This is a genomic window from Burkholderiales bacterium, from assembly GCA_035518095.1.
Classification (GTDB): domain Bacteria; phylum Pseudomonadota; class Gammaproteobacteria; order Burkholderiales; family JAHFRG01; genus JAHFRG01.
The window spans coordinates 1-57,603 of record DATIXX010000009.1; the positions used below are offsets into that span (position 1 = coordinate 1).

At 56.5% G+C, this 57,603-nt stretch carries 53 protein-coding genes; 20 read left to right on the forward strand and 33 right to left on the reverse strand.

The window, feature by feature from the left end:
* A partial coding sequence (locus VLV32_01830) for an MFS transporter (GenBank protein HUL40635.1) occupies window positions 1–202 on the reverse strand: 202 nt, incomplete at its 3' end.
* A gap of 879 nt (window positions 203–1,081) precedes the next feature.
* Between VLV32_01830 and soxC the strand changes: the two genes are divergently transcribed.
* The 5 genes from soxC (at window position 1,082) to VLV32_01855 (ending at window position 6,647) form a co-directional block, all read left to right on the forward strand.
* A complete protein-coding gene (gene soxC, locus VLV32_01835) occupies window positions 1,082–2,365 on the forward strand; it encodes a sulfite dehydrogenase (protein HUL40636.1) in 1,284 nt (427 codons plus the stop codon).
* Window positions 2,349–2,903 (forward strand): cytochrome c, encoded by a 555-nt coding sequence (locus tag VLV32_01840; GenBank protein HUL40637.1) that lies wholly within the window; start codon window positions 2,349–2,351, stop codon window positions 2,901–2,903. Before soxC ends, VLV32_01840 begins: the two co-directional genes overlap by 17 nt.
* Before the next feature lie 684 nt (window positions 2,904–3,587).
* Entirely contained in the window at window positions 3,588–4,463 is an 876-nt protein-coding gene (gene panB / locus VLV32_01845) for a 3-methyl-2-oxobutanoate hydroxymethyltransferase (GenBank protein HUL40638.1), read from the forward strand.
* Window positions 4,464–4,825: 362 nt separating this feature from the next.
* Complete coding sequence (locus VLV32_01850; protein ID HUL40639.1) at window positions 4,826–5,572, forward strand: sulfite exporter TauE/SafE family protein; 747 nt, start codon at window positions 4,826–4,828, stop codon at window positions 5,570–5,572.
* A 7-nt stretch (window positions 5,573–5,579) separates the two neighbouring features.
* Window positions 5,580–6,647 (forward strand): aminomethyltransferase family protein, encoded by a 1,068-nt coding sequence (locus VLV32_01855; protein HUL40640.1) that lies wholly within the window; start codon window positions 5,580–5,582, stop codon window positions 6,645–6,647.
* A gap of 555 nt (window positions 6,648–7,202) precedes the next feature.
* On the opposite strand, the gene VLV32_01860 is transcribed toward VLV32_01855, so the two are convergent.
* The 13 genes from VLV32_01860 to VLV32_01920 all read right to left on the reverse strand — a co-directional run bounded on the left by VLV32_01860 (window position 7,203) and on the right by VLV32_01920 (window position 19,555).
* On the reverse strand, window positions 7,203–8,396 hold the full coding sequence (locus VLV32_01860) for an MFS transporter (protein ID HUL40641.1): 1,194 nt from the start codon (window positions 8,394–8,396) through the stop codon (window positions 7,203–7,205).
* A gap of 58 nt (window positions 8,397–8,454) precedes the next feature.
* Entirely contained in the window at window positions 8,455–9,294 is an 840-nt protein-coding gene (locus tag VLV32_01865) for a universal stress protein (GenBank protein ID HUL40642.1), read from the reverse strand.
* A 19-nt stretch (window positions 9,295–9,313) separates the two neighbouring features.
* Window positions 9,314–9,733 carry a hypothetical protein gene (locus VLV32_01870; protein HUL40643.1) on the reverse strand — a complete coding sequence of 140 codons (420 nt, stop codon included), beginning with the start codon at window positions 9,731–9,733 and terminating at the stop codon, window positions 9,314–9,316.
* 8 nt (window positions 9,734–9,741) lie between these two features.
* Complete coding sequence (locus VLV32_01875; protein HUL40644.1) at window positions 9,742–10,689, reverse strand: sulfite exporter TauE/SafE family protein; 948 nt, start codon at window positions 10,687–10,689, stop codon at window positions 9,742–9,744.
* 63 nt (window positions 10,690–10,752) lie between these two features.
* Window positions 10,753–11,634: an ABC transporter ATP-binding protein gene (locus VLV32_01880; protein HUL40645.1), complete on the reverse strand. Its 882-nt coding sequence runs from the start codon at window positions 11,632–11,634 to the stop codon at window positions 10,753–10,755.
* 16 nt (window positions 11,635–11,650) lie between these two features.
* Window positions 11,651–12,526: an ABC transporter permease gene (locus VLV32_01885; GenBank protein HUL40646.1), complete on the reverse strand. Its 876-nt coding sequence runs from the start codon at window positions 12,524–12,526 to the stop codon at window positions 11,651–11,653.
* Window positions 12,527–12,529: 3 nt separating this feature from the next.
* Window positions 12,530–13,378 carry an ABC transporter ATP-binding protein gene (locus VLV32_01890; GenBank protein ID HUL40647.1) on the reverse strand — a complete coding sequence of 283 codons (849 nt, stop codon included), beginning with the start codon at window positions 13,376–13,378 and terminating at the stop codon, window positions 12,530–12,532.
* Window positions 13,379–13,389: 11 nt separating this feature from the next.
* Window positions 13,390–14,733 (reverse strand): ABC transporter permease subunit, encoded by a 1,344-nt coding sequence (locus tag VLV32_01895; protein ID HUL40648.1) that lies wholly within the window; start codon window positions 14,731–14,733, stop codon window positions 13,390–13,392.
* A 94-nt stretch (window positions 14,734–14,827) separates the two neighbouring features.
* Window positions 14,828–15,958, reverse strand: a complete 1,131-nt coding sequence (locus VLV32_01900; GenBank protein HUL40649.1) for an ABC transporter substrate-binding protein — start codon at window positions 15,956–15,958, stop codon at window positions 14,828–14,830.
* A 106-nt stretch (window positions 15,959–16,064) separates the two neighbouring features.
* Entirely contained in the window at window positions 16,065–16,793 is a 729-nt protein-coding gene (locus tag VLV32_01905) for a cyclic nucleotide-binding domain-containing protein (protein HUL40650.1), read from the reverse strand.
* Between the two features lie 8 nt (window positions 16,794–16,801).
* Window positions 16,802–17,845, reverse strand: coding sequence for a 2Fe-2S iron-sulfur cluster-binding protein (locus VLV32_01910; GenBank protein HUL40651.1), 1,044 nt, complete (start codon window positions 17,843–17,845; stop codon window positions 16,802–16,804).
* Window positions 17,846–17,865: 20 nt separating this feature from the next.
* A complete protein-coding gene (locus VLV32_01915) occupies window positions 17,866–18,321 on the reverse strand; it encodes a nuclear transport factor 2 family protein (GenBank protein HUL40652.1) in 456 nt (151 codons plus the stop codon).
* A 16-nt stretch (window positions 18,322–18,337) separates the two neighbouring features.
* On the reverse strand, window positions 18,338–19,555 hold the full coding sequence (locus VLV32_01920; protein ID HUL40653.1) for a Rieske 2Fe-2S domain-containing protein: 1,218 nt from the start codon (window positions 19,553–19,555) through the stop codon (window positions 18,338–18,340).
* Between the two features lie 349 nt (window positions 19,556–19,904).
* Here VLV32_01920 and sat point away from each other — a divergent pair, with 349 nt between their 5' ends.
* Window positions 19,905–21,122, forward strand: a complete 1,218-nt coding sequence (sat, locus tag VLV32_01925) for a sulfate adenylyltransferase (protein HUL40654.1) — start codon at window positions 19,905–19,907, stop codon at window positions 21,120–21,122.
* A gap of 135 nt (window positions 21,123–21,257) precedes the next feature.
* On the opposite strand, the gene VLV32_01930 is transcribed toward sat, so the two are convergent.
* From VLV32_01930 to VLV32_01955, 6 genes are all read right to left on the reverse strand, one after another.
* Entirely contained in the window at window positions 21,258–21,830 is a 573-nt protein-coding gene (locus VLV32_01930) for a metallophosphoesterase family protein (protein ID HUL40655.1), read from the reverse strand.
* A 280-nt stretch (window positions 21,831–22,110) separates the two neighbouring features.
* On the reverse strand, window positions 22,111–23,955 hold the full coding sequence (gene aprA, locus VLV32_01935; GenBank protein HUL40656.1) for an adenylyl-sulfate reductase subunit alpha: 1,845 nt from the start codon (window positions 23,953–23,955) through the stop codon (window positions 22,111–22,113).
* Complete coding sequence (gene aprB / locus VLV32_01940) at window positions 23,955–24,419, reverse strand: adenylyl-sulfate reductase subunit beta (protein ID HUL40657.1); 465 nt, start codon at window positions 24,417–24,419, stop codon at window positions 23,955–23,957. Before aprB ends, aprA begins: the two co-directional genes overlap by 1 nt.
* An 11-nt stretch (window positions 24,420–24,430) precedes the next feature.
* Complete coding sequence (locus VLV32_01945; GenBank protein ID HUL40658.1) at window positions 24,431–25,219, reverse strand: hypothetical protein; 789 nt, start codon at window positions 25,217–25,219, stop codon at window positions 24,431–24,433.
* A gap of 826 nt (window positions 25,220–26,045) precedes the next feature.
* Complete coding sequence (locus tag VLV32_01950) at window positions 26,046–27,452, reverse strand: putative sulfate exporter family transporter (protein HUL40659.1); 1,407 nt, start codon at window positions 27,450–27,452, stop codon at window positions 26,046–26,048.
* A gap of 107 nt (window positions 27,453–27,559) precedes the next feature.
* Complete coding sequence (locus VLV32_01955) at window positions 27,560–27,853, reverse strand: hypothetical protein (GenBank protein HUL40660.1); 294 nt, start codon at window positions 27,851–27,853, stop codon at window positions 27,560–27,562.
* Window positions 27,854–28,040: 187 nt separating this feature from the next.
* Here VLV32_01955 and VLV32_01960 point away from each other — a divergent pair, with 187 nt between their 5' ends.
* Window positions 28,041–28,421: a tautomerase family protein gene (locus VLV32_01960; protein HUL40661.1), complete on the forward strand. Its 381-nt coding sequence runs from the start codon at window positions 28,041–28,043 to the stop codon at window positions 28,419–28,421.
* A 143-nt stretch (window positions 28,422–28,564) separates the two neighbouring features.
* Here VLV32_01960 and VLV32_01965 read toward each other — a convergent pair whose 3' ends face one another.
* The 6 genes from VLV32_01965 to VLV32_01990 form a co-directional block, all read right to left on the reverse strand.
* Window positions 28,565–29,410, reverse strand: coding sequence for an alpha/beta hydrolase (locus tag VLV32_01965; protein ID HUL40662.1), 846 nt, complete (start codon window positions 29,408–29,410; stop codon window positions 28,565–28,567).
* A gap of 2 nt (window positions 29,411–29,412) precedes the next feature.
* Complete coding sequence (locus VLV32_01970) at window positions 29,413–31,170, reverse strand: DUF4105 domain-containing protein (protein HUL40663.1); 1,758 nt, start codon at window positions 31,168–31,170, stop codon at window positions 29,413–29,415.
* 251 nt (window positions 31,171–31,421) lie between these two features.
* On the reverse strand, window positions 31,422–31,910 hold the full coding sequence (locus VLV32_01975; GenBank protein HUL40664.1) for a DUF3015 domain-containing protein: 489 nt from the start codon (window positions 31,908–31,910) through the stop codon (window positions 31,422–31,424).
* 393 nt (window positions 31,911–32,303) lie between these two features.
* On the reverse strand, window positions 32,304–32,555 hold the full coding sequence (locus tag VLV32_01980) for a hypothetical protein (protein ID HUL40665.1): 252 nt from the start codon (window positions 32,553–32,555) through the stop codon (window positions 32,304–32,306).
* Between the two features lie 4 nt (window positions 32,556–32,559).
* Window positions 32,560–33,345, reverse strand: coding sequence for a hypothetical protein (locus tag VLV32_01985; protein HUL40666.1), 786 nt, complete (start codon window positions 33,343–33,345; stop codon window positions 32,560–32,562).
* A gap of 161 nt (window positions 33,346–33,506) precedes the next feature.
* Window positions 33,507–34,886: an aminotransferase class III-fold pyridoxal phosphate-dependent enzyme gene (locus VLV32_01990; protein HUL40667.1), complete on the reverse strand. Its 1,380-nt coding sequence runs from the start codon at window positions 34,884–34,886 to the stop codon at window positions 33,507–33,509.
* Between the two features lie 151 nt (window positions 34,887–35,037).
* On the opposite strand from VLV32_01990, the gene VLV32_01995 reads away from it, so the two are divergent.
* A complete protein-coding gene (locus VLV32_01995; protein HUL40668.1) occupies window positions 35,038–35,916 on the forward strand; it encodes an alpha/beta fold hydrolase in 879 nt (292 codons plus the stop codon).
* A 48-nt stretch (window positions 35,917–35,964) separates the two neighbouring features.
* Window positions 35,965–36,606, forward strand: a complete 642-nt coding sequence (locus VLV32_02000; protein ID HUL40669.1) for an MtnX-like HAD-IB family phosphatase — start codon at window positions 35,965–35,967, stop codon at window positions 36,604–36,606.
* Between the two features lie 58 nt (window positions 36,607–36,664).
* Here the strand turns inward: VLV32_02000 and VLV32_02005 are convergent, their stop codons facing one another.
* The 5 genes from VLV32_02005 to VLV32_02025 form a co-directional block, all read right to left on the reverse strand.
* Window positions 36,665–37,942, reverse strand: a complete 1,278-nt coding sequence (locus tag VLV32_02005) for a beta-ketoacyl-[acyl-carrier-protein] synthase family protein (protein HUL40670.1) — start codon at window positions 37,940–37,942, stop codon at window positions 36,665–36,667.
* Entirely contained in the window at window positions 37,939–38,241 is a 303-nt protein-coding gene (locus VLV32_02010; protein ID HUL40671.1) for an acyl carrier protein, read from the reverse strand. The genes VLV32_02005 and VLV32_02010 overlap by 4 nt, the downstream gene beginning before the upstream one ends.
* Window positions 38,242–39,515: 1,274 nt before the next feature.
* The gene (locus VLV32_02015) at window positions 39,516–40,619 is read right to left on the reverse strand and encodes a lipocalin-like domain-containing protein (protein HUL40672.1); all 1,104 of its coding nucleotides are present in this window, start codon (window positions 40,617–40,619) and stop codon (window positions 39,516–39,518) included.
* A gap of 39 nt (window positions 40,620–40,658) precedes the next feature.
* Entirely contained in the window at window positions 40,659–43,199 is a 2,541-nt protein-coding gene (locus tag VLV32_02020; GenBank protein HUL40673.1) for an FtsX-like permease family protein, read from the reverse strand.
* Window positions 43,196–43,867: an ABC transporter ATP-binding protein gene (locus tag VLV32_02025; protein HUL40674.1), complete on the reverse strand. Its 672-nt coding sequence runs from the start codon at window positions 43,865–43,867 to the stop codon at window positions 43,196–43,198. The genes VLV32_02020 and VLV32_02025 overlap by 4 nt, the downstream gene beginning before the upstream one ends.
* Before the next feature lie 350 nt (window positions 43,868–44,217).
* Here VLV32_02025 and VLV32_02030 point away from each other — a divergent pair, with 350 nt between their 5' ends.
* The 5 genes from VLV32_02030 to VLV32_02050 all read left to right on the forward strand — a co-directional run bounded on the left by VLV32_02030 (window position 44,218) and on the right by VLV32_02050 (window position 48,352).
* Window positions 44,218–44,640 carry an archease gene (locus VLV32_02030; GenBank protein ID HUL40675.1) on the forward strand — a complete coding sequence of 141 codons (423 nt, stop codon included), beginning with the start codon at window positions 44,218–44,220 and terminating at the stop codon, window positions 44,638–44,640.
* 3 nt (window positions 44,641–44,643) lie between these two features.
* Window positions 44,644–46,077, forward strand: coding sequence for an RtcB family protein (locus VLV32_02035; protein HUL40676.1), 1,434 nt, complete (start codon window positions 44,644–44,646; stop codon window positions 46,075–46,077).
* 157 nt (window positions 46,078–46,234) lie between these two features.
* The gene (locus VLV32_02040; GenBank protein HUL40677.1) at window positions 46,235–47,578 is read left to right on the forward strand and encodes an adenylate/guanylate cyclase domain-containing protein; all 1,344 of its coding nucleotides are present in this window, start codon (window positions 46,235–46,237) and stop codon (window positions 47,576–47,578) included.
* A 144-nt stretch (window positions 47,579–47,722) separates the two neighbouring features.
* Window positions 47,723–47,992 carry a hypothetical protein gene (locus tag VLV32_02045; protein HUL40678.1) on the forward strand — a complete coding sequence of 90 codons (270 nt, stop codon included), beginning with the start codon at window positions 47,723–47,725 and terminating at the stop codon, window positions 47,990–47,992.
* Window positions 47,993–48,070: 78 nt separating this feature from the next.
* Window positions 48,071–48,352, forward strand: coding sequence for a hypothetical protein (locus tag VLV32_02050; protein HUL40679.1), 282 nt, complete (start codon window positions 48,071–48,073; stop codon window positions 48,350–48,352).
* A 123-nt stretch (window positions 48,353–48,475) separates the two neighbouring features.
* Here the strand turns inward: VLV32_02050 and VLV32_02055 are convergent, their stop codons facing one another.
* Window positions 48,476–49,243, reverse strand: coding sequence for an endonuclease/exonuclease/phosphatase family protein (locus VLV32_02055; GenBank protein ID HUL40680.1), 768 nt, complete (start codon window positions 49,241–49,243; stop codon window positions 48,476–48,478).
* Between the two features lie 767 nt (window positions 49,244–50,010).
* On the opposite strand from VLV32_02055, the gene VLV32_02060 reads away from it, so the two are divergent.
* Together VLV32_02060 and ada are read left to right on the forward strand one after the other, a co-directional pair.
* Window positions 50,011–50,448: a pilin gene (locus tag VLV32_02060; protein ID HUL40681.1), complete on the forward strand. Its 438-nt coding sequence runs from the start codon at window positions 50,011–50,013 to the stop codon at window positions 50,446–50,448.
* Between the two features lie 527 nt (window positions 50,449–50,975).
* A complete protein-coding gene (gene ada / locus VLV32_02065; protein HUL40682.1) occupies window positions 50,976–52,046 on the forward strand; it encodes a bifunctional DNA-binding transcriptional regulator/O6-methylguanine-DNA methyltransferase Ada in 1,071 nt (356 codons plus the stop codon).
* A gap of 486 nt (window positions 52,047–52,532) precedes the next feature.
* On the opposite strand, the gene VLV32_02070 is transcribed toward ada, so the two are convergent.
* Window positions 52,533–53,069, reverse strand: a complete 537-nt coding sequence (locus VLV32_02070) for an alpha/beta hydrolase (GenBank protein HUL40683.1) — start codon at window positions 53,067–53,069, stop codon at window positions 52,533–52,535.
* Between the two features lie 368 nt (window positions 53,070–53,437).
* Between VLV32_02070 and VLV32_02075 the strand changes: the two genes are divergently transcribed.
* The 4 genes from VLV32_02075 to VLV32_02090 all read left to right on the forward strand — a co-directional run.
* Entirely contained in the window at window positions 53,438–53,959 is a 522-nt protein-coding gene (locus VLV32_02075) for a hypothetical protein (protein HUL40684.1), read from the forward strand.
* Window positions 53,960–53,967: 8 nt separating this feature from the next.
* Window positions 53,968–55,008, forward strand: coding sequence for a phosphatidylserine decarboxylase (locus tag VLV32_02080; GenBank protein ID HUL40685.1), 1,041 nt, complete (start codon window positions 53,968–53,970; stop codon window positions 55,006–55,008).
* 11 nt (window positions 55,009–55,019) lie between these two features.
* Window positions 55,020–56,081, forward strand: coding sequence for a prolipoprotein diacylglyceryl transferase family protein (locus VLV32_02085; GenBank protein ID HUL40686.1), 1,062 nt, complete (start codon window positions 55,020–55,022; stop codon window positions 56,079–56,081).
* 254 nt (window positions 56,082–56,335) lie between these two features.
* Window positions 56,336–57,603, forward strand: a 1,268-nt coding sequence (locus VLV32_02090; GenBank protein HUL40687.1) for a carbon starvation CstA family protein, incomplete at its 3' end; no start/stop codon positions are given.

Genomic DNA, 57,603 nt, shown 5'->3' on the forward strand with positions numbered 1-57,603 from the left:
TCAAACGCGCCACCGGGTCCTCGGTTACCGGCCAACACAACACCGCGACAAGGATGCTCCGGCCGATATGGATTAGCCGGACTGTATAGTATGAACCGGAAAGCTCGAACACGTAACTGCCCAGCCGCGCGCCCGCGAAACTGCCAATCGGGTGAACCGAGAAACACGAGGCCGAACAAAGTGTAGAGATATTTGACGCCAAAAATCTGAGCCGCCAGCGGCACCCTACCAAGCCACTATGCACCTATTTATGCTGCGAATAGATACGTACTCGGAGGGCGGCTTGGTACCTTGCACTGGAGTGATGTCCTCCGTGTAGACCGAACGCAGAACCGATTCGCGCGTCGCGTCCGAGAAATTGCGGCACCGGAGCCATCTGCATACGGTTTCCCATTTGTCGCGAATCAGCAATTCGGGTGCGGGTGACATCCGTACTGCCTCCTCAGCGAAGCTAACGAGGAGTAGCCGACTGAGGTCGTGCCGCACGCTTGAACCTTATGGATGCGCTGCGCGCGGCCTAATGGCGGGTACCACGCTTAGCCTTGACGCGAACGCTTCTTGTAGACAGGGGCAGGCGATCTCGTTTTTTCTTTTCAAGATCTAATAACCGAGTCGTTGGCCAAAGTAGAGGATATTCCCCAACTTCACCCCACCGTCGCAAGTTTCGAAAAGCAAAACAGTCGCTGCTTTAATCCAGCGCTGCTGCGAAGCACAATATTTCGATACACCTCGAATTGCGGCATGCGTCGATGGAGGTAAGGAGTTGAACCCGCCAGGATATGCCTTGAGACCTCCGATTTCACAATTGAATTATCAAGCACGTCGGGTTGAAACCACTGTTGATATACTATTTAAGATGGACTAGACTTTTGAGTTCACGTCATTACAATTTAGCGCGGTTTTACACTAGTAGCTGTTCACCGAGTGTCCTATGCCACTGGGGAGAAAATAAATGGCGCTGCTCGATAATTCGATTTACAACCAGGAATCCCAAAAATATATTGAGACCACGATTGAGGCCGAGCGACGCTACCTCGCCGCGCGAAAAGCCGAATTGGAAAACGGCGAGTCCAAGGAAGGCATGTTTCCCAATCCCGGTAAGGCGGACAGCCGCCGCAAGTTCTTGATTAAGTCCGCGGCATTGGCGGGGGCTAGCGCGGCCGCAATAATCCCAAGAATGACGTCCGCCGCACCTCCTGGCGCCATGGAATTTCCAGTGCCGCAAGATCCAACTAAGGTGCAAGGTCGTGCCATCGGAGATGACGGCGGTTACGGCACGCGCTCGCAGTTCGAAACGGAGGTCCGATGGCGTTTTCCGACGCCCACGAAACAATCGTCGTGGTCCATGACCCCGCTGGAAAAAAGCGTAGGGGTTGTGACGCCTTCGGGCTTACATTTCGAGCGGCATCACGCAGGCATCCCCGTCATTGATCCGAACAGGCACCTCCTGTTTGTCCACGGCATGGTTAATAAGACAAAAAAATATACCATGGCTGATTTGCGGCGGTTTCCTTCGGTTTCCCGCATGCACTTCATTGAATGTTCAGGAAATGGCCTGACCGAGTGGGCGGTACCAAAGCTCAAGACCGTACAAGGTACACACGGCCTGCTCAGCACTTCCGAGTGGACCGGCGTCCCGTTGTCTACGATACTCAAAGAGGTTGAGGTCAAGGATGGAGCCAAGTGGATATTAGCGGAGGGTTCCGACGCGGCGGTCATGACACGCAGCATCCCGCTCGAAAAGTGTTGGGACGATGCCTTATTAGCCTACGGGCAGAACGGAGAGGCGATCCGTCCCGAGCAAGGCTATCCCCTGCGCTTAATTCTTCCCGGCTGGGAGGGGAATACCAATATCAAGTGGTTACGTCGCCTCGAAGTGAGTGATGTTCCCTATATGACTCGGGAAGAGACCTCAAAATACACGGATTTGCTAGAAAACGGCAAGGCGCGCCAGTTTACGTTTGTGATGGAAGCGAAGTCGGTTATCACGTTCCCGTCCGGGGAAATGAAGCTTCCAGCCCGCGGGTTCTATGAGATCACGGGTCTGGCGTGGAGCGGACGCGGGGTGGTTAAGCGGGTGGATGTATCCACCGACGGCGGTAAAACATGGCAGTTGGCTGCGCTGCAGGAACCCGTTCGTCCGATCTGCACTACACGGTTTCGGTTCCCATGGTGGTGGGATGGTACACCCGCAATTTTGCAGAGCCGTTGCGTTGATGAGACGGGGTACGTGCAACCGACCATTAAACAGCTCGTCGACGTCCGCGGCCTAAACGGTCCGTTTGGGTCGATTTATCATCTAAACGGGATACAAAGCTGGGCGATTGCGAGCGACGGGAGCGTTACAAATGTCCACCACTACTAAAGAACTAGTTTTTGCTTTCCTTGTTCTTGCCTTGACTGCCGGGCACGCTTCAGGTCAGGGTTACCGGGGTCCCTATGGCTTCGGCTCAACGCCAACGCGCGAGGAGCTTGCCGCGTTTTATTCAATACCCGCGAATGGAACGGGATTGCCTCCAGGCAAAGGCAACTACGTCCAAGGTCAAGAAGTCTACACGGGCAAATGCGTAGCCTGCCACGGCGACAAAATGCAAGGTGTTGCGGGGGCCGGCGAGGCGCTAATTGGCGGACGGGGTACCCTCACCAGCGGGAAACCGTTGAAGACCGTTGAAAGTTATTGGCCCTATGCGACCACGGTGTTTGATTACGTGAAGCGAGCGATGCCTTTCAACAGCCCGGGTTCCCTCACCGACGACGAAGTATATGCGGTGACCGCCTACATTCTGGTAGAAGCCAAGATAATTAACAAAGACGCAATAATCAATGCAAAGACGTTACCCAAAGTGGAGATGCCTAACAGAGACGGTTTCGTACCGGATCCGCGGCCTGATGTCCATGATTAGGTGACGCGCAACACGATTCAATCTGAGTAGATGGAATCAAGCCGTTCGAAATTCACAACCGGCGCATGCGGCTATGCAATTCTCGTGGCCCGTAAACCCGCGTTGAAGCGATAGACGGTGCTGCTTGACGATGTGTTCCTGAATTCTTGGCTAACGCAAAAGCAACGAACCGGATCCACCACGCCTAAATAGAGCTGATTCATGAGATGTGCAGCCTGTCGGGGTGCGACATTGCGCAATTCCGAATTTGCGCGAGTATCGATGAGCATGTTTGTGGTCAACGACACCCAAAATGTCGGTACGGGATGCAATCTTATGCTCGAGCTTTTGAATTTTAGCTGAAGCCGACGATGCTGATTGATTTTGCGAACAGCATTGACTGGCAGACTGAATGTTAACGAGACCGGTGAACCAGTAGGAGCCCCCAGGAGATGAAAGCCATTGAGGAGTTAATCTCGATATGCGAACCGGCGTTTGTAGGCGTCCTCGCGCTCCGGACTGCTTGCATTGGAATACGCTGAGTGTTTCACATGACAATCTCACTCGCAATGACCGGGTCACCTCAAGGAATATCGCGATGACCGGTCCGTTTGTGTGGGCTCGGCCATTCAACATGAGACTTGCTCCGCATATTCGGCTTTCGCAGAGAGCAACAACTTTGTTCATTCACTAATGGGGACCGGCATGACCGAACAAGCAGCCGTAAAACGTAACAAGGTAACCATCCCAGATTTGTTCGAGAAGAAGAAGCGTAGCGAACCGATAGTGCAGCTTGCCGTGTACGACTATGAGACCGCGATTATCGCGGACCGCGTCGGCATCGATATCTTGTGCGTGTCCGATACCGGCGGCATGGTATTGTTCGGGCACGAAACCACCACGTCGGTTTCGTTCGAGGAAGTCATGTACATGGCTCAGGCCGTCAAGCGCGGCTCGCAGTACGGCTTGCGCATGGTCGACATGCCTTACATGAGTTTTCATCTGTCCGCGCAGCAGGCCGTTGAAAACGCCGCCAAGTACGTCTCGCAAGGTGGTGCAGAAGTTATGAAGTGCGAAGGCAATCAGCACCATGCCAAGTGTATTGAGGCGATCGTCAAGGCCGGCATTCCGGTGCAGGGCCACATCGGCATCACCCCAATGCGTATTCCGCAGCTCGGTGGTTTTGTCGCCCAAGGCAAGACCGCGGACCGCGCCAAAGAGCTCGTCGACGACGCGTGGGCAATGGTTGATGCCGGTTGTTTCTCGATCCTGACCGAAGTCGTGACTTCGGAGGTTTCGCAATATCTTGCAGAAACACTGCCGGTGCCGGTAATAAGCCTAGGATCCGGCAATTCCTCCGATGGCGTGCACATCATCGGATCCGATTTGTTCCACCTGTACGAAAAACACGTGCCGCGCCATTCCAAGATTTACTGCGACTTGGTGCCGATCATTGAAAAAGGCCTGACCGACTATCGTGACGAGGTACGAAAGCGAATCTACCCGGGCAAGGAGCATACCGTGTACATGAAGGATAACGAGCTCAAGAAATTCAAGGACACGATCGGCTGGAAAAAATGAACTGGCCCCGCGGCGGCGAAGTATGCGGCTTGGTGGCGCTGGCCGAGGGTGCGCAAACCTGTATTGCCGATGCGTCCCGTCTAATGGCCTGTGAAGTCATCGCATAGCGCCAACGTGGGGGCGCTAACGGTGAGTGGCTGCAGCCTGGGTTAGGTCATCATGAAGCAGCCCTCGGTGTTGCTCACTAGCGTTGCCATAGGTTGAAATCGCAAAATTGCGGGCCGGGTGGCGCGCTAATCCATTTTTACACCCCGGGGACGTTTTCCCGACGCGTTCTCGGCAAAGGATTGCCGAAGTGCGAGGACAAGGCTTGAGAAAGTTCGGTGACAGTCCATGATTAGCCGTTTTTCCAAAATTATATCTTGACGAGCTTACTTCTCGCGGCGGTCGCGATCGTAGTGGGGTTTTTCATCGGTGCCGTCGGCGTGGGGGGCGTCCTGCTCATTCCACCGCTCATCTGGCTGGGCGGGCTCAGTATCCACGAGGCTGCAGCCACCGCACTGTTCTCGTTTGTCGTCACGGGGATGCTCGGCACCTGGCTGTTTCAGAAGCGCGGTTCCATTAACTGGGGAATGACCTTACCGGTATGCTCCGGCGCTGTCGTGTTTAGCTACCTCGGTGCGATGGTCAATTCGATGGTCGAGGCCCGTCCGCTTGCGCTAATCATCGCCGTCATCATCATTTTTACCGGTGCCTACATCCTGCGCCCGTCGCGGCGGAAAGACGAGAATCTCCGCGATGGCCGTGGTGCAGCACAGCGGACTTTGCTATTTGGCGTGGGCGCGGTTGCTGGTTTCGGCGCCGGTTTCTCCGGGGCTGGCGGACCGCTTTTCTCAGTCCCTATTATGCTGCTGCTCGGTTTTGTCCCACTGACCACCATCGGCACCAGCCAAGTCCTGCAGATCATCGTCAGCATCTTCGGCACCGTCGGGAACCTGCGGTACGGCTCGGTCGATTTCATGACCGCCGGGTGGATTATACTTTTCGAGCTCGTTGGCGTAGTGATGGGCACGCGTGCGGCGCACGCGGTCAGCGCCGGGGTACTGCGGCGCATGGCAGGTGGCCTGTGCGTTGCATTGGGACTGCTCATGCTGATCCGCTCGCTATAATCGGCTCATGTCGCTTGAACGCTACTTTTCCGAGCGAGGCCTGAAGCTGCTGCGGTTCGCCCCGGGCGCCACAGTGCCGATGCGCTTCGCCGACGCGTGCGCAGAGCATTGCGCCACTCGTTCGGCGGCAGGCCTGTACGATTTTTCCTTCATGGGGTTGTACGAGGTTGTCGGCCCGGACGCGCGGCAATACCTCGAGCGCGTGCAAACGCGCAACTTAGCACGGCTCGCGCAAGGCAAGCTGCAATATACGCTTTTGCTGCGCGAGGACGGCAGCACATTTAACGACGCCACCATCTGGTGTCACGCGCCGGAGCACTACTGGCTGTTCACCGGCCGGCGCAGCGATTACGCCTGGCTTCTGCAGCACCGACACGATGACGCGGCGCAACTTAAGGACCGCTCGGGCGAATACGCGGTGCTAGCTGTGCAGGGACCGCGCAGTGCGGAAATTCTTCAACACGAACTGACTGTACCGTTGCGCGAGCTGCCTTATTTCTCCTTCATGCGGGAGGATGTTGCCGGAGTTCCCGCTTGGGTTGGGCGCCTGGGCTACAGCGGCGAGTTGGGATATGAAATTATCGTGCCGGCGGAGGCCGGCGTCCCCGTCTGGCAGAAGCTGCTAACGACGGGCACCGGAGCAGCGCTGTGCGAGTGCGGTTTCGAGGCGGCCAACAGCCTGCGCGTCGAATCCGGCTATATTTTGTTTAGCGCTGAGCTTACTGTCGCGCCTGACCCTTTCGAGCTCGGACTTTCCCGGTTGGTGAATGGGGGTAATTTTATCGGCGCTGCGGCGCTGCGGCGCAGGCGCCGCCTGGCGCCGCAACGCCGACTTGGGGGCATAATCCCATTGGACGGCTTGCGCGGCGGACGAGTCGGGCTTCCTTCGGCGCAAGTCACAAGCGAAGCCTACGCGCCGACGCTCGCACGCACGCTTGCCTTGGGTGTTATTGAAGTTGACGGCGCAGCACCGGGCAGCCTGATCCGATTGACGGACGGGCGGCTTGCACATAGCGCCCGGCTGCCGTTCTACGATCCCGGGCGGGTACTGCCGCGGCAGCCGCCTGCGGTCTGACCTAGGGCGGAATGCCGGAGAAGGCGGTGCATGGCGGTTCTGCCGGCAAATGGCACATTTAGTTTAACGTGTGGGCGGAAAGTGTTCGAATTTCCAGGCCACGGCGGAAACAGCAATCCCGACTAATAAATATTCGATGCACACTGCGCCGATCAAGCGTATACGCGTCTTTGGGCGACTCGACTACGATTTCCGCCGGAAGACGACCGATCTACTTTGCTCGGGAAAACGACGACGCGCCGTCCATAAGACTTCGTCGTTATTCGGTGCGGTCACAGGATATTTCCGGGCGCGAAGGTTAAACAAAAGATAGGACTCGTCGGACCCACTCTGGAGGGCCCCTTTTACCATCGCACTCTTTATCGTCAGCGGGGCGCCCACACCGTTGCAGAAGTCCTGTGGCCTCAGACTGCCTGAAAACAAAATTCGCCGCAGAGAATTAAGCTTGCAAAATCCATTAGCGTCGAAACCGAGTGTCAGCCGCTAAGTGCGAGCAACGCCGCAGCATAGACAGGCGCCAAACTTAATCCTATTGCATCTAAAGTTGCTGCGGTATCACGCCGCAACCCGCTGCAGGCTGCGGTCGTCTATCGGCATGTTGAGCAATGCGGCCAGCACGCTCAAGCCAATGGTAAGAAACCAGATAATCCGGTATGAGCCTGAAGCATCAAAAATATAGCCCCCAAGCCACACACCAAGGAAGCTACCCAATTGGTGACTCAGGAATACGATGCTGAACAAGGTGGAAAGATATCTCACGCCAAAAATCTGGGCGACCAGCCCGTTGGTGAGGGGCACGGTTCCAAGCCAGGTCAAGCCAATGGTCATTGCAAAAACAGCTACCGACACCGTGGTAACCGGCAACAAAATAAATATTCCGATGCACAGCGCGCGCACCGCATAAATGGCGCAGAGCAGGTACTTTTTTGAAAACCGTCCACCCAAATAACCCGCCGAAAAAGAACCAATGATATTAAACAACCCGATCAACGCCAAAGCGATCACACCGGTCTTCGGCGTCATGCCGACATCAAGCAGGTAAGAGGGTAAATGCACCATAATGAACGCAGTTTGAAATCCACAAACGAAAAATCCAGCATTGAGATAGAGGAAACCGCGGTGGCCCCCGGCCTCGCGTATCGCCTGTGCAAGGGACTGCTCGGATCCGCGCGCGCTTTTCTTTTTCGAGCCGACCATAGCGGCAGAAAGCGGCACCACGATTAACGCGGTAAGAACCAGTAGCAGTAACCCGGTCTGCCAGCCAAAGGAACTGATTAGTAGCTGGCCATACGGGATCATGGCGAACTGCCCGAACGATCCTCCGGCTGAAACGATACCAATTGCCACACTTCGTTTTTCCGGTGGCGCCATTTTGCCGACTACGCCCAATATCACTCCAAACCCGGTTCCAGAAAGACCGAGTCCGATCAGCAGGCCCGCAGAAACGTCAAGCGAGAGGCCTGAAGTCGACAATGCCATCAGCGCGAGACCCGCAACATAAAGCAGGCCCGAAATTAAAACCACACGCCCCGCGCCGAACTTATCGGCGACTGCGCCAAATCCCGGCTGACCCACGCCCCAAATAAGATTTTGCAATGCAATCGCGAACGCAAACGTGGAACGTCCCCATCCCATATCAGCGCTCATCGGCTGCAGAAATAATCCGAAGCTCTGGCGAATTCCCAGCGAGATCGCTAGGATCAATGCCCCGCAAACTACAACGGTGACCAAAGTGCGTGAGCTTGTCATGGATTGATGCATAATATCATTTGCACTCGGGAATTCGCGCGAATTCGGAAGCGCCGCACTATAAGCGCACAACCAGAACCGGGCATTTAGCGAGCCCTACCAAACGCTCAGTCGTGCTTCCCATAAGAGGCTTTTCTAAGCCGGTCCGTCCGTGACTGCCAGCCACGATCAAATCTGCGCCCAATGCCTCGGCAGCGATAATTAATGCCTCGTGTGGCCGACCATCGACCACCGTCCCATCCACCGTCACCCCCTCGCGCCTCAGCATGTCCAATGCCTTTTCGACAGCGTCGCTAGCTTCGGCTCTTTGTTCTTTGCTATTGCTCTCGGCTACTGCGGAAATAACCGTGATTGGTAACCGGTACCACTTCGCGACAGCGCCAGCCACAACGGCCGCGGCCTCGCTAAAACGGGAACCATCGCTCGCGAGAAGCACTCGCTTCTTCCACATTTGCGCGTTACTCGGCACAGCCAGCACAGTGCACCGTGCATGCCCTATTACCTTCGCGGCATTTTCACCGACGAGTAGCCGCGCCATTAAACCGCGCTTGCCACGTGTACGCATGACGATGAGATCGATTTTCTGTTTCCCCGCCGCGTCGACTACCTCTATATAAGGTTCTTCGCCGAGGTGTACGCGAGTTTCGATTTCCAGGCTCTGCTGCGACGCTTGCCTGCGTAATCCGGTTAGGATACGTGCGGCATGAACCTCAGCCTTTTGCTCAAGTACTGGTGCAAGGGCCACGTATTCCGGATTCGATACCACCGGGAAAACCACAAAAAGTCGAACCCCGCCCCGACTCGCCATTGCAAGCGCAATCTGCTCCGCCCCGGCATCAAAGGTTGTGCCTTGCGTTATAAGCAAAATTCGAGAAAAGGGTGGAGTCGGATTCGCCATGGAGGAACCTTGTGCTCGCTCAGCCTCCACTACCAAACACGCCCCAGGCCGCAACTAGTAGCACGCCAAGATTTAGTAGAGTAATCAACAAATAAGTGATGTCGCGCCGAAGGGCATAAAAGGGAATTAGCACTAGAAAGCATAGCCCTGATATTCCACTTAGCACGGTAACACCAAAAAAATTGAGAATGTCGCTGTTCCCCATCAACGAGAGCCACCCCCAGCCGTGAGGCGTGCCCGTTTGGGCAAGGTAATCCTTCACCGGCAGTCCCCAGTATTTCTGCAGTTGGTCGACCGGAATATGCGCCGGAATCAGACCCAGGACATAAACTAAAAACGAAACACTAAGGATCGCCAAGCCTACCTTTACGGCAGCGTCAAGCACCCGCGCGTACCAAACGTGCTCGGGAGGAGTGATCTTTTCAGGGACAGCTTTCATTTGGCGTACTAATTCCAAATACCCAAGCCCTTCATCAAGGCACGGATTCCGGCGAACAATAAAATCGCGATTACCAACTTACGAATGGTGGCTGCATTGATTACCGTGAGGAGGCGCGTACCAATGAAGGCGCCGAGCATCATGCCAATTATCGACGGCGCGGCAATTATCGGCAGTACCGCGCCTTGGTTGATATAGACCCACGCCGCAGACGATGTCATCGATAGAACCAAGCTGCTGGTGCCGGCCGCTATTTTGAGCGGAATACCCATCACTAAATTTAAGGCGGGCACATTGGCCCAGCCCGCGCCTAGCCCAAACATCCCCGCGAGCAGCCCAATACCTAGGAACGCAACGAAGCCCTGTGGCGTCCGGTGACTTGTCCACGCAATTTCTTTTCCACTCGCTGCATCGTGAAGTATTCCGCCGATCTTCAATGCCCCAGCCAATGCATCCATGTGTCTGACCTCAGGAAACTCGGACTTTTTGGCTCTCCACATCAAAACAACTATGCCAAGCACCGTCAGGCCGAGCGCCGTGTGAGCAATCGGTCCCGGCAACATGAGACCCAGATGGGCACCAACGATGGAACTTGCCGAGACGAGTAACGCAAGTGGCAGGGCCAGACGCAAATTCGCTAAGCCAATCCGCAGCAACGCAGGGCTCGAAGCTAACGCGCTGGCCAAAGCTACCAGCAACCCCGTCCCGCGGACGAAATCCAGGTGGAATGGGAAAAACCCGCCAACAATGGGAACAAACAACACGCCGCCGCCGACCCCGGCGGGCACGGCAATAATGCCAAGAATGAAACATACCAAAAAAAGCAGTATGGGCCAGACCCACCAAGGCCATGACAAACCGGTACTACCCTGAGCTGCCGCAAAAACCGTCCCGGGCAGCAAAACAAACAGCACTATGACCACCATTCTGCAGACGATTAGCTGCTTTGGAAGCATTTTTCTCTGTGCTCTCGTGACAATCGTCCGCACCGTATGCGGTCTGGATTTCTGTCTACTTTTCTACCGGGTCGTTGCTCTATTGATGCGTTTTGAGTACGCCTCAACAAAATCCGTCGCCGCTTTGCTGCCGCGCGAGAAGGATTTCATCGCCTCTTCATGCAGAATCGACAGCGCCTGCATCTTGATTTCGTTCGATTTGTCGTTTTCAACCAGATCGAGGAATTTGCGGGGGCGCGGCAGGTCGACTTCAAGCACCGCTCGCACCTGGGTCGGAATGTTGGTCATGATCAACATGCGGTCGGCAAGGAAGATTGCCTCGTCGATGTCTGTGGTGACGAAGAAGTTGGTGCGCCGGTTCTCTTCGTAGAGCGCCGAGTAATATTCCCACATCAGCTCCTTGGTCATTGCGTCAAGGCCGCGGAACGGCTCGTCCAGGATCATCACTTCGGGGTTGTTTATCATGGCCCGCGCCAGCTCGGCACGCCGCTGCATGCCGCCCGATAGTTGCGTCGGATACTTCTTGCGGAAGTCCTGCAAGCCGATTTTGTTCAGCAGAAACTCGGCGAAATCGAGTGTTTCCTGAGTAACCTCGCCCCGCGCACGGGGGCCATACAGAATGTTGTCGTAGGTGGTCATCCAGGGGAACAGCGCGCTTTCCTGGAACAGCACCAAGCGGTCAGGTCCCGGCTCGCCAATCGGCTCACCATTGAGGGTGATGGTACCGCGCGTCGGTCTTTCGAACCCCGCCAGCAAGCGGATCAGCGTACTTTTACCGCAGCCTGACGGGCCGATCATCACGGTGAGCTTACCGCGCTCAATAGTAAACGAGCAGTCCTTTACCACTTCCCTGCTGAATTGTGTGGCGCCATAGCTCTTGCTGACGTGGCTCGCAATGATCTCCCCGACCTTGATCGCAGGACGGCTGAATTGGTCGCTGCTCATGGCTGGAGTGCTCGAGTCATCTTAAGCTCAACCACGGCGTCACGCGCTTGCCCAGCGCGCGTAGCGCCGCGCTGGAAATGAAACCGGCAATGCCGATCGAGATCATACCGACGACGATCTGCTCGTATGAACCCCCGACGTAGGAGTTCCAGATGAAGAACCCGAGTCCGCCACCACTGGTGCCGCCAATCTGGCTGCCGCCACCCGAGATCATTTCCGCTGCAACCACGACTTCCCAGGTGATGCCCATGCCGACCGCCGAGCCGACCATGATCGACGGCAAAGTGCCGGGCAGGATAAGGCGCCAGAAAATGTCCCGCCGGCTCGATCCCATCGAGCGCGCGGCCTGAAAGTAGCGCACGTCGATCGAGCGAGCGCCGCCGACGACATTGATGACGATGGAGTAGAACGCGCCAAGGAAAGTCACGAATGCGATCGATAATTCCTGCGTCGGCCAGAAGATAATCGACGCCGGCACCCACGCGAGCGGCGGGATCGGGCGCAGCACCTCGAATACCGGGAAGCACACGCCAAATGCGGTGCGGTTCACCGCCAGCAGCAAGCCAAACGGAATGCCGATGATCATCGCCGCCAGGAACCCTAACATGACGCGGAAAAAGCTCATGTACCAGCTCTGCCAATAACCGGGGTCGGGCAGCACCGCGAGCCAGGCATGCAGCACCTCCGTCGGCGCTGGCACCGCGCCAATCCATGGCAGATATGCCGATTTGAGGCCGAGAACGCTCAGCGCATGGCGCAGCCACTCAAAGGCGTCCCCTTTGATCCAGATCTTGGACAGCGAGCCGATCTCCCACAGCACGAGAAAAACGACGATCGACACGGCGCCGCGCCACAGCGACGAGCCGAACAATACTTTCGTCCGGGCCGTCATCGTCTAGCCTTCCTTTTCGCCGGCGGCGAATGCCTTCAATGCTTCTTCATGCACCGCCTCAGTGGTTTCCTCCATCAGCTCGCGAAAGCGCCGCGAGGTGAGCACGCTGTAGTCGCGCGGATGTGGTATGTCGACCGCGAGGATTTTTTTCGGCTTGCACGGGCGCGTGGTCATGATTGCCACCCTGTGACCCAGAAAAATCGCTTCCTCGAGATCGTGCGTGATGAAAAATATCGTCACCCGGTTCTTGTAATAGATCTCGAGCAGCGCTTCGTGCATTACCGACTTGGTCAGGGAGTCGAGCGCGCGGTACGGTTCGTCCAGCAGCAGCACCTTGGGATTGTTCATCAATGCGCGCACGATTTCCACGCGCCGTCGTACGCCAGAAGATACTTCGCCCGGATAGTTGTGTTCGACGCCCGCGAGACCCGCATCGGCCATCATTCCCAGCGCCTTTTCGGTCGCCTCAGCCTTGGTCAGCTTGCCCTGCATGATCGGGCCGAACGCCACGTTCTCTAAGTTAGTTTTCCAGGGAAAGAGCGCGCCGTTTTGGAACACTACGATGCGATCCGATCCCGGCTCGGCTTTGGGCTTTTCGTCGCCGCACAGCACTTCCCCGTCAAGCAGAATGCGCCCGGAAGTGATTTCGTGAAATCCCGCGATCGCATTGAGCAAAGTGGTCTTCCCGCACCCGGACGGCCCGACAATCATGCAGATTTCGCCAGCCTTGATGTCCAGCGAGCAATGGTCAACCGCCATAACCGCCGCACCGTCAGGATCGTAGATTTTGACCACGTTGTCGATGGTAATTGCGCCACGTATTGCCGATGGTTGCGTTGCTTCCGCTCGCATGACTGCCGCCATCATTGGCCTCCAAGCGCAAGCTCGCGCGTGCGCCACTGCATGAGGTAGTCCCCAATCACGCGCACTAGCGCGCTCGTCGTATAACCAACAATGCCGAGTGTGATCATGCCGATGAAAATGGTCGGATAGCGCACCGTGGTGTAGGAGGTGTTGATCACGTAGCCGAGGCCGTACTGGCCGGATACCATTTCGGCGGCGACGAGTGAAAACCACGATACACCCATCGAAATTTGTAGGCCGGTGAAAATGAACGGAAGCGCGCCCGGTACGATCACGTGCCGGAACACCTGCCAGCGGCCGGCGCCAAGACAATACGCAGCGCGCACGTAGGATTCTTCGATCGATTGCACGCCCAGCATGGTGTTCAGCGCCGTGGCGAAAAATGCGGCGAGAAAGGTCAGATAGATCACTGCCGATTCGGTGGCGATGAACATCACGATGGCAAGCGGTACCCAGGCGAGCACCGGGATCGGGCGCAGCAGCTCGAACACGGGAAACACGTACTCCTTGAACTTTTTCGACCAGCCGAGGAACAGCCCGAACGGCACGCCGAGCAGTGTTGCCAGAGCGAACGCCTCCGCTACGCGCCGGATACTCACCCAGATGTGCTTGTAGTATTCCGGCGTATAAATCGACAGACCGTAGACCGGGTTCGGATTGGCCCATTCCTTGATGACCGTCGTAAGCCCCGGCATCTCGCGAAACCGCGGCAGCTTCCAGACCTCGACCGACAAATACCAGACGCTGAGAAAAAGCGCGAACCCCGTCAGCATGAGGTAAGGACGCGGGCTGCGGATCCATTGCCTGAAGCGGTAAAGAGTGAGGTCCATGCCTTGGATGTCGCCGGCATGCATGCGGCGGTGGATTCGACGCAGTTGCGCTATCAAATCGGGCACGGTGTAATCGCGCGTTATCATGGTCGCGAAGCGACTCATAATTACGTCCCCGGCATCGGGATCCGATTCGAGTACGCGCAGCAAATCTTCGCCATTGATGCGGAGAATGTCCGTCGTTTCCTGAGATACCGCCTTGGCAAGGCGATGCGGATACTTCTCGAGAAGTGCGGCCCAGCCAAATACATCTCCTTGGCGGAGCAGCTTGACCGGCCGGCGTGCCTGCGCGCCGGGCTCGAGAGCGTGTTCAACTTGGCCTGAAACGATGATGTAGATGTCGTCGGCCTTGTTACCGGCTTCGTAAATCACAGCGCGGGCATCATAGGACGTGCGCCTGCCGAGGGCCGCAATTTTTCGCAGCAGCCCATCCGCGGCGACCTGGAATGGCATCGTCTGCTTAAGAATGGTGATCGCTTGTTCAGCCAAGACTTGACCGGCTACCGGCTCCATGGACGCGGCGACCTACATAATTCAAAGAATGCATTATCCGCCGGCGCGGCGCCGGCGACGAAGGAGCGGCGGCGCGACCGGCCCCCTGGTCTTTTCAATTAACTGGCTTGAAAGCGGAATCCGGTAGCGCCTTCACCTCTCCAATCGGCGCTTTCAACCTGCGTTCCGCGAGTACCTCCTCGGCAAATTGCGGCATGACCGCCTCGGGACGGAGCTTCGGCGTATTGATGCTCTTGACCGAATACAGGAATTCGGTCGCCTTGCTTAGCAGTTCCCGAGCCGACGGCGTGAACTCGTATTCCAGCGTGACGCGGGTCGGAGTACCACCCTCGTTCGCCGGATATTGGCCGTAGAGCGAAGCCCATAACGCTTTGTCGGTAAATCCGGTGGTCTGTTCTTTCGCCATCTTGGTGATCTCTTCCGAGTTCTTTTTGTCGGCAAGGTAGAGTTGGGCATCCAATTCGGCATTGAGCCAGGCCTTGACAACATCCGGACGTTGTTTGATCAGCTCGGCACGCATGGCGAGGAACCCGCCGTCGTTTTCATTGACGTTCACCCCCGATGCAATGCGCTTGGCGAGCCCCTCTTGTACAATACGTGAAGCTGTTGGCTCCCAAATCACCGCCGCATCGATCTTGCCGGCGCGAAAATTGCTGGTAATAACCTCTATATTCTGGTTTAAGTATGCTGCGGGAGTAACTTTTTCCTTTTGGAACACGGCTTGCGCGAAGCGGTCGGTGCAACTACCCTTGGGCACCGCCACAGTTTTGCCATTGAGCCACTTGATCGCCTGGATAGGGTTGGCGAACTTCGGCGCATCCACGCGTGCGAGGAAAATATTGCACTGATCGAACCCGAGTCCTAGGACCGCAACCAGTCGGACATCGGCGACATCCTGTTTGGTGGTGGAGACGATCGCCGGCATGTCGCCCATGTAGCCGATATATTGTTTGCCCGCCAACATGTTGTTGACGATAATCGCGCCCTGCAAGCCAACCTGGAATTCGACTGTTGATCCCTTGGGAAGGTATTTCTCGTAAAATTTTTTGTTGCGCATGATCACGCCCGACCACGACTCGGTATAGTAAGGTTGATAACCAACGACCAGATTTACCGGGTCACCGGGCTTGCCGAAATTCAGCTCGGCTGCCATCGCTGGCGCGGCGAAAACGGTGCCTGCGGTAATGAGCGCCGCCGCGAAATGCAACGGATGTTTAATCTTCATGTCGTCCTCCTTGTGGTTGATGTGCGAAATGAGTCAAATTACATGATCGGTTATTATTTGGCGAGCATCAACAAACTACAATCGCATCAAAAAACCGTTTCCTAGTTTATTTAGCTCCCGGAGCAGCTAGGAATCGCGCGATCAGCGCCGATAGCCGGCGCATGACAATATAACCCGACGCCGGATCCGACTCCAGCAGCCGTAGCGCCTGACCACCATTGATCCGCAACAGCACTGATTTCTCCAGCACGCGGGCACTGGCTATGCGCTGTGGCTGGTTCTCCAGCAGCGCGGCCCAGCCAAACACCTCGCCTTTCTTGAGCATGAAGCCTGCCGGACTGGTACGCTCGTCGCGCCCGATCTGGAACTCAACGCGCCCGGAGTCAAGCACGAAGAAATCCTCCGCCGGGTCGCCGGGCTTATACAGCATGCTGCCTTCGGCATATTCCTCGCGCTTCGCCATTGCGGTCAGCGCAGCCAGCGTGGTCTCGGCAATGCCGATGAAAAGCTCGCCCACGTTGAGCGCGCCCTGCGAATCGACATAAATCGCATCGCCCTCGACGAGCACATTGTAGACCTCGAGTGGCGCCTCGGCCAGTCCCATGGGCGTGCCGCTGCGGATGTCCCATTGCCACAGGTGCTGGTGGCAGGTGAGCACCGAGCCGTCGAATAGGCCTTCGCACAAGGGCACGTCCTGGTGCGGACAGGTGGCCTGCACTGCGAAATATTCTGTTCCACGATTGGCTACCAGCAGCTTTAGCCCGCCGTCGGTATTGCATTCCTTTATGCCGTTCGCCGGTATTTCTATTTTCCGGCAGATCATTTGTTTTGTCATCGCGGGCGTTAGCTGAACTTGTCGTAGCGTATGTTATCGGCGGTCAGCTTGGCTTCCAACAGAAGCATACGTATTGCAGCATCAACTGCCGGGGGCGGCCCGGCAAGGTAGGCGCGCAGGTTCTGGTACTTGCCGGCCATCTCACGCCTGGCTACCTCGTGCACCATACCGCGCTCGAATCGCAGCAGAGGATATTTCTCTGAGGCTGCGGGAGGCACACCCTCGTCGGAGAGGGCCACGACGATGCTCAGCTTTTGCGGGAATTCCCGGCGGAAAGCGCTAAGCTCGTCCAAGTAGAAAGCATCCTTCATCAAGCGCACGCCGAAATAGATGTAGCCTTGGTATTGTTCGAAATAGCGCTCCTGAAACGCGCGCGACAGAATCGACATCATGCCGGCGATGCCGCTGCCGCCAGCAATGCACAAGACGTTCTTGGCGAGGCTCGGGTAGAAAGTGGCCTTGCCGAGCGGACCGATCAGGCCGAGTCGCGCTCCTATCGCTTTGCCTGAAAACAGCCAGTCGGAAAAACCCCCGCCGGGTTTTTTTTTGATTACAAATTCGAGGCGCCGCGTCTGGCGATTGAAATTCGCCATGGAGTAGCCGCGCATGCCCGGCACACCGGGCGCAGCCACCACCATGAATTGCCCGGCGTCGAAACTGCACGACGCATCCAAGGCCACTTGGATTGCCGCCACGTCGTGGGTTAGGGCGCGTATAGCGTCGACTGTGCCGGTCATGGGTTTAACAGGACATAAACCCGGGTCGGTGGCGTAGACGAATTGGGGCACTTCGACGGTGACGTCGCCTCGCGCCGAGCATTGGCACATCAGAAATTCGCCCAGTTTCGGCTTGACGTATTTCTTGCCCGGTGCTTCGTGCCAGCCGTCCTCGATCTTTCCGTCGATCAGCTTGGCCTTACAGGTGCCGCAGGTGCCTGTGCCACATTCGTAAGGCAGCTCAATCTCGGCCCGCAGCCCGGCGTAGAGGATTTTCTCCCCTTCAGCTGCCTCATACTGATAGGTGCGGTTTCTGGCATTGACCTGGACACGCACGCTGGCAAAGACCCGGATCCCTAGAACGGGATGTGGTAACCGGCGCCCAGCTCGCGTGTGACCAACCTGACTACGCGTTTGAGCAGTTTGGGCGCGCTGCCGCCAAGTTTGACCGTATCATAATAGCGTCCGACGGCGAACAGCGCCGTGCTGCCGCCGTCGAGCGCGGTGCGGAACACCTGTAGCGCCGACACTACGTCGGCGCGCTCGCCCTCACAGCTGACCCTGTAGACCGTCGCATGGCGCGTCAGTGGCGAATGGTCGCTGTTATGCCGCGGAAGGTTGGTCAACAGCGTGTCCATGCCGGCCTTGTCGTGATCGAGCCAGGTCATGTCCTTGCGGATTTCCGGACTGAAAGCGGCGATGCTATAGCGGAAACTCTCGTCGCACAGCTCCAGGAACCCCTTGAAATCCTGCTCGTCAAGCGCCAAGCACGTCCGGTAGACCAGCTCTTCGATTTGCTGCCGTTGGTCCATGGTTTTGGTTTTCTTTTCAGGCGACGGCGCGAGCCGGTTCCGGGCGGCCTTCCCGGAATGGGTCGTATGCAGGGCGTCCCATGCGTCTGCTCCATTCGGCGTAGAAATGCCGCATGCCAATCTCGTCATGAATGGTACTGTTCTCCTCGCGCCCGTGGATTACCCATCGGCTGTCGGTGCCTTCGTGCATGGCGCGTCCCTGGCCGTATACCGCGAGGAGATCCTCATGCAGGTTGCGGCCAAACGGGCTCCAGATGGTATTGTGGTCGAATATTCGTTCGGCGCGTTCCTCCGGCGTGTCGCGCTTTAGACCAAGGCCGCGGAATTCAATCATCACCTTGTTGGGGCCGAGCGGCACCGAAGTATCGATGCGCAGAACCGAAGTTCGCAAGTTGTAGGTCATGCCTGGAAACAGGTCGATCAGGATCCAGCCACCAGGGGCCAAGCCGGGCCAGCCGATCTTTCTTACTTTGCTCCCCGCATAGGCGTCGTACTTGATTTCCATTGAGCCAACTGACGCATGGCCATTTGTATAACCAACGTATTTGCGGTCGAAATAGCCGGGCTGCATCATGCCGGTAATACGGTTGAAGTAGTGCAAGAAGTCGTGATAGAACTCGCTATTTGTGTCGTGCCACAGCTTATAGTTAGTGTTGATCACCGCCTTGTGGAAATGGAACACCTCCATCGGCTCTCGCATGTGCGGCTCGAGCAGGTCCAGTGCCGGGCCGATGTAATCCTTCAGAGTGCAGCTCGCATCGTCAAGGTTGACCCAGACAAAACCGCCGAAGCCGACCTCGGTCTTGACCGCGCGCAATCCGGTGTCTTCTTTGCGATAACGGTTCTGGTAGCCCTGCTCGGCGCGCGAGATGTCGATGCAGTTGCCGCACGTATCGAATGACCAAGCGTGGAAGATGCAGGTCATGCGTTTGGCATTGCCTGCCGGATCGTAGAGGATGGTGTTGCCGCGGTGCGGGCAGATATTGTAGAAGCCGCGTACCTTCGTGTCTTCACCGCGCACGATGATCAGCGGCACGCCGGTCGGATGCGTGAACAGACGGTAGTCATAGGCGCCGGGAATCTCGGATTCATGACAGGCAATGATCCAGGAACTCTTGAATAGTTTTTCTTTTTCTTCCTCGAAAATCGTCGGGTCGGTGTAAATGCGCGAATCGACGTAGTGGGAATTCGGGAACTTCGGCTTGGCAGCCCATTCCGCGGCGTTTTTGAACATGATAATCTCCTTCGTGGTAAGCAGACTTCAGACACACGACCGAATAGGTTTTACACCACGCCACGCCAGTGTGTCAACAAAACCGGCTCTCCGCCTTCAGGAATTGATTACGATCCGCGGTTTCCGATTGACCCAACCCGCGAAGTTCACCAGCAAAGACGCGAGTGTGATCCGCGCGTAGGGCCACGCTGTGACGGAATTTGAATAATCGCCCGTGAAGCGTAAAATGTCGCGGAAGTTAGTGGGCCGTTGCGATTGCTGGACGGTGGCAAATTCCCGTCGCGTATCCTTTTTGTCATCCGCGCCGCTTGCGCCCCAAAGTCCTATTAAAAGAACCTGACACGACCGAATGCAACAACTCGTAAATCCTCACGGAGGAGGATCGCTCAAGCCACTCGCGCTGCAAGGCGCAGAACTCCACGCGGAGCGCGCGCGCGCCAGGACACTTCCGCAGGTGCGCATCAGTTCGCGCGAGAAAGGCGACCTCATCATGCTCGGCATCGGCGGCTTCACCCCGCTCGAGGGGTTCATGACGCATGCCGACTGGAAGAGCGTGTGCAGTGATTATTCTCTGGCGAACGGCGTATTCTGGCCGATTCCTATCACACTCTCGGCGGAAAAAGCGAGCGCAAATGCGATTCCCATCGGCGCCGAGATCGCGCTCGCGGATCCAGAGGATGGCGCGACGCTCGCAACCATGAAGGTATTGGAGAAGTATGCAATCGACAAGGCACACGAGTGTAAGTCGGTGTTCCGGACAGTGGACGTGGCGCATCCGGGCGTGATGATGGTCATGGAGCAATCGGAGGTGAACCTTGCCGGTCCGGTGAAAGTGGTTTCCGACGGTGGCTTCAAGGCAAAGTATGGTTCCCTGTTCATGACCCCGGCAGAGACGCGCGCCGAGTTCGAAAGGCTCGGCTGGTCGCGCGTCGCCGCGTTCCAGACGCGCAATCCGATGCACCGCTCGCACGAATACCTAACGAAGATAGCGATCGAAGTCTGTGACGGGGTGCTGGTGCACTCGCTGCTCGGCAATCTGAAGCCCGGCGATATTCCCGCGGAGGTGCGCACGCGCGCGATCGCTGTGCTGATCGAGCGCTATTTCGTGAAGAACACCGTGGTGCAGGCGGGCTATCCGCTCGACATGCGCTACGCGGGGCCCCGCGAGGCGTTGCTGCACGCGCTGTTCCGTCAGAACTACGGCTGCTCGCACTTGCTTGTGGGTCGCGACCACGCGGGCGTAGGCAGCTACTACGGGCCGTTCGACGCTCACAGGATTTTTGACGAAGTTCCGAAGGGCGCGCTCGAAATCGAGCCGCTCAAGATCGACTGGACTTTCTGGTGCTACCAGTGTGGCGGCATGGCCTCGGGGCGCACCTGCCCGCACGAGGACAAGGACCGCCTGCTGGTCTCGGGCACGAAACTCAGGAAGTGGCTCTCAGAAGGCAGCGCCGTGCCGGCGGAGTTCAGCCGGCCTGAGGTGCTGGATATTCTGCGCGAGTACTATGCCTCACTCGAAGCGTGCGAGAAGGTCGAAATAAAGCTGGCGGGCCACTCGGCCCGTTGAAAAAAATGCTTCACCACGAGGAAATATGAAAGAGCACCGACAGAACCGTCGTGCGATCGATTTTGTGCATGCTCTTTGGCTCAGGCGCGTGATCAAGGATCGGTAGCGAAAGCCATTTGCCCAACCGGGTTTCCTTCACATACCGGGCTGCGCCTTTTTGCGTTTGCTGGTCGCAATGACCACTGAAGTAATCGTTGGCCGGGGAACGGGCCGGATCTTGAATTCCATCGCCTTCAAATCGCCGAATACATAAGTCGCCGGCGCACCCACGCCGGCGACCGTGCCGGGGTCGATACGCAGCGTTTCTTTCCCTTTTATGTTCCGAATGCGTTCAATGGCGGCGTGGTGTTCATGGCCGTTGCACACGAGATCGTAATCACCCGTAAGCGCCATGGCCTTCGCGTAATGCGGGTAATGCACCATGAATATCCGCTTTTGCGCCAGCGTGAAGGATCCGTCCTGACCGTAATAATGCACGCGATTTTCCGGCTTGTGCGCGAACTTGGATAAATTAAACAGGTCACCCGTGTTGTTGCCATGAACCAAGTGGATCGGCAGTCCCAGCGCCGTGATCACGTACAGCGTGTAGGGCGCCACCAGATCGCCGCAATGCAATACTGCTTGCGCACCAAGCGATTTCGCTTCAGTAACGGCCGCAGCCAGATGGTCGCGATGGTCGTGGCTGTCGGAAACGATGCAGATTTTCATTGATGGCTGTTTTCCTAAAACGAACTGCGCCCATCCGAGAACCCGTTACTGCATCGAGCAGAGCCAAGCGTCGCTCGAGACTGAGCACGAGCGGTTTGCCCCCGTCCACCGGTTTGCTCTCGTGAAATACCCGGGTTAATCACGTGCGCAATAACTCGAAGCCCTCGATGATGCGGTGGACGGGAAGTTTCGACATCGTCCACTCACGTGTCTTTGGATCATATCCCGTTCGGGTCATACTTCGAGCCCGTGATCTTGGGGGGCTCAAAGTTCAGCCCCGTCAGTCGACGATGTGGTAGACCGGCGCCTTCTCCAAGGCCCACTTGCCGCTATTCCGGTCGTAGCGAGACAGGGTGAAGCAATGCCAGTTCTCGTCATCCAGCTTTATATGATCGCCCCGATAGTAGTACCCGGGCCACCGCGTTTCTTCGCGGAACAGCGTGTGATGGGTCACGGACTCCGACGCCAGAAGCCGATGGTGCAGCTCCCACGCACGCTGTAGCTGGTGCAGGTCTTCGGCGCCCATGCGGCTCATGTCCTCCTTCAGCATGCCGAGCAGCTCGAGCCCGCGGTTGAGCAGCGCGCTGTTGGTCATGTAGTTGGTGCTGATGCCGCCGACGTATTCGTCCATGATCTTCTCGAGGCGCTGGAGACCCTGCATCGGCAGAAGATAACTCGGCGATACGGTTCCGGCGACAATCTCGTTGCGGCCGACCCGGTAGTTCTCCAGCGGCTGGTAGATCAGCTTCTCGAGGTCGCGATATTCCTGCTCGCTGACCTGCGGCTGCGCCTTGCCCATGTCCATCACGTACTTGACCGCCGCCTTGGCGGCGATGCGGCCTTCCGTGAAGGACCCCGAGGAGAACTTGTGGGCGCTGCCGCCGATGGCGTCGCCTGCGCCGAAGAGCCCGTCGACGGTCATCATGCGGTTGTATCCCCACTGGTATTCGCTGGGGGCATAGTCTTCCGGTCCGCTCGCCCACGCACCGGAGCAAGTGGCGTGCGAGCCCATCACATAGGGCTCGGAGGTAGTGAGCTCGGGGTTGGTGTGCTTGGGATCGATATTCTGCGACGCCCACACGACCGCCTGCCCGATCGTCATGCCGAGGAAATTCTCCCAACCTACGGTCTCCTTGTGCGGGTCCTGGAAGGCCTCCTTGGTCACCATGCGAATCGGGCCGCGGCCGGCCGCGAGCTCCTTGAGCAGGGCGTGGTTACGCAGGCAGGTCGGCACCGGGTGATGGTCGATATAGTCCCCCACCAGAGCCTTCGTGTCCTCGTACCATCGCTTTTCGTACTCCTCGCCGTAGCCGTTCTCCGTGTACGTCTTCAGATGCAGGAAGTAGGCGCCGACGGGGCCGTAGCCGTCCTTAAAACGGGTCAGGACGATGCGGTTTTCCATCTGCGTCATCTTGGCGCCGACCTGGATCGGCAGTGCGTAGGCCGACGCGCTGCTCCAGGGCGCATACCAGGTCCGCCCCATCCCCTCGCCCACGGCGCGCGGCTTAAAGATGTGCGACGCGCCGCCCGCGGCGATGATCACCGCCTTCGCACGGAACACGTAATAATCCCCAGTGCGCACGTTGAAACCGACGGCGCCGGCGACGCGGTTGGCCTTGCCGCTGTCCATCAGCAGGTGGGTCACCATGATCCGGTTGTAGACCTCGGACGCGGCCTTGCGCGCCGCTTCGGCGACGATCGGCTTGTAGCTCTCGCCATGGATCATGATCTGCCACTTGCCTTCACGCTGGTACCGTCCGGTCTTGGGGTCGCGCATCATCGGCAGGCCCCATTCCTCGAACTTGTGCACCGTAGCATCCACGTGCCGGGCGATGTCGTAGCCCAGGTCCTCGCGCACCAGGCCCATGAGGTCGTTGCGGGCGTAGCGGACGTGGTCCTCGGGCTGGTTCTCGCCCCATTGCATGCCCATGTAGCAGTTGATCGCGTACAGGCCCTGCGCGACCGCGCCGCTGCGCTCGATGTTCGCCTTCTCGACGCACACGATCTTCAGATCGCGCCCCCAGTAGCGCGACTCGTAGGTGGCCCCGCAGCCGGCCATGCCGCCGCCGACGACGAGAATGTCCGCCTCGACAAAAACCGTCTTTCTGCCTCGAAACAGTCCCATCACACCAGTCCCCGCTTGAGTTGATCCGGGCGTAGCGTGGGCAATCCCCCCTTGATATTGAGCGCTTCCGGCTCGTGCGCGAGCTCCTGCCTGGTGAAGTCCTCGGGCCGCGGCGCATCGTACTCGGCTGGCCCCTTGATCGATCCCCAAGGCGTCGTGCGGATCGGCGACACAAAATTCTTCTCACGCCCGTCCCGGAACTTGAGCCGCCACGATATCGTCCCTTTGGCCTCTTCGCGCAGCGCGCGGACGCTGTGGCCCAAGGGAGCGAAGTCGGCATAACCGCGGCAATCGATGGCGTGTTGCGGGCAGGCCTTCACGCAGCAGTAACACTCCCAGCACATGTTCGGCTCGATGTTGAGTGCGCGCCGGTAGGTTTTGTCGATGTGCATGATGTCCGACGGGCAGATGTCGACGCAGTGCCCGCAGCCGTCGCATCGGGTCATGTAGACGAAGGTCGGCATGTCGTTGCCTCTCAGTAGTGCCGTGGCTGTTCGCGCGCGCTGCCGAATCGCTCAGGCGCGTCGGCGGGCGCGGGCAGGTTGCTGCGGGTCTCGTTCGCGTAGGAAACCCTTTTCTCGAAGGCCGCCGCGGGTTTGAAGAACATGTGGGCGAACTTGGACCACGGCACCGATCCGAACAACACCGTCATTGCGATCACGTACAAGGCGAGCAGCATGTCGGCCCCCGCGCTGCCGATCGCTTGCAGGAAGGCCCAGATCAAGCCCAGCGTCGCGCTGCCCAGAAGCGACAGGATGAACAGGTCCGCGCGCATGATGCGGAACGGCGATTGGCCCTCGGCGGCGACATCGGCCCGGATGAAGAACCAGAACCAGTATCCGCCGACGCAGATCATCAGGCCGCCGATCCACCACAGCAGCGGCACAATGCCGGGCGTCGGAGTCTCCGCGGTCGGGTAGCCGAACACCATGATGGCGGTGGTGAAGAAGTAAATCAGGAAGCCGTACATGGTCAGCAGATGGGCGACCCGGCGACGCAGGTTGCAGAATTCCCCCGATGTGAGGAAGTCGACCACGCCGGTCTGGATGGCGATCACCACCAGTTCGCCGCGGCCGACCTGCTTCGCCCCTTTGCTTTTCGATTTCCGCCAGTTATCGAAAAAATACTTTGCGCTTCCCTTGTGCACGATGTCGGCCAGCGTCCCTGTCGCAACCAGCACGATCATGACGACGACATAGGCCTGCATGACGGCGGGCGGTATGGACGCCGAAAGCGCGGCAAATGGATTGCTGGTGAGCATCATTGGTCTCCTCGCCGTCCCCCGGGGTTCTAAGCGTCGCGCGCCGAGCCCCGGCCTTTTATCTTCTTCAAATAAATATACTCTACATTTTTCCGCGAGCAAAATTTCAACGTCCCGGACGACTTCTTATGCTCCGAAAAAACTTTTATTTGCTTCCCCAGCTTTTCAAGCAAGACAAACATCTGGCCCGGTGGGTATTGCAAATTTGCCGCACTCGCGATGCCGTCGCGGCAGGTATTTATTTGCGGCAAAGTAAAGTATCAAGATCTGGTGATTCGCCGCTTCAAGCAGCAGATGCAAACGGGGCGTCAGGTCTTGCAATCAAAAAATCCATACCGGGGGTCAGGCCTAGCGTTAACGTACTGATTTCTCATGGTTGCGTACGGCACGACTCACGCTACTGTAATGTACCCCAAAATGACGAGCGATCTGAGGTAAGCGTGTAATGGCCCGTTTGAAACACCTGCGCTTACATCGCGGACCGCACCGACCACCAAAGCTGATTGGACGTCTATTGACTTACATTACGAGGACGATGGAGGAACGTCCGTCCAGCGCTCGAATGCGTCGCAGCAAGCGTCGGCGGAAAGGTAGAGATCCCTTAGGAGACAGATGCCGTCGTTGCTGCGCACCGAGCCGTACGCGGAGCTGAGGATGTTCATGCCCTTGAAGACCGACTCCAGATACCGCGGATCGTTACGGAAGTGGCGGCAGGTCAGGCATTTTTTCCGATTGTCAGGCATGGCCTGGGAATCTCGCTCCTGATAAGGGGACGGCGCCCCCGTGAAAAGGGGGGCGCCGTGTCATATCCCAATAAGTACCCTGCGGCTTAGTGGCCGCCGAGTTTGGACCAGAACTCGTAGAAGACCATGGTCGACAGGATGAAGCCCAGGATCACGTTGACCACGGCACCCGAACTGAAAGCCCAGAAGTTCTTGCCGCCGGCGGCCGCCAGCTCGCGGAAGCGGGTGGTGAGGCCGATCGAGAAGAAGCAGAACACGAAGGCCCAGGTCCTGAGGTCGAGGATCGGAACGGTCAGGACTGGCTTCACCAGCTTGTTGTACTCAGCCGCCCCGTAGTAGCTGGCGATGGCGGTTATCAGAATCGAGGCGATGGCGAAGCCGATGACGAACTTCGGGAACCGCCACCAGATCTCGCCGAGCTGCGGCTTCTGCCCCGTCTTGACCTCCCAGCGCGTCGTGGCGATGAACGCCATGACGAACGCCCAGATGCCGATCCAGATGTCGCGGCCGACCACCTTCATCAGGGTGAAGGCCTGGACCGCCTGCTCGGGCGTGCCGGCGATGCCTTGGACATGGCCGGCGAGACTGCCGTAGGACGAGGCGGCGGCAAAGCCGGCGGCATCGGCGAACTCGGAGGTGCCGATCCACGCCCCGGCGACGCCGGTCGGCAGGCCCAATGCCCGCGACACCAGCGGCAGGAAGAAGACCATCGCGATGGCCCAAATGACCACCAGGGTGATGGCGATGGGCGCATGCTCTTTCTTGGCTCCCACGGCACCGCTGATAGCGATGGCGGCCGAGATGCCGCACACCGCGCCACCGGCGCCCATGGTGGCGCAGAGCTGCCGGTCAACGCCCAGCTTGCGGCCGACGAAGTAAATGACCAAGAACGTGACGATGGAGATCAACGACGCCTGGAAGATGGCGATCGGGCCGGCCCAGACGATCAGAGTGAAGGGCAGGGTGGCGCCGAGCAGCACGATCCCCGTCTTGATGTAGTACTCCACCCGGAACCCGGCATCCATCCAGCGCGGCAGGCCGATGACATTGGAGATGATGAGGCCCAGCACCAAGGCCACCAGGGGCGGTTCCAGGTTGTAGGTGTGGGAGTATTTCCACCCCCAGAGAATCATGATCCCTATCGAAAAGACGTAGATGAAGATGAACGACGGGATGAACTCGTTCAGCTTGTAGCCCATCGCCTTCACGCTGATGCAGAAGATGATTAGCCACATGATGAACTGGGCGATGTATTGAGGGATTTTCGCAACGAAATCCGCCCACAGTTGCCCGAACGACGTCCAACCGCCTGGCGTGACGGCGATCCACTTGATGCTCGAGCCGCTGTAGAAGAAGAGGGTCGCGACGACAATGATCCCGAGACCAAGCCAGATCGCCCACCAGTCCTCCTTCAGGTAGAGCTCGTTCCAGCCCTTCGCCTGCGCGGCGCGCGGCTCCTCTCCGGCTTCGTCCCACGCTTCTTTTATTGCCATTTTGGTGTCCTCCTTACTTAGCTTTGTATTTGAAATACAGCCTTTAGGGATTCTTGTTTTGTGTGCCTAGCTCATCTATTCCGATGCAATGGTCCCATGAAGGCTGGTTATTTATCTAAGACTGCCAGCTCTGCCCATACCGCAAAAGATCCGGCATCTGGCACCCAACGACGCAAGCTATCACGAAGTTTGTAATCATGATAACCGAAAATTTTTCCTGCAATGCAGCAAAACCGAGGGCTTACAGAACGGTCTTTAATCCGGCAATTCTGCACATGGCGCACGCGGCTGTAGGCGCTAAGACGGGTGAAGTCGCCCCCCTCAAGCCTATCGGAAATCAGCGCCATAGCACCCGCGCAAAATAAGGCGTCAGGTCGCGCGTTAGCGTACTGATTTCTCATGGTTGCGTAAGGCGCGACTCACGGCACTGTAATGTACCCCAAAATGAAGAGCGATCTGGGCAAGCGTGTAATATCGTGGATGCGCTTAGAGCGGCGTAGAATCAAACAGAAATTCGGTCCCACTTTTGACCCGCTAGTTGCAGAACAATCGGAAAAGTAAATGACAGCCTAACGAGGAGGAAAACATATGCCCTTGGTGACGTTAACCGTTAGAGAACCAAAATCGGGCGCCTTTAAATCGGGCGTTCTAGATGCAGTGCATGCGTCGCTGATTTCCGCCGGGGTGCCGGCCACTGATAAATTCCAGCGCGTAATCGAGTTGGATTGCGACGACTTTCGTTTTGATCCCCAGTATCCTGATCTGAAATCCAGGCGAAACGACGACTTCGTGCTGATAGAAATACTCTGGTCTGTCGGGCGAAGCGTCAAGGTAAAGAAAAAGCTGCTTGAAGAGCTTACGAGCTCGCTGTCAAAGCAGGGCCTTGACCCGGATAACATAATGGTGGTTTTTAAGGAAACGACTTGGGAAAACTGGTCGTTTGCCGGCGGGCGCCTTATTCACACTTGAGCCGCTGCGCTGCGAATGCCCGCATACCAGGGTCGCTCTTTTGGGATACTTTTTATTGGCGCGGCAAGAAAAAATAGCCGGCCGCCGGTCTGGCATCGGCAAATCATTCTTATCCGCTGATGTAACCCAACGCCATCCCGTGGCTAGTGCGCCTTCGGACCGGCGGCGAGGACCTTGCGCAAGTAAGCGACCAACCGGTCACGCTCGGTCTCTTGGCGCATCGCCTGAATGTGTCCGGCGCCGGGCACGATCCACAATTGCTTCGGTTCCAGCGCCGCGTCATATAACTGCACAGCGTCAGAAACCGGAACGATTGCGTCGTCGTCACCTTGAATGATGAGTAGAGGGATCGGACTAATCATCCTCACGGCAAGCAGTGGACTATATCGGTCGTCCACCGTAAGCGACGGCACCCATTGTAACGGCCAGGTGATCCAGTGATCGGCGAGTTCTTCCCGGGCGATCGCAACGTAGTCGGCGAATGTACTCTCGATCAGGAGCGCGCGAATGTGATCACGGTACGGCGAGTGCGCAACATTGTACACGGCAAGCGCGCCGCCCAGGCTCTGGCCGTAAAACACGATCCGATCTTTTTCGACGTCGGTGCGCTCGAGCAGCGTCTTCATTGCGGCGTTGATGTCTAACTGCGCGCCGTCCAGGGTGGGTTGGCCTTGGGACGCGCCGTAGCCGCGATAGTCGAAAACAAAAACATTGAAACCCCGCGCGGGAAGCCACGCGACGTTGGCGACGTGGGTGCTTATGTTCTCCGCATTGCCGTGCAGGTGGAGAACAGTGCCCACCGCGCGGCCTTTCGCCGGCAGGAACCAGCCGTAAAGCTCGAGCCCGTCGGCCGTTTTAAAACGCACCACTTGGTAGGCGAGCCCGAGCCGGTCGGGTGTGAGCACCTGAATTCGGTTCGGTTGAAAGAAAAGCTGTGTGCATGCGGCCAGCAACGGCATTGCAATAGCCAGCGCAAAGGAATTTCTCATGTTCAAAAATAATGGTCCAGTGAGAGCAGCACGGTGTTCCACGACTGTTTTTCCTGGTAATCGTGCGACAAATCGAGTTTTAGTGCCCAGTTTGTCGAGAGCGTGTAACGCTGCCGCAGTCCGGCGCTCCAGGCGGTATCGGTGTCCCCGGTGAAGAAGCGCTGACTACTTATATAGAGATTGGCTCGCCAGCGCGACGTAAAATCGGTCAGCACTCCAACGTTAGGGCCGATGCCCAGCGCATATCCATCCTCGAGGTTGCCGTTAATCTGAGCGGTCGAGTCCAGGAAAGCGTAGACGGTGGTATTTCCCCGGAGGGAATCCGGCACGGTCCAGGCGAGACCCGGACCGCCATGTACCCCGAATACCAGCGGCTCGCTGCCGCCTTTGATGCGCCGGCGCGCCCAGCCGACATCGATATTCCAGGAAAGCGGCCGAAAAAACTCGTTTCTAGGCGTAATCGATAATATGTCCACAATTGTCAGGTTCTCAAGCCTCGTCCCAATTCCGTTTCCATAATCGCGCACCGCAAAATCGAGGAAGTCGATTTGCGCACCGCGAACATAGCCGCCTTCCGGATCCATCAAGTCGTGATAAGCGACGCGACCACTGAGCTCGACGAAGTCCGCGCCAGCGTGGCTGCCGGCGCCGAGCGCGACGCGTGACGTTCCGTGGCCTTGGTCGGGGCGCACTTCGGGCACGGGAACGGCTGGTTCGTTGGTCTCTACCCCGAGTCGGCTGCGTTCCAAAAGCAATGTGTTCGCCAATTCTCCCGGTTTCTGCACCGGGCTGTGGCCGGTTATGCGCAGATAATCCAGGTAATCGTAGCTTACCTCCAGAATGCCGGCCTGGTCGGCTCCAGGCAAGGCAACGAATCCGGGATCTATCGTCGAGATGAGTCCACCGCTCATTTCCTTGACCAGCGTTCGTTGGTCTGGATTCATAAGCCCTAGCCGGTAGCTGATTATCGTCGCGTTCGATGGCCGGAATACCGCGCTTTTCAGCAATCCTTTCTGCTTGACCACAGCACGTACCGTGTCGGAGGGAATCGCCCACCAGCGGAACCCGCGGGTCAGGTCGAGATCGGGTCGCGCAACTTCCAGCAACTCGAGCAGATAATACGAGCAGTTTTCGTTAAAAAAGTAGTAATTGAAATTAATAGGCCCAAGCTCCCACGCGTGCATCAGCAGCATGTTGATTTGTTCCGGCGTCAGATTGAGTTGGTACTCCCAAATATCGCGGTTCTCAAGATCGTTGTATTCCCGCACTTTGAGATAATACGGACTGATCGAGAACCTTCCTGGGTAGACCCCGGTAAGTCCTTTGATTGCGAACACAACGCCGCTGGTCTCGTTGGTATTGGCCGCGAAATTGATTGTGTAGGCAAGCAGCCGCGTTTTCTCGTCCTGATCCTTGGCATCGATGCGCAGCAGCGTGTGGCCGAACATCGAAGACGGATTGTTGAGATAAGCTGCCGGAAAAATCAGTGTGACGCCCTGCGGATTCAGCGCGTCGCGCCACGCGTCGAAGCGCTTGCACGTCTGCTTGCGCATGCGCCGGGAATCGAAGCCCAGTTGCCGGTCAAGCCAGGTATAGCGGGCAATGAAAGCGCACTGGGGGTTTTGTACATCTTGCGTTTCCTCGACGTCGGAAAAAAAGCTAGCGAGCGTCGCTTCAAGCTCGCTTTGGGGATTGGTTTTTCCGTCGGCCGCGAGAAAAAAACGCGGCGAGTCCGCCAGGCTGTGTACCCCAGGGCCCACTAGATTGCTCCTGTAGTGCAACAGGCGATGCCATTCCGGGCGCTCGTAAAGCCGCAAGTCCCTTGACCGTGCAATCAACTCATCCAGATACTCTCCCGCCGCCGCGCCGGTTCGCGCAAGTAAGCAAAGGAGCAGACAAAGACTCCACCAACGCCGTGGTGGGACGCACATCGGGCTGTCAGAAGACAAAAAAACACCCCGTGGTCTTCCACAGGGTGTCTCTCTGTAAAAAAATTCCAGCTATAAAAACTTCAGACCGACGCAGCGTATTGGGCGAGTTGTTGATCCGAAGCAAGGACGTTCTTGAGTTCTACCACGATCTGCTCGGTCGAAACATTCTCGGATGGAAAGATGCGAGAAAAGTTTTCCTGGAGAACTTGATTAAACTTCGCGCGATCCGCGTCCCGGACCCCGATCAGGTGGGCAAGCGAGTCCAGCGACTCCCCGTTGCCGGTCGACATATCGCGGGCCAGGCGCTCCTTGTTGCCGTCGATAAACATGGCGGTCTTCCAGGTTGAGGTCACCGCGCCATCTTGGGTACAGCCGGAAGTGCCGGAGGAAATGCCGAACGTCTGGTTGCCGGTCGAGCCGTTGGTAGTCGCGGCAAAGATCTGTGGCGGTACTCCGTGCTGGCCTTCAAACAATTTTGAGCCCCAGCCGCAGCTACCTACGTTGTTTTGCGTGTCGGCAAATGCAATTGCGGGAACCATAAATAGAACAGCAATGATGATTTTTTTCACGATAATTCTCCCAAATAATTGAGGCAGGAACCTAACCTCGCGTTGCTCCTCTTAAAACCAGTGCTACTTATACGAGTGTCATGCGGCACTGTCAACTGCCGCTGGCGCCCTAATCGTTATCATTAAATCGACTCCAACCTGTTGTTTCTCATAAGATTGAAGACGTGAGTCCCGAATTGTAGGCCTTTACACCGCGGGGACTTGTGAAGCAATTATACAAGCTTTTAATTCGCCATCAGCGACACACCGCATATCTTATTTGCACAAGCTATTCGGCAGGGGAATTCCGGTACCGGCCAAAAAACCTGGTCGTTTGCTGGCGAGCGTCTGATTCACACGCGAGGTCCTCTGACCCTCGGTTGGAGCGCCGGCGCTGAACAACAATGCAAGTTTTCAACGCAACTTTAATGCCGGCGCGCCGCCAAAGAGCGCAAGAATGCCCCACACCGTTAGTGCCATGCCGCTGCAAAAATAAAGCACGAGAAAAAAGTAAAATGCCAACGGGTTGTCCGTGCGGTTAGGCCGGTAAGGACGAAAGTAAGCAACGCCTGCGGGCAGCTCGCCCGAAAGATGGCCCCGCCACGCGACCACGAGCAAAAGAGCGCCCATGCCTATAAGAAATAACGAACCAAGCACGCGGTCCATCGCCTTACTCCTCACCCGTGCCGATGAAGCGGCGGGCGATCACCAGTCCTCCGATGATGACCAGGCTGACCACACCGTAGATCAAAATTTCGAACGGCCACAAGTTGTGCGAGGTCGGGTCGCGCGAAACGCCGAAAATGATTCTCAGCACGACAAACGCCATGAGCACCGCAGGAACCGCCGCAGCGACACGCCAGCCGCCGTGCCATTTCCACAATGCCCACGCCGGAACGGCAAATCCGGAAATCAGCAAGCCTAGCGCCAGCAGCATGAATCCCACATAAAAAATTTGACTTCCGAATGATATCGGCTCATTCATGCGTTTTTCATAAGCCTGCTGCTGCGAAATTTGCTCTTCATGCCGCATCTCATCCACCCAAGGTTCCCGTGTCCTGGGTTCCGGAACCGCATCGGTACCGATGATTTTCACCGGATAACTTGCGGCTACATACTCGCCCCGTGACCTGCTGCCTATACGGATGCGGACTTCATCCACTTGCAATGGCCCGTTGAGTTCGAACCAGCCCAACGCATAGCCTGAGCCCGAGTGCGGGAATGAAGCGTTGGACTTCGCGCTAACCTCCTTTCCCTTGAAAAAGGGTCGCGCCCAAATACTGATGGGCTCGTCACTGGTGAATTGGATGCGAACGTAAAAGGATTCGTTACGGCCTAGCGTAGCCTCCGCAGGCGGATCGGTCGCGACGACTTTCACAAGCACTTCCGCCTGCGCTCCATCCATAGCCGCAAAACAGGAACCAACCAACGCCAGAAAAAATAAATAACGGTGCATGTTGCCCCCTAGAAGTAACAAGACGGACTAAATCCCGTCCTTAAAAACTTCAGCTCTGATTTTTTCTTATGACCACTTTCTTGCTGCATGCGTCACATCCGCGGAATTGTTGGACGAGAACTTGATTGTTGGGTCGGGTACATTACGAATGACCTTACGGCCTAAGACTTTGTCGATTTGGCTTGTGTAATGACTGAATCCAACGCGAGGATCCCCTCGTTGATTTCCGATAGGGAAATTTCCAAAGATGGCGCCAAAGTAATGACGTTTTTGTAATAACCGCCTATATCGAGAATAAGTCCCTTGGTCGCGCTACCGAGTTGTAACTCTCCACTCAAACCCAGTTGAAACATTTGATCTGCTAATCGACGATTTGGCGTGAATCCATCGGCCTCGCAAATCTCCATGCGTAATGCGAGACCCAAACCGTCGACATCTCCCAATTCAGGATGCTTCCGTTGCATCTCCTTCAGGCGGCCCAGGAAATATCGACCTTTCTCTGGGACCGAGGTACCGTAATCGCCTTCCTCGAATATCCGCATTACCGCCAGTCCTGCGGCGGTTCCTAATGTGTTAGACGAGAACGTCGAGTGGGTTGAACCCGGGCCAAAGACGGACGGGCTGATAAGTTCCTCGCGCGCCCAAATTCCAGACAGAGGATTCAGACCATTTGTAAGTGCCTTTCCGAAAACGATGATGTCGGGTTGCATGTCGAAGTGTTCCATTGCCCACATCTTCCCGGTACGATAGAAGCCCATTTGAATCTCGTCATCAACAATCAGGATGCCCTTTTCCCGGCAAACCCTTTCCAGGCGTTTGAAATAGCCTTGAGGAGGAATAATGTATCCACCAGTACCCTGCACCGGTTCCACAAAAAACGCTCCGAACTCGGAACGGCCCGTCTTTGGATTCCATGCGCCGGTATACTCATGCTCAAATAACCGTTCAACTTCCCAAATGAAATAATCCTCGGCATCGCGGATGTCATGGCGATACTTTGACCGGAACACATACGGAAACGGTACAAACTCTGCGCGGTCGGCAAACTCCCCAAATGCCTCCCGATAGCGGTAAGAGGATGTTATAGCGGATGCCCCAAGAGTTCTCCCGTGATATCCACCCTGGAAAGCCAGCATATGTTGACGTCCCGTACTTTTGCGGACTAGCTTCAGCGCGTCCTCAATAGCTTGTGAGCCTCCGACATTAAAAAGAACGCGCCCTTTGAGTCCGAAACCCCGCTCAATGCTATTACAGATCATCTCCGCCAGTTCGATTTTCTCGCGATGGAGATACTGACAAGCCAATTGTGGCAAGCGATCGATCTGTGCCTTTAAAGCTTGCGCCACTTTTGGGTTTGCGTATCCAAGATTAGCCGCGGAATACCACATCTGGAGATCGAGATAGCGCCGGCCGTAAGAATCAAATAGGTAACACCCCTCGCAACGTTCGAATATTCTCGGGTCTTCGGCATAGTGAACAGTATCTCCGTAGGAGCAAAAGCGCCGCTCTTTGTCTAATAACAGCAGTTCTTGCTCGCGCACTGTTTGAGTGTCCAAATCGTTCGACATAGTGTCCGGGCTTTCTCTTTAGATAACAAAATATGGTTGCAGCATATTTACTTAAAGACTATTATTCGCGCTTTCGATCACCACCGCAGCATGAAGTTTAAACCGAATACAAGCGTCGATCGCCATGGCTGTTGAGTGGGCGTCCCTGCTTGACCAACAGCCAGTCACTGTTACCGGGGATGATCTCACCCTTGCTGGAGGCCAAAAAGGCTATATCTTGCTGTTTCACGGGCTTACCGGTTCACCTGCCGAACTGGCCTATGTTTCCCTTTACCTGCATAACAGAACAGGCTTCTCGATCTGGTGTCCGCGACTTGTTAATCACGGACAGCCGCTGGGTGTGCTGGCACGCACGCGCTGGCAAAAACTTGAAGAGTTCGCTCAAGCATGCTTCAAGCGAGCCCTTACCGAAGCTAATGCTGCTGGACTCCCACTGTTCGTCGGCGGACTTTCCCTCGGGGCCATTCTCGCGCTGCAGCTTGCAGCGGAATACCCTGAGAACGTATTTGGCACAATTTGCCTCTCTCCCACACTTTTCTACGACGGCTGGAACGTCCCGTGGATTCATAAGCTGATTCGGATAGTCTCTTATACACCACTCAAATACTTCGCATATTTCCGAGAAGAGCCACCATATGGACTAAAAGACGAGTTTCTGCGAAAGCGCATGGCCCAACAATATAGCAAGACCTCGCTTCGTGACAGCAGCGATGTGGCGAATACCGGCTATGCGCACTTTCCAGTGCGATTGTTCTGCGAAGTTCGCCATCTGATTGCAAAATGCATTCGCTCCCTTAATCGGGTTGTTTGTCCCGTTCTACTGGTCCAAGCCGAACATGACGATGCCACTGGCCCCGCTAATGCGGAATTCATTTACCGGAAAATCAAGTCGAAGCATAAAGAAATTGTCTTGCTACATAACTCTTATCACCTCGTTACAGTGGATCTGGAGCGCGCGAGCGTAGCAGCAACAATTGCACGGTTCTGCAGCTCAGTTACGTAATGTCGGCGCGCTCTTTGAAACCGGGCGTCCACAGTTCGGTGGCGACCTGTGAATAGACCCGTCCTTTTCCTCGATTTCGATAACACCATTACCCAAGGCGACCTGCTCGACGCCGTTCTGGAACGGTTCTCGAAAGACAATTCATGGCTTGAATTGGAGGACGCCTGGCGTAGCGGCAAAATTTCAACCCTCGAATGCCTGCGGGGCCAAGTTGGAAATCTAAAACCATCTCGCACGGCAATCCTCGAGTTTGCCGTCACCATTTCTGTCGATCCGCATTTTGTCCCGATCGCTGACTGGGCAGCCCGATCAAATGTCGATTTGATCGTGCTCAGCGATAGTTTCACTGCGCTAATAGACGCGGTGTTTAAACACCATGACATTCCCAATGTTCCCGTATTTGCCAACGAGCTGAAATTTTTTGCAGATCGTGTCGAAGCTGAATTCCCTTACCAAGATCCGTCGTGTGCGAGGTGCGCGCATTGCAAAGCCCGGCAAATTCGCAAATTCCCAGGGCAAAGGACGATATTTGTCGGGGACGGCCTTTCTGACATCTGCCCCGCCAACATTGCAGACATTGTATTTGCAAAGGATTCACTTGCCCGGCATCTCGCTCAATCCAACAAAAAGTTCTTGCCATTCCATTCCCTGCAGACTGTCCTAAATTTTCTATTGGAAGAACATTCCTGAATCGGACGTTTCCGATATTCCCTTCCCACGAGCAACTGCTTCCGCCCTGTAATTAAGATCAACGCAATCCTGGATTTGACGAGTCCTTTGTCAGTCGGGGATGCCGCTGAACAAACCTTTTGGCAATGAGCACTGCGTTCGTTCCGCCGAAGGCGAAGGAATTCGACATGACTGCGTTGATATCGAGTCCTTTGCGTGCGGTGTTTGGTACGTAATCGAGATCGCAATCGGGATCCGCCTCAGAATAATGGCAAGTCGGGGGAACAGAACCCGCATTCAGGGTCAACAGGCTGGCGACCATTTCAACGGCGCCCGCAGCTCCCATCAAATGCCCGTGAAGTGCCTTGGTCGAGCTAACCGGAATATTGTGAGCAGCGCTTCCGAAGACCGCTTTAATAGCCGCTGTTTCGACAACGTCGCCCAATTGCGTCGCGGTTCCATGGGCGTTGATATAACCAATATCCGTAATCGCCAGCTGCGAGTCTTCTATCGCTGCCTTAATCGCCCCGACTTGTCCCGCCGGTGATGGCTTTGATATATGGCATGCATCGCTCGAAATGCCGTAGCCGGCGATCTCTCCCCAAATCTTCGGTTGTCGCACTATGGCTGTCTCCAATGCCTCGAGGACCAATACCCCGGCGCCCTCGCCAAGCACCATACCGGTTCGTCCCTTTGAAAACGGTTTACATGATTGTTCTGGGAAATTAATGTCTGGCTTTGCGAGAACCCGCAAAGCTGCCCACGCCGCGACCATAACCGGAGTCACCATTGCCTCAGCGCCACCAGCAAGCGCGACGTCTATATAGCCGTCGCGTATCGCGCGATACGCCTCACCGATCGCCACGGCTGAAGAAGCGCACGCAATGGAATAGGTCATGACAGGACCGCGAATTCCATAACGCATCGAAAGATGCGCTGCGGTCGCGTTAGCCATGGTCGAAATCACCGTCAGCGGGGGCATGCGTCCATCACTGTTATCAAAAAAACTCCGGTAACCGGACTCTATAGCGTTGGCTCCTCCTATCCCGCTACCGAAATACACACCCGCTCTACCCGCTTCCAGAGCCGTTGCGTCTAACTTGGCATCGAGTACAGCTTGTTCCGCCGCGGTTAGCCCGAATTGGCTTACGCGGTCGAGACCAACCAATTGCGGCTTGGTAAAATAAACCGATGGATCGAAATCGACAACCGTGCCGACCACCTGTCCTGAGTCACCGAACCAACGAATTCCGGAATGCCCCGCAAGAAGGTTTGCAAAGAACTCATTCGCTGTGTTCCCAACGGGCGAAATGACGCCCAAACCGCTGATGACGACGCGCCGGCTATTCTTTGTCAAGTCGGGCTATAGGATGGATGCTGCCTCTTGACCTCGGAGTCGACGAAAGCGACGAGCGCACCGACCGTTTCGAGGTCTCGTGGCACGTCTGGCAGCGTGATGTTCAATGTTTTTTCCAACTCGAACACGTATTCGAGAAAGGCTAATGAATCGATCCCGAGAGCATCAAGCCGTTGGTCCAGAGCAAGCTGCTCTTTGGCGACCCCGAAGTTCTCTACAAGCAAGCCCAGCATGATAGCAATCGTCCGCGATCCAGTGGATTTTGGTGCAACATTATTGCTGCGCGTTAGGGTTTTCACTATTAAGGTTCTCCATCGCAGCGCATTATGACAGCCGTGCGCAGCGTCGACAAGGTGTTGCAAAACCGGTGCTTTGACTGCGATATCGTCATCTTCTACGTTCGGTGTACATAAGCTGCACTTGAGCTATCGGGATCTCGTGGAGATATTGGTCATGCGTAGCCTCAGCAGGCGGATCAGTCGCAACCACATTCACGCGCACCTCCGCCTGCGCGCCACAGATCGGTGCAAAAAATGAATCAATCAACCCCAGAAAAATATATAGCGGCGCATACTCGTCCCTAACATTTCTTTATGCAATTAACCAAGTCTGACCGCATAGTTTACCGATATTTAGGCCCATCGTTCACAGACAAGATAAATGTTAACCAGATTAATAATTACGATTGCGAGAACCATTAGGTAAGATCCCCTTAACCAACAGGGCCAGCAGGACTTGGGTAAATTAATTCCTTCTTCGAACGTCTTAATGCGCCGGAGGAATCTTCTTGCGTCGCAGTGATCTTTTAAGCTGAGCACGCAAATGAGAAATACGAGCGCAGCAGCAGCCAACATCAATACGTGCAGTTGGTCAGATGAAACTTCAGTTACTTTGATAACGCCGTAAAGGAAACCGGCCTCGACTGTGGCCGCAGTTTGGAAGCGACTCCACATCATAAGGTCTTGGTAACGATAGAACCCGCAGTCCTGCTTGTATATTTCTACCTTTCTGTCGTCGTTGCTCATTTGCCCCTCCCACTGCGATCGCTCGGTCTTGTAATGCTTTACCGCCCTCCGAGCCACCTGCAAATACAAAAAGGGTCGGAGTCGAATGATTTTTCATCTCAGAATTGAAAGGTCGTTGCTTGACCACAGATTCGCCTGCTTATGATACCCCTGTGAGGTGCCAAGCAGAAAAGCACGGGCGGGCGAAGTGAAGCGAGCACTGTCTGAGCGCGGCGCGAGTTGCGCAGCGCCCGCTGTGGCTGAGGAGCGCAAGGGTAATTCGGCGAACCGGGGTGCTGCCGCGACACGGTGAGCGAAGTTTGGGGTGCGGGAGCAGCTGCATGAGAGCATCATTTTACAATGTATCTTGCGGCAGCTTGCGCTCCTACCCGCTCCACGCTTCGCGAGTCCGAGTCCGGGGCGTCCTTCTCTTTGGTTACTTTTTCTTGGCGAAACAAGAAAAAGTAACCAGCCGCCGGCCTGCAACCAGCATAGCTTTTCCGCTTCTATTAGTATCACTGTCTTCCAACTCGTCGCCGCGAAATCGAATCTACTTCACCTCACGTCATCTAGAGCTCAACCGGTTTCCAATAACCAGTGAGCTCCAGATATCCTAACCCGACAACATTACCGTCTCGCAATGCCCGCACCGCACCTTCCCAATAAATCGTTCCGCTGGTCTCGCGGGTGTCGTTCTCCTGATCATCCATCAGCGGCTCGACCGCCAATTCGAGATCAGCTGCCCTTATCAACCATGATACCGGGTAACTCGTTCCAGTTTGCGGAGAACGCCATTCGCGGCGCGGCATGAAGCGAATTTCGGAGGGCGAATAGATTTGCACCGAGCCGTCGGCGCGACGCAAAGTGCCGCCGGCCCAGAAGCTGCCTCCTTGCTTGTTGCGCATGCGGAAGGCCATCAGCGCGCCGCCGTCGTCAAGGTTGATGCCGACCCAGTCCCACCCTATTGCTTCTTTAGCCATGTAGCTCGATGACCACTCATGGTCAAGCCAGGCGCTACCGGTGACCGATATTGGCTCCCCCTCACGCACGAGTGTCCCCGTCACCTGGAGATGCGGCAGACTGTAATAGTAGCTGGCAGATTCAGGCGCGGGCCCTTTGCGGCTGAAACCGTCCTCGCCCTCAAGCAAAGGCGGCTGGGTTGCGACGAAGCTGAAGTCAAATGCGAAATCATGCGCCGCCAGCCGCGCGTGATACGAGTTGTCTTCCTGCACCAGTGACCAGTCGTCTATCCAAACGCGGGTGTGTCCTTCGTCCGCACCGGCCAGACCGAAACCGGCGCGCGCCGCGCGCTGTGCGCGGATCAGCCTTCCTACTCGGGGATCGCTTAAGGCAGCATGCGCGATCAAGATGTGATAAGGCGCGAAACTGCTCGGATTTTTTTCCTTGAGCTCCGGCCGCGCGCGGAAAAACGTAATCTGAAAACCGAGCGGCTGCGTTTTTTCATTGAGCCAGCCCGTGATGTACCACCACTCGACGCGGAAATCGGGGTGGCTTCGTTCATCGCGTGGGAAGCGCAATCTGTAACCCGGCACCACGGGGGCGAAGGGCTCAATTCCAGAGCCGTGATACGCAAGTTGTGCAAAAACTTTTGGCGAAGCCAGCAAGCCGGCCAAAAGAGTCAGTACGCGTCTCCGGTTTGGCAATGGCTTCATAACTTCGCTTTTCATCCTTCCGCTTTCGTTCTCGCCTTTCTACCAGTCTTCACGTACTGCGCGAATAACGTCGTCCTTCATGGCCGCGCGTCCGCTCCACACGGCGGTTATTGCTGCAGCCGCGATCAGGATACTTGCCAGCGCGGCAAGCGGCAGCCACGGCACATGCAAATCCATGCTCCAGTGGAATGACTGGCGGTTGATGACGAAGATAAGTATCAGGCTCACCGTGCAGCCGCAGACGAGGCCGAATCCCACGCCCAGCAGCGAAACAATTACTCCTTCGTAACCAAGCATGGTCCCGATTTCACGACGTGTCATGCCGAGATGCCGCAGCACGCCGAATTCGCGCCGGCGCGCGAGGGCCTGCGCACTGAAACTTACGCTTACGCCAAACAACCCAATCAGGATTGCAGCCACCTCCAGTGCGTAGGTCACCGCGAAGGTGCGGTCGAAAACAGAAAGCGACGAGATGCGCACTTCGCGGGTACTCGCGATCTCGACCCCGGGTGCGTCCGCAAAACGCTCGCGCAGCGCGCTTGCCGCCTGCTGCAGCGGCACATCGCTCGCGACCCACAGTGCCGCATCATTGGCGAGTTGGTCGCCGGTGAGCTGAATGTAAAGTTTGCGGTCTATGATTACCGCGCCGGTCTGGCGCGCATAATCGCGCCAGATCCCGGCAACGGTAAACTGCACCGGTTTGTTTCCAATCGGTAGCCGAATCTCGTCTCCTACCCGCCAACGATACAAGTCGGAAGCAACCTCGGAGATCCACACCGGCGGCGGTTGCCCGCTGCGCGGAACCACGACACGCGAAACCAACGCCAACCTCTGGGCGGCGTTTTCCAACGGCAGCGGGCGCGCGATGAGCATAAGCGGCAGGCGTTCCGGCGAAAGCAACATGTTTTGGCCGCGCAGAAATTCCACGCGTTTGATCCCGGGTGTGGCGGCAATGCGCGCCTGGTCCGCGGTCGAGAGAAAGGCGGTTTCACCAAACGGCGCCGAGCGGAGTAACAGGTCGGCCGGAAGCATGCGCTCGAGCCACGTCTCGAGCGATATCCGGAACGAATACACCATGATCAGCATTGAAACCATCAGGCTGAAGCTGATGACGATAACGGCAACGCACAGCGCGACCTGGCGCGGGGTTCCCTGCAACTGAGCGACTGCCAGCCTGCCGGACGCGTACCTTGGGTGTGGGAGGAACCGCAGCAGCGCAGCCGCAAGGAGCGGCATGATGAGCACCGCGCCGAGCAGTATCATGGCAACGGCGCCATAGCCTGCAAGCGGCAAACCATTTATCGGTGGGGCAAAGCTTGTCGCCAACCCCAGAGCCACTAGCGTAATTCCGATGGTGGCGGAAGGCACCTGGTTTACGCTTTCCTCCTCGTCTCCAGCGTGCAGCGCTCGGGCGGGCGGGCGTCGCGCTGTTTCCACGGCCGGCGCAGCCGCCCCAAGCACCGCAAACAGGACTCCGAGCACGAAATAGACAGCAAGCGTTTCTGGCTCCAAATGAACGTTTCCGGTGACGCTGTGGAAATATCCCGCCCCTAGATCCGCACCGAAGCGCGCCACCGTGTAGGCGGCGGCAATGTAGCCAAACACGACGCCGCACGCTGAGCCGATTACGCCGATCACCGCTCCTTCAGCAATCAGTAGTGCCGCCAGGCCGGAACCCCTAACACCGAGAGCGCGCAGCAACGCGAATTGAGTGCGCCGTCTTAGCTGCGCGAGCACTTGGGACGAGAATACGAGAAAAGCGCCGGTGAACAGCGCAATCAGTGCCAACATGTCTAGATTCGTTCGATAGGCGCGCGAGAGACTCGCGTCGCGCTTCGCGTCAGCGTTGGGCGTGGCGACTTGCACGCCATCCGGCAGCTCGCGCTGTAATACCTCGCGGAAACGCCGAACATCGGTTCCCGGCTTCAGCACCAGATCCAGGCGGTTAAGACGTCCAAGCCGATCGAGTTTCCATTGGGCAGCGGCGATGTCCATCACACCCAGTCGCTGCCGGTAGGCGCGTTCCGGCAATAAACCGATTACATGAAGTACAACGCTATGCGTGCCGACCTGCACTTTCAGAAAATCGCCGGCGTGCAAACCGAGCCATCGCGCAGCGGAAGGACTCAAAAATATGGAATCTGCCAGAAACAAATCGCTTACCAAATTTCGTTTTTCCGGCAATAAGGCGGGCTGCACCTGGAGCGCGCGTAATGGGTCCAGTCCGATGATTTGAAGTGCGTCCCGACGGCCGGCAAGCGGCACTTCCATTTCGAGCGCGGGGTTCACTGCCCTGACCTGCGGCATACGAGCAACACGTGGATAAAGCTCCTCGTCGAATCCAGCACGCGGTCCACGCACCACGAGATCAGCCTCGCCCGCGAGATGGTGCGTAGCCAGTTCGAACTCGTTTAGCGCCGTGGCATTGATGAGGTGCACGGCAACACCGAGCGCGGTGCCGAGGGCAATGGCGACAGTTGCGAGAAAAGTCCGCGCCGGGTTATCAAGCCATGCGCCGAATATTGTCGCGCGCAGTAATAAGAGACGACCAATACCCGCTACCGATCCTGCTGTCTTCATCGGTTATAAAGTTGAAGGCCTTCCGAGGAAAGCACATAGACGCGTTCCGCGGTAGCTGCTGCCACTGCGGAATGCGTAACCAGGATGCCTGCGCCGCCTTCGCGCTTCACCTGGTCTCGGATCAGGGCGAGCACCTGAATTGCGCTCTCCGAATCGAGATTGCCAGTGGGCTCGTCGGCCAATAGAAGCACAGGCTTGTGCACCAGCGCGCGCGCAAGGGCGATCCGCTGGGATTCACCGCCAGACAGCTCGCGCGGATAGCTGTTCGCCGCTCGCGACAAACCAACGGCGGAAAGCATGTCGGCAACGCGCACGGCGCTTTCGCCGCTGGAACTGCCATTGAGCACGAGCGGTAACGCCACGTTCTGTGCCACGGTGAGATGGGGCAACAGGTGGAATGCTTGAAACACGAATCCCATGCGGCTGCGCCGCAGTAGCGTGCGCGCAGTATCGTCCAACTGCGTGAGTACCGTGCCAGCGAGAGATACTGTGCCACTATCAGGCATATCCAGTCCGGCAATGAGATTAAGCAACGTGGACTTGCCAACACCGGACTCGCCCATGATTGCGATATATTCGCCGCGGGCGAGATCGAGATTCACGCGACGCAGAACATTGCGCGGCCGCGCGCCAGCGTATGACTTGGAAAGTTCTCGTATGGTCAGCATATCTTCACTGATCATCGGCATTCATCCGAGCATACTTCGAATGCGAATGTCGTGCCTTCTAATCCATCGTAACGCTTCTTCATGGAAAAAATGAAAGGCCAGAGGTGTACCTTCTTCAGCGACGCCAAATCTCAATTTCATTCAAAAAAAACTTGTGTTTATGATACCCCTTGTGAGCAGCCGAATGAGGAAGCTCGTCCGAAGTACGATTTGAGAAAAGTAAAGTCATGCAATATCAAACGCCGGGTTGAACTTGTCAGTTGAACTCCTGTTAGCCTCAATATTGACTCAAATCAATCTGACAGCTCCGCGCTTGGCGCATCCTATAATATATATCCTGAATTACGAGCATGAACACAGCAGCTCTTCCAGACGCGTACTTCGAGCACGGCGCCGATATCGGGGTCGTCGGCCGCGGCACAACCATGGAACAGGCTTTTGAGGACGCCGCGCGCGCAACTTTCGCCGTCATGACCAATCTTGAAGCAGTGCGGCCCATTGAAACGGTTAGCCTGGAACTTGAAGAATCCGATAACGAGCTCGCGCTTGTGCGTTGGCTGAATTTATTACTTGGACTTGCGCGAGAACGCGGCATGGTGTTCAGCCGGTTCCGTCTCGAGCATAACGGCGCTTACTGGCGCGGTAGTGCCAGTGGCGAGCCGTGGCGCCCGGCCCTGGAGCGGGGAGTGGAAGTTAAAGGCGCGACTCTCACTATGTTGGAAGTGAAGAAAACCTCCGACGGATGGGAAGCGCGTTGCATCGTGGATGTGTAGATCATGGATCTTTCCCGACTGCAACAACTCAATCAGTGGTGCTGGACCATTCCCCCGTCCGCCGGAGAGCAGCGGGGTGACGTTCGGATCTACGGCAGCCGCGAGCTGCTGGCGGCGATGGACGACAAAGTCATGGAGCAAATTACGAACGTCGCGCGTTTACCCGGCCTTGTGGGCGCAGCTACAGCCATGCCGGACGCCCATTGGGGATACGGCTTCCCGATCGGCGGAGTTGCAGCTTTCGATCCCGAGCTAGGCGGTATCATTTCCGCCGGCGGGGTAGGCTTCGATATCTCATGCGGCATTCGTTGCCTGCGCACCAACCTCCAACTGACGGATGTGGCCGGCAAACTTTCCTCACTCGCCCGCGGCTTGTCGGAAAACATTCCCGCTGGCGTGGGCGAAGAAGGTGAGCTTAAGTTGAATACCACTGAACTGGATGAGGTGCTGAAAGGCGGCGCCCAATGGGCAGTAAAGCGAGGCTACGGCACCAAGGCCGATTTGGAATACATTGAGGAGAACGGGCGAATGGCAAATCCCGTTCCAGAAAATGTTTCCACGCTTGCTAAGAAACGCCAGCGCGGCGAAATGGGCACGCTCGGCTCAGGTAATCATTATCTTGAAGTGCAAGTGGTGGACCGCATCTATGAGCACCAAGCCGCCGATGCTTTCGGGCTGCACGAGGGACAGATCGTAATCTCGATTCATTGCGGCTCACGCGGCCTGGGTCACCAGATCGGCACCGATTATTTGGTTAGCCTGGCTAAAGCCGCGTCGCGACTCGGCATCAGCCTGCCGGACCGTGAGCTCGCATGTGCGCCGATCAGCTCGCCTGAAGGAAAGGAATACATTGGAGCAATGAACGCTGCGATGAACTGCGCTCTTGCCAATCGCCAAATCCTCACGCATTTGACGCGGGAAACGTTCAGGCACGATATTCCGAGCGCAGTGCTGGAAACACTGTTTGATGTCTCACACAACACCTGCAAGCCCGAGATTCATGATGTGAACGGAAGCAAACGCCTGCTCTATGTCCACCGCAAAGGCGCGACCCGTGCCTTCGGTCCCGAAAATCCCACACTTCCCGAACGCTACAGAGGGGTTGGGCAACCCGTGGTTATCGGCGGAAGCATGGGAACTGGTTCCTATATTCTCGCCGGCACCGCAGAAAGCGAGCATCTCGCTTTTTCTTCGGCAAGTCACGGCGCGGGACGTGCGATGAGCCGCCACCAGGCGCTCAAGCAATGGCACGGCCGGCAACTGGTAGATGAACTGGCGCGCGACGGCATCTTGATTCGCACCCGGTCCATGCGCGGTGTCGCCGAAGAAGCGCCGGGAGCGTACAAGGACGTCAATCAAGTTGCGGAAGCGACAGAACAAGCCGGACTGGCGCGGCGCGTGGCTTTTCTCCGCCCGAAGGTGTGCGTAAAGGGATAAGGATTCCGCTGCCGGCATTTCGCGCATGATGGGCCCGGAAAATACTTTTTTTCTTGTGTTCACTATGAGCTTGGTCTTGATCTCGGCTACTGGAATTTGAAAACGAACCAAGCTAGGATACGCAAAAAACTGCTGCTTCAATTTCTCGCGCCCTGCTATGACCGCTAACGTAAAACGTAAACTCGCAGCGATTCTCGCGGCCGACGCATACGGCTACAGCCGCATGATGGGCGCCAACGAGGAACGCACGCTTAAGGTGCTCGCCGCGCATCGCGGCGTTATCGACGGGATCATTGCTCTGCATGAGGGCCGCATTGTGGGTACTGCCGGCGACAGCGTGCTTGCCGAATTCGAAAGCGCGGTAGAAGCGGTGCGTTGCGCGGTCGAAATTCAGGATGCCCTCAAGACGCGCAATAACTCGCTCCCGGAGGACGAGCAGATGTCGTTCCGCATCGGCGTCAACCTTGGCGATGTCATGGTTTCAGGCGACGACTTGCACGGCGACGGCCTAAACGTCGCGGCGCGCCTGGAAAGCATCGCCGACCCGGGCGGTGTGTGCATCTCATCGTCTGTTTACGATCAAATCACCGGCAAGCTCAATCTCGGTTTCGTCGATATCGGCAACCGCGAGCTCAAAAACATCAGCCGACCAATTCACGTCTACAAGCTTTCCGGTACAGCACCGGTAAAACCACTCGCGCCTGCCGCAAGTAGTACCTCCCGCCGGCACTCATTGGCGGCGGGCGCGGCCGCTTTAGCCGTCGTCGCGGCAATCGTCGCCTGGCAAGCGGGATGGTTACCGCACCCCAGACCCTATGGCGAAGAACGCGCGAAAGTCAAGGCCGAGCTCGCAAAGGCCCGCGGCGAGGCCGAAGAAGCGCAGCACCGTGCTGAGACCGAGGCGGCGGCCACTGCCGGGGCCAGACGCGAGCTCGAGGAGCAACGCGCAGCCGAGATGAAAGCTAAAGCTGAAGCCGAGCTCGAGAAAGCGCGCGCGGATGCGCAAGAAATACGGCACAAAGCGGATGCCGAACTCGCTGCTGCAAAGTTGAAATCGCAACAACCACCGAAAGCTGCCGAGACCTCGAAGAAATCCGGCAACGCTGTGGTTGCGGCACTAGCGCCGATGTCTGCCGGTTCATCGAAGCCGTCTTCGGCCGCAGCATCGAACTATGACGGCAATTGGACTGTGACGCGATCGTGCGATGCTTTTGAGGAACTTCCGTCGCAGGTAAATAGCTGGCCGTTTACTGCATCGGGCGGCGAGATCATCGTGACCCACGGCCAACCCGGGCAGCCGGGCTACATTATCGTTCGCGGCAAGCCTGGCGAGGATGGCAGCCTTGTGCTCGCCGGCAAAGTCATATCCAAAACAGAGCGTCATCTCGGCAAGGAAGTTCCCGCTTATTTCGACGGGCGTTATGACGGTGAACGGTTCGTACTGAAAGGACACATCGGCCGCCGTGCGTGTGCTTTGGTCCTTGCGCGCGCCGGCGGCTGAAGCGTCTTCCCGCTCCGCTTTTCTGCTCCCGCAATTTGCGTCCGGAACCGGACGAATCTGTCAACCTGAAAGTCTCGAAGGCGTTAAATCTACTGGAGCGCCGGACCACGGCCGCTCCGCCTTAAATTTCTGCAGGAGAAGAATATGTTTAGACGTATCATGGTTGCATTTGTGACTGTGTTCACACTTGCCATTTTGCCCTCGGTTTTCGCCGCGGACCCAGAGATGCAAACTTCGCCTGCCAAGGGCGAGCGTCACCCTGAAATGAGGCATGCGCTGCATGCACTGGAACGTGCCAAAGGCGATCTGGAGCACGCTGCACACGACTATGGCGGACATCGTGAAAAAGCGCTCGAGCTGACCGAGCAGGCGATTCAGGAAGTAAAAGCGGGATTGGCTTACGATAAGAAGTAGCAAGGCTTGAGGCTTGCGTTCACGGTATCAATACAGAAGCTTGTTCCCCGACCAACGTAACTTTTTCTGGAGGTTTTTATGCATAAAGTAATTTTTGTTGTGCTCGCGATGTTTATGTCCGGCGCAGTGCTTGCCCAAACACAACCGCCGGCCGCACAGCAACCCAATCAAGCTCAGAATTTTCAGGAGCGTAAGCAGCACATACTGGAGCGCATGGATCAGAGGATTGCGGCACTTCAAAAAGCCAGGGATTGTGTATCGCAAGCTCAGGACAAGGATGCAGTCAAGGCATGTTTTCCTAAACGCGAAGGCCATCACGACGGGGGCAATTACCACGATCGGGGTCAGGGCAACAATTAGTATTTAGGGCTTCGTTCCGACCGGTCCAAGGCTTGCAGTCGCGGGCCACGCCATCTTGCGAAAATGCGCAGAGCGCGCTTATTTAAGTAAAGTTCATCTTACAAGGACCGGCGGCGCGCTAATTCAGTCCACGAAATCAAATTCCGCGATGAGCATGTGATGGTCGGAAGCTGGAGTCGGCTTGACCGCGTGGCTCACGAGCCGAAGATACTGATTGTAGAAAATATGATCCAGCACATAAGGGCGGCGACGCCACGTAATCTCGTCCGTCTGCACCGTCTTAAAACCTGCGTTTGCAAACTGCCGCACTAACGATTCATGCTTACTGACGTTGAAATCGCCCCCTAGCAGCGTGGGCCCGGTCGATTTTCGCAGCTGCTTAATCACGAGATCGCGCTGAGACGTTTGCTCCTCGGCAGATGGATTTAACATAAAAAACGCCAACAAGTGCGTGTTAAACACTGCGAGCTTGCGTTTTTGAATCGCAGTCTTTGCGCCGATCAGCAGCCGATCTGTTGGCGTTCTTTTTTTGCCTCGAAAATCGAACTCAATCGCCGGCGACGGCAGGTCCAATGACATGGTGTTACGCAATGGCGTCTTCGAGAAAATCGCGAGACCTATGCCGAACGGCAATTCGCGCGGATCAATTTGTTTTGCCAGAAAAAATCCGTCATAGCCTACGAGCGCTTTGCGCAGCCGCGTATAATTGCGCGGAGGGTTGTGCTGTACGCCAAGAGGACGCACCTGCTCGACTTCCTGCAGCAGCACGATGTCAGCATCTTGGCTGCGGATTTCTGCGATAGTAAGGTTGAGGTTGATGGGCGCGTAGTCGGGATAAGCATCATCCCAACTCTGTCCGAACTGCATGTTGAACTGCAGAACCTTGAACATTCCTGTTCTGATTATGATTTGTTGGCGCGATTATAGCATTAGTCTAAAGCAATGCATCCAGCACGTTTTCGGCCGGAGGCTTCTACAATTTGACGTCCGAGCGTCGCCCGCCGACCGTTCGCATCCTCGGCCCGCGTCCCGTTCCATCGCGCCGTGCATTTGTAGCAAGATGCGTCGACAAACGCGTGCGCGGCACATTTTCCTCCATCGGAGTTCACACGTTCGCTCACGCAAAAAGCGAGTGATATGCATTTCGCTAACCCGGCTCTTCCATTCCCGCATCGTTCCCGTCAGCGGGCTCTATGAGTTCGCCTTGGTATGAACGCGGGGACGGGTCGATCCAAATGCATTTTGAGGCTCCGCATGGCCTTGAATCTTTTAGTGAAAATTTGTTAACTGACTATGATCCGTGTAATACTTATAAAAAGCGCATATAAAGATAGGGTAGAAATGTGAGTCAACTCACATACTTATTTGTCCTGGAGGCCCATAGTTTCGATAGCAAATCGTCGAATATTAGCTCTTCCGGTTCAACAAAAAAAAGATCCTTTCAGACGGCAAAAAGTTATTTGGTATGGCTCGATCGCGGCATGCTCCATTGCTTGGTTTGAGCCGGACCGGACGAGAAACGACACTTCGCTATTTTCAGAGAGTTTTAGAATTTTTATTAACACTATTACTTATAGGAACTTTTAAGCATATTAGCGGCACATAGCTTACGTTACTCATCCTGTAGCATATTTTTTATAAATGAATTTGGGGGTCATATGAAACAAGTACGAGGCTTTACCTTGATCGAGTTGATGATCGTGGTAGCGATCATTGGCATATTGGCTGCGGTCGCGATTCCGGCCTATCAGGACTATACGGCACGCGCCCAAGTGTCTGAAGCGGTCGAACTGATGTCCGGCGGCAAAACGCCGTACGCCGAGTGGTTTTCCGACAAGGGCACTTGGCCGACGTCAACTTCTTCGGTCATGGGCAATACCATCGGCAAATATGTTCAGGGTGTGCAACAGCTTACGGCCCAAGGAACGACGGGCGTGCTGCAAATCATGGCGACTATGAGACAGACTGCCAGCAAGCTCGTCGCTGGGGGAACCTTGCTTTTAGAAACGCCTGACGGCGGTAAAACCTGGACCTGCAGCAACACCGGTGCTAATTCCACAATTTTAGGAAAATACCGTCCTTCGGCTTGCCGTTAGTAGCAACTGATCTAAAAAAACCCGCCCCGCTTTTGGGCGGGTTTTTTGCCTCCATCAAAACCTGATTCCGAAACTGCACCAGCGTTCGTTGCTCGCTTGCGCGTAAACGTGCTTAGACTCTGCCAAGTCACGTTTACCGATCGCACCACGTAAAACAGTTACCATCGCCAACAAGTTATTACGCCGCGATTCATTTATCTCATAAGCTCATGCGAGCGGTATGTAGCCTCGCGACTGGAACCAAGTTCAGCCCTCTCCGCAATTTACTGCGCCTGCAAGACAGCGGCGTGTCGAGTAAGATTGATCCCGCCCCTGGCTTATTGTCTCGGTAACATCAGATTACCCGTCCGAAAGTTATGGTCGATGCAAAGTGGCGTTCGCAGGGGGGATATCAACCGGCAGATTTTGGATGTCTGCGTGCATGCGCTAAGATGAATTCAAAAGCAAGACCCGGAGTGTGCCAATTTCCATCCACAGCTAAATTTCAACCGTCGACTATGAAGACCGTTGAAAGGAAGCAAATGAACATGTCCAAAAAAGCCAAAATGCTTGCGGCGGCGACTGCGAGCGATGCTCGCTGGGCAGCCGTGTGCGCCCGCGATCCAAATGCGGACGGGCGATTCTTTTACTCTGTCAGGACTACGGGTGTCTACTGCCGCCCGTCTTGCGCCGCGCGCCTTGCCAGGCCCGAAAATATTGAGTTCCACCTGACTGCGCAAGACGCTGAGCGAGCCGGATTCCGGCCCTGCAAGCGCTGCAAGCCGGACCAGGTTTCTCTCGCCCAGCAGCACGCCGTAAAGGTAGCCGAGCTTTGCCGACTCATCGAGAGCTCCGAGCAGGTGCCTAGTCTAAATGAAATGGCAAAACATGCCGGAGTGAGCCCCTTCCACCTGCATCGCGTCTTCAAATCGATTACAGGCTTAACGCCCAAAGCATACGCAGCGGCGAATCGCGCCAAGCGCGTCCGAGCTGAACTGGACCGGAGCAACACGGTAACCGAGGCGATTTACGGAGCAGGATACGGCTCCAACGGTCGCTTCTATGAAAAATCGAACGAGATATTGGGCATGACGCCGACCAACTATCGCGCCGGTGGCGTCGATACGCAGATACACTTCGCCATCGGTGAGTGTACGCTCGGCTCCATTCTGGTCGCCGCAAGCCCGCGTGGAGTGTGCGCGATTTTTATGGGCGATGATCCTGACAAGTTAGTGCGCGATCTGCGGGACCATTTCCCGCGAGCTAACCTGATCGGCGGCGACGCAGAATTCGCGAAGCTGGTCGCTAAAGTAGTGTGCGTCGTGGAAGCTCCCAGGCTGGGACTCGACCTTCCGCTCGATGTGCGCGGCACCGCATTTCAGCAGCGGGTGTGGCAGGCGCTTCGCAAAATTCCCGCGGGCAAAACCGCAAGCTATGGCGAAATCGCAAAGCGCATCGGTTCTCCCAAATCCGTTCGTGCCGTGGCCCAGGCATGTGCGGTGAACGTGTTGGCGGTGGCGGTCCCCTGTCACCGTGTCGTGCGAACTGACGGTGGGCTGTCGGGCTACCGCTGGGGCGTCGACCGCAAGCGCGCTTTGCTCGATCGGGAAAAAAATTGAGATCTCTGTCCTGCGGATTGCTGGCTTTATCGGTGCTGGTTCGTCCACAGGCGCGGGCGTCGGAATTATTACCACCGGGACTTTACGCAGTCACCACCGAGACATCGATGCCGAACCTCGAGGAAAATCGAGGGTACGCCATAACCCACGAGTAGCGCTGTCTAATACACCAGGAGCTCTGTTCCGCATTCCCGATCCTGCATCACGAATCATTAAGGGGATGCAGGCTCGACAACGAAAGCCGCCGCGAAGATACCGTTTCCTATCTTCTAATTTGCAAAACGGACACGGCACCACGGGAGCCGCGCACTGGTATCTCGGTTCCGGCCAGATCAGGGGCACGCTGAATGTAGAACTCAGTGGCAAGAACATGACTTTCATTATCAATGCATCATTGCCAGATCTTTGGGTAAATGTCCATCCGAGGCGACGTAGAGTTTCCGGACAAAGGAATTGAAACCATTGTTTCCCGCGGCAACGGGATTCTCACGCGCCGAGCAACCTGTTAAGCAAAATCATTCCCTCGGGCCAATTGCCGAGTTTGGCCGCGCTTCCGATGTGGCCACGCGCGCCAAGGAGCACGTAGTCTGCGCCCCATGCCGCCGCGAATTGTCTGGAACGCTCCACGGATACTCGTTCATCGTTCGTACTTGCAACCACAATGCTTCTAAAAGGCAATGGCTGCAGCGGCATGGGAGAAAACCCGACGGGTCCCGGTGGAAACGCCGCAGCATCGACATCGCTGGGAGCCACTAACAACGCGCCGTCAACAGGCCCCGAGTAAACCGCAGCCCAGTGCGCGACCAGACAGCAGGCAAGAGAGTGTGCAACAAGAATGGCAGACCTGTTCTCACGCATAATGGTTTCATGCAAATTCTTAATCCAGTCGCGGGCATCCGGTGTTTCCCAGTTCGATTGCAGGACGCGCTCAAAACCAGGATTCGCTTGTTCCCAGTAAGTTTGCCAATGATCAGGACCGGAATTGCCGCGGCCCGGTAAAAGTAGGATGCGTGGGCGAGACATAATATTTGTTAGGGTGGCTATCGACTCTTTATAGAAGTACCCGCAGCAAGCCGCAGGCACATTTTAAACATCTTAATACCAGTCGTTTGAGTTTAAGGGGGTTCTTCAACACGGGCAAATCCAAGCGCTCCAGGCGCAAAGACGTCAATCAGCGAGGCGCGCAGGGCCAGCGCCTAGTAATTCACAGGTCACAATTCCTTTAAATCCCTGTCATATTCTTCGGTTACGCTGCGAGCGATTTTCAGGTAATACTCGAACAATTAGCGGCAACCCATCAAACATATGGTGATATTCGAATGCTAATTGGTGATAAAGATAAGCCTTTTGTCCGACCCTGCAACGATGGCGCAGAGGAATCGCCGCAGACCATGACACTTGAAACTGAGCTCGTAGACATGCGCCCCGATATGCGGGCTGCGCTGAATATTGTGCTGGGCTGCCACGGCCACTCGCCCGTTCCGAATTCTCAAATCTGGGAATTGGCGGATTGGAATCCCAGCGCCCTTGTACACGCGTTGATGAGGGATTCCCAATACTACGAAATCGCCGATCGGTCAGATCTCATTGCAATACAGTTGTGGAACGTGTTCCTCATGCGGGAATGCCAATCCTCCGCTCTGATGCCCCAGGCCGCGCGTGTCATAGGAGCGTACCAATCCGCGGCCAACCGGATTCCGGTAACAAGCTCGTATCCCGTTGACTTTGCTCAAGCTGTCCTGGAACGGTTTCATCTTGCGCAATGCACCGTAATTCGTCCGAAGTATGGTGAGCACGTCGATGCAATTCGTTACGGTTGGCATGCCGCAGGGATTCGATTGCGCTATCCCGGAATCCTCGCCAATACTTGTGGTCCGAAGGAATACGGCGAAGCGCTGCAGGACGCGGCGTAGGAGCGGCCATGCCCACAACATGGCACCAGTACATCGAGCGGTCGTCCGGGCAGGTTCGTACCGAACGATTTATTGGCGACGAGTCGGTTCGCTCCTTGTATTCCGCGGCGCGGGAACATGCACCCGTCATTTTCAAGGCGCTAACGAGCCGTTTCGCGAACGATTTCGTGGCCACTTTGCAGTTCGATCTGCCATGGGTTACGCGCTGGAGCAGACTCCGTTCGCTACTTGAACGCGCGGGACTCCGCCCGGACGAAATGGTAAATCCCCCGGACCGGCTTGTCAGCCTTCGCGACCTGTTTGAGCGACAAATCCGATTCTGGGAGTGCCGACCGATGCCAGATGATCCGGGCTGCGTGGTCGCGCCTTCGGATTCACGCATGCTCTGCGGCGAGCAAGCAGGCGGGGCCAGTCTCCTGATCAAGCAGAAGCTGCTTGGACTTGGTGAACTACTCGGCGTCAAAAGCAAGTGGGGCTCTTGCTTCGCGGCGGGCGCGTGGGCCGTCTTCCGTTTAACGCCCGAGAAATATCACTACAATCATTGTCCGGTCACGGGCGAGATTGCCGATTTCTACGAAATCAAGGGGGCGTTTCACTCGTGCAATCCAATCGCGGTCATCAAAAATCCAGCTGCGTGCGCGCAGAACGGCCGTTCAATCACGGTTATCGATACCAACGTGTCGGGCGGCAGCGGAATCGGATTGGTCGCCATGATTGAGGTGGTAGCGCTAATGATTGGCGAAGTGCACCAGTGTTACAGCGCGGAGTACTATCTTGACCCCTGCCCGATCAAGCCCGGTATGCATGTCAAGCGTGGAGCAGTCAAGAGCCTGTTCAAGCCTGGCAGCAGTACCGTGGTCTTGTTATTTGAACGGGATCGCGTGGAATTCGATGCAGACCTGATCGCCAACCTGCGCCGAAGAGACGCGACGAGCCGCTTTTCCGCAGGTTTTGGCGAACCGCTCGTGGAAACCGAGGTAAATGTGCGCGCCTCGATCGCGCGTGCTTTGCCCAGCCACGACAAGACAACCGGCTTTAATTCTTCTTGAGCACGACATTCATGGCTGCATTCCCTGACGAATGGTTCCTTCTGGCAGTAGGAAGCGTGTTGCTAGTACTGCTTGCCTGGTGCTTTCGCACGCTGCCGCGTGAACGGTGGCAGTTTGTTGCGACTGTTCCCATCCACAAAAACGCCGACGGCTCCTGGTCGGGAGTAAATCTTACGTTTTACGGGCTGCTCTTTGCGACTGCGCAGGCCATCGCACTGGCAATCTTGCTGTTGCTGACAGGCGCAATAGGAATACAGATCGGATCGCTCGGCGCCGTCGTTCTCGTATTCGTCCTGATCGTGCTTCCGAGCGCCCGCTGGGTTGCTCGGATCGTTGAGCGGAAGCAGCATACGTTCACAATTTCAGGAGCGACCTTTGTCGCGGTGTTGGTCCTGCCCCTTTCCGTGGAGGCGCTGAACTTTTTGCTACGCTCGACCGGCTCCACGCAAATGCCGCTGCTTCCGGTAGTGTCTGCGATGGCGATCGCGTATACCATCGGTGAGGGACTCGGCCGCAGTGCCTGCATAAGTTTCGGATGCTGCTACGGCAAACCCGTGGATCAGACGCGCGGCATTGCACGCTGGATATTCGAGCGCATCAATTTTGTATTCGAAGGCCGGACAAAGAAGATCGCCTATGCGGACCGGCTGGATGGAGTTCCGGTGATTCCAGTGCAGGCAATCACTGCCAGTCTTTACGTGGTAACAGGGCTGGTATGCGCCGGGTTTTGGCTTCGGGGCGCATTTTGCACAGCGCTGTTGCTATCCATCGCAGTCACCCAGCTTTGGCGCGTCTATTCCGAAATGTTACGCGCTGATTATCGGGGCGACGGTCGCATCACTGCTTATCAAAAACTCTCTCTCGCCACAATCGCGATATGCGCGGCGTACGCGTGGTGGCTGCACGCTCCAGCCACGGTTACCCCAAATCTGCGCGCGGGAATTGCGCATTTGTGGTCACCGGGCGCGTTGGTACTGATACAAGCGGTCGGCTTGTTCGGTTTCCTCTACGCAGGCCGCAGTGAAGTAACCGCCGGGCGGGTAATGATCGATCTGCGCCAAGACCGCATCTGACGTGACGCTGTGGATAAATATTCGGTTGCACCGCAACATGGCATTTATCAGCTAATCGCTGCAAAATGCAACATACGCATAATCTAATCTAAAGAGGTTTTGAAAAGCTTCAAAAAATGGCGTAGCGTCATGTAGACGGCACGCTTCGCCAAGCTTTCGCGCGAAACCAACTTTCTTGACCAGGATCAAAATGTCTGGATTGGAATGGGCGTATGTTCGCGAAGCGTTATCATGAATAATGAGGAGGGAAAATCATGAATGCAGCTCTCAATAGCGGGTTCACGCTCAAGAGCAAGGTTTTATGGGGTGTAGTAATTGCGCTGGGAGTCGTCTCATTTGCGATCGTCGCGCTTACTCGAGGCGAACCCGTCAATGCAGCCTGGCTTGTGATCGCTTCGGTTTGCATTTATTTCATCGCCTTTCGCTTTTACGGCCTATTCATCGCTAACAGGGCGCTTGGCGTCGATGGCACGAGGCAGACGCCCGCCTATCGCCGCAACGACGGGCTTGATTACGTACCAACAAATCGCTACGTGCTGTACGGCCACCATTTCGCAGCGATCGCCGGCGCGGGCCCGCTCGTCGGTCCGGTGCTGGCCGCACAAATGGGCTATTTGCCGGGTACTTTGTGGATCCTGGCCGGGGTCGTGTTCGCAGGTGCGGTGCAGGACATGACGGTACTCTTTTTGTCAACGCGACGCGACGGGCGCTCGCTTGGCGACATGGTCCGCTCTGAAATGGGGCCGATTGCCGGCACCATCGCGGGCATCGGGGTATTACTTATCTGCATCATCATCCTGGCGGTCCTCGCGCTGGTAGTCGTAAAGGCTTTGTTTGGGAGCCCTTGGGGCACGTTTACCGTCTTCTGCACCGTCCCCATCGCGCTAATCATGGGCGTTTACGCCCGATTCCTCCGTCCCGGGCGTATCGCGGAGATGTCCATCATCGGCGCTGTCCTGCTCTTGGCGGCGCTAATTTATGGGCGAACGGTGTCTGAAACTCCAGCTCTCGCCGCATATTTCAATTTCCCCGCCACAACGCTTGCGCTGACCATTATCGGCTACGGCTTTGTTGCCTCAGTCCTACCGGTTTGGCTCCTGTTGGCACCGCGTGACTATCTTTCGACCTTTCTAAAGGTGGGCACCATCGTCCTGTTAGCGGTAGGCATCCTGATCGTTCGTCCGGATCTGCAAATGCCCGCCGTCACGCGATTCATTGACGGCACCGGGCCCGTTTGGGCCGGCAGCTTGTTCCCTTTTCTCTTTATCACGATCGCCTGCGGTTCGGTCTCAGGCTGGCACTCACTCATCGCTTCAGGCACCTCGCCGAAGATGATCGAGAATGAAAAGCAGATTGCTTTCATCGGGTACGGCGGCATGCTAATGGAATCGTTGGTGGCCATCATGTCGATGATCGGCGCCACGGTAATCCACCCCGGGATCTATTTCGCGATGAACAGCTCGCCGGGACTTATTGGAACCACCGCCGCCCACGCGGCGCAGGTAATCACATCCTGGGGCTT

Bases quoted from the DNA above. Each gene is read 5' to 3' on its own strand.
- VLV32_01900 (HUL40649.1), bottom strand. From the start codon at position 15,958: ATGAAGATTAAACATCCGTTGCATTTCGCGGCGGCGCTCATTACCGCA.
- VLV32_02035 (HUL40676.1), top strand. From the start codon at position 44,644: ATGGATCTTTCCCGACTGCAACAACTCAATCAGTGGTGCTGGACCATT.
- VLV32_01915 (HUL40652.1), bottom strand. From the start codon at position 18,321: ATGGACCAACGGCAGCAAATCGAAGAGCTGGTCTACCGGACGTGCTTG.
- VLV32_02075 (HUL40684.1), top strand. From the start codon at position 53,438: ATGACACTTGAAACTGAGCTCGTAGACATGCGCCCCGATATGCGGGCT.
- VLV32_01890 (HUL40647.1), bottom strand. From the start codon at position 13,378: ATGCGAGCGGAAGCAACGCAACCATCGGCAATACGTGGCGCAATTACC.
- VLV32_02060 (HUL40681.1), top strand. From the start codon at position 50,011: ATGAAACAAGTACGAGGCTTTACCTTGATCGAGTTGATGATCGTGGTA.
- VLV32_01960 (HUL40661.1), top strand. From the start codon at position 28,041: ATGCCCTTGGTGACGTTAACCGTTAGAGAACCAAAATCGGGCGCCTTT.
- VLV32_01930 (HUL40655.1), bottom strand. From the start codon at position 21,830: ATGAAAATCTGCATCGTTTCCGACAGCCACGACCATCGCGACCATCTG.
- VLV32_01865 (HUL40642.1), bottom strand. From the start codon at position 9,294: ATGGCGAATCCGACTCCACCCTTTTCTCGAATTTTGCTTATAACGCAA.
- VLV32_02020 (HUL40673.1), bottom strand. From the start codon at position 43,199: ATGAAGACAGCAGGATCGGTAGCGGGTATTGGTCGTCTCTTATTACTG.
- sat (HUL40654.1), top strand. From the start codon at position 19,905: ATGCAACAACTCGTAAATCCTCACGGAGGAGGATCGCTCAAGCCACTC.
- VLV32_02025 (HUL40674.1), bottom strand. From the start codon at position 43,867: ATGCTGACCATACGAGAACTTTCCAAGTCATACGCTGGCGCGCGGCCG.
- VLV32_02040 (HUL40677.1), top strand. From the start codon at position 46,235: ATGACCGCTAACGTAAAACGTAAACTCGCAGCGATTCTCGCGGCCGAC.
- VLV32_01840 (HUL40637.1), top strand. From the start codon at position 2,349: ATGTCCACCACTACTAAAGAACTAGTTTTTGCTTTCCTTGTTCTTGCC.
- VLV32_01855 (HUL40640.1), top strand. From the start codon at position 5,580: ATGTCGCTTGAACGCTACTTTTCCGAGCGAGGCCTGAAGCTGCTGCGG.
- VLV32_02030 (HUL40675.1), top strand. From the start codon at position 44,218: ATGAACACAGCAGCTCTTCCAGACGCGTACTTCGAGCACGGCGCCGAT.
- soxC (HUL40636.1), top strand. From the start codon at position 1,082: ATGTTTCCCAATCCCGGTAAGGCGGACAGCCGCCGCAAGTTCTTGATT.
- VLV32_02070 (HUL40683.1), bottom strand. From the start codon at position 53,069: ATGTCTCGCCCACGCATCCTACTTTTACCGGGCCGCGGCAATTCCGGT.
- aprB (HUL40657.1), bottom strand. From the start codon at position 24,419: ATGCCGACCTTCGTCTACATGACCCGATGCGACGGCTGCGGGCACTGC.
- VLV32_01950 (HUL40659.1), bottom strand. From the start codon at position 27,452: ATGGCAATAAAAGAAGCGTGGGACGAAGCCGGAGAGGAGCCGCGCGCC.
- VLV32_01965 (HUL40662.1), bottom strand. From the start codon at position 29,410: ATGAGAAATTCCTTTGCGCTGGCTATTGCAATGCCGTTGCTGGCCGCA.
- VLV32_01945 (HUL40658.1), bottom strand. From the start codon at position 25,219: ATGATGCTCACCAGCAATCCATTTGCCGCGCTTTCGGCGTCCATACCG.
- panB (HUL40638.1), top strand. From the start codon at position 3,588: ATGACCGAACAAGCAGCCGTAAAACGTAACAAGGTAACCATCCCAGAT.
- aprA (HUL40656.1), bottom strand. From the start codon at position 23,955: ATGGGACTGTTTCGAGGCAGAAAGACGGTTTTTGTCGAGGCGGACATT.
- VLV32_01995 (HUL40668.1), top strand. From the start codon at position 35,038: ATGGCTGTTGAGTGGGCGTCCCTGCTTGACCAACAGCCAGTCACTGTT.
- VLV32_01860 (HUL40641.1), bottom strand. From the start codon at position 8,396: ATGACAAGCTCACGCACTTTGGTCACCGTTGTAGTTTGCGGGGCATTG.
- VLV32_01980 (HUL40665.1), bottom strand. From the start codon at position 32,555: ATGGACCGCGTGCTTGGTTCGTTATTTCTTATAGGCATGGGCGCTCTT.
- VLV32_01875 (HUL40644.1), bottom strand. From the start codon at position 10,689: ATGCTTCCAAAGCAGCTAATCGTCTGCAGAATGGTGGTCATAGTGCTG.
- VLV32_02080 (HUL40685.1), top strand. From the start codon at position 53,968: ATGCCCACAACATGGCACCAGTACATCGAGCGGTCGTCCGGGCAGGTT.
- VLV32_02055 (HUL40680.1), bottom strand. From the start codon at position 49,243: ATGTTCAAGGTTCTGCAGTTCAACATGCAGTTCGGACAGAGTTGGGAT.
- VLV32_01885 (HUL40646.1), bottom strand. From the start codon at position 12,526: ATGACGGCCCGGACGAAAGTATTGTTCGGCTCGTCGCTGTGGCGCGGC.
- VLV32_01955 (HUL40660.1), bottom strand. From the start codon at position 27,853: ATGAGAAATCAGTACGCTAACGCGCGACCTGACGCCTTATTTTGCGCG.
- VLV32_01870 (HUL40643.1), bottom strand. From the start codon at position 9,733: ATGAAAGCTGTCCCTGAAAAGATCACTCCTCCCGAGCACGTTTGGTAC.
- VLV32_01880 (HUL40645.1), bottom strand. From the start codon at position 11,634: ATGAGCAGCGACCAATTCAGCCGTCCTGCGATCAAGGTCGGGGAGATC.
- VLV32_02085 (HUL40686.1), top strand. From the start codon at position 55,020: ATGGCTGCATTCCCTGACGAATGGTTCCTTCTGGCAGTAGGAAGCGTG.
- ada (HUL40682.1), top strand. From the start codon at position 50,976: ATGTCCAAAAAAGCCAAAATGCTTGCGGCGGCGACTGCGAGCGATGCT.
- VLV32_02015 (HUL40672.1), bottom strand. From the start codon at position 40,619: ATGAAGCCATTGCCAAACCGGAGACGCGTACTGACTCTTTTGGCCGGC.
- VLV32_01905 (HUL40650.1), bottom strand. From the start codon at position 16,793: ATGACAAAACAAATGATCTGCCGGAAAATAGAAATACCGGCGAACGGC.
- VLV32_01895 (HUL40648.1), bottom strand. From the start codon at position 14,733: ATGGAGCCGGTAGCCGGTCAAGTCTTGGCTGAACAAGCGATCACCATT.
- VLV32_01920 (HUL40653.1), bottom strand. From the start codon at position 19,555: ATGTTCAAAAACGCCGCGGAATGGGCTGCCAAGCCGAAGTTCCCGAAT.
- VLV32_01985 (HUL40666.1), bottom strand. From the start codon at position 33,345: ATGCACCGTTATTTATTTTTTCTGGCGTTGGTTGGTTCCTGTTTTGCG.
- VLV32_02050 (HUL40679.1), top strand. From the start codon at position 48,071: ATGCATAAAGTAATTTTTGTTGTGCTCGCGATGTTTATGTCCGGCGCA.
- VLV32_02045 (HUL40678.1), top strand. From the start codon at position 47,723: ATGTTTAGACGTATCATGGTTGCATTTGTGACTGTGTTCACACTTGCC.